Origin of the sequence: Klebsiella michiganensis, from assembly GCA_000963575.1 — a bacterium.
Lineage (GTDB): Bacteria > Pseudomonadota > Gammaproteobacteria > Enterobacterales > Enterobacteriaceae > Cedecea > Cedecea michiganensis_A.
In genome coordinates this window covers 1,382,310-1,439,980 of the sequence record CP011077.1, presented here as the reverse complement: position 1 = coordinate 1,439,980, position 57,671 = coordinate 1,382,310, and the positions used below count along the sequence as shown (strand labels likewise).

Annotated in this window: 48 protein-coding genes, 1 tRNA gene and 4 pseudogenes (1 of these 53 only partly in view); 8 read left to right on the top strand and 45 right to left on the bottom strand. The window is 54.6% G+C overall.

The genetic code is table 11. The features are described from left to right. Positions 1-82 precede the first annotated feature (82 nt). Positions 83-634 carry a hypothetical protein gene (locus VW41_06825; protein ID AJZ91883.1) on the top strand — a complete coding sequence of 184 codons (552 nt, stop codon included), beginning with the start codon at positions 83-85 and terminating at the stop codon, positions 632-634. Positions 635-840: 206 nt separating this feature from the next. On the opposite strand, the gene VW41_06820 is transcribed toward VW41_06825, so the two are convergent. The 4 genes from VW41_06820 to VW41_06805 all read right to left on the bottom strand — a co-directional run bounded on the left by VW41_06820 (position 841) and on the right by VW41_06805 (position 5,447). After that, on the bottom strand, positions 841-1,329 hold the full coding sequence (locus VW41_06820) for a phosphohistidine phosphatase (GenBank protein ID AJZ88763.1): 489 nt from the start codon (positions 1,327-1,329) through the stop codon (positions 841-843). A 179-nt stretch (positions 1,330-1,508) separates the two neighbouring features. After that, positions 1,509-3,674 carry a multifunctional fatty acid oxidation complex subunit alpha gene (gene fadJ, locus VW41_06815; protein ID AJZ88762.1) on the bottom strand — a complete coding sequence of 722 codons (2,166 nt, stop codon included), beginning with the start codon at positions 3,672-3,674 and terminating at the stop codon, positions 1,509-1,511. Continuing rightward, the gene (gene fadI, locus VW41_06810; GenBank protein AJZ88761.1) at positions 3,674-4,984 is read right to left on the bottom strand and encodes a 3-ketoacyl-CoA thiolase; all 1,311 of its coding nucleotides are present in this window, start codon (positions 4,982-4,984) and stop codon (positions 3,674-3,676) included. Before fadI ends, fadJ begins: the two co-directional genes overlap by 1 nt. A 178-nt stretch (positions 4,985-5,162) precedes the next feature. Further along, on the bottom strand, positions 5,163-5,447 hold the full coding sequence (locus VW41_06805; GenBank protein ID AJZ88760.1) for a hypothetical protein: 285 nt from the start codon (positions 5,445-5,447) through the stop codon (positions 5,163-5,165). A gap of 377 nt (positions 5,448-5,824) precedes the next feature. On the opposite strand from VW41_06805, the gene VW41_06800 reads away from it, so the two are divergent. Further along, entirely contained in the window at positions 5,825-7,153 is a 1,329-nt protein-coding gene (locus tag VW41_06800) for a long-chain fatty acid outer membrane transporter (GenBank protein AJZ88759.1), read from the top strand. A gap of 46 nt (positions 7,154-7,199) precedes the next feature. Here VW41_06800 and VW41_06795 read toward each other — a convergent pair whose 3' ends face one another. The 13 genes from VW41_06795 to VW41_06735 all read right to left on the bottom strand — a co-directional run bounded on the left by VW41_06795 (position 7,200) and on the right by VW41_06735 (position 20,348). Then, on the bottom strand, positions 7,200-9,101 hold the full coding sequence (locus VW41_06795) for a cadmium ABC transporter ATPase (protein ID AJZ88758.1): 1,902 nt from the start codon (positions 9,099-9,101) through the stop codon (positions 7,200-7,202). Further along, positions 9,098-10,150, bottom strand: coding sequence for a membrane protein (locus VW41_06790; GenBank protein AJZ88757.1), 1,053 nt, complete (start codon positions 10,148-10,150; stop codon positions 9,098-9,100). Before VW41_06790 ends, VW41_06795 begins: the two co-directional genes overlap by 4 nt. Next, positions 10,147-11,160, bottom strand: coding sequence for a protease (locus tag VW41_06785; protein AJZ88756.1), 1,014 nt, complete (start codon positions 11,158-11,160; stop codon positions 10,147-10,149). Before VW41_06785 ends, VW41_06790 begins: the two co-directional genes overlap by 4 nt. Then, positions 11,157-13,109 (bottom strand): SPFH/Band 7/PHB domain protein, encoded by a 1,953-nt coding sequence (locus VW41_06780; GenBank protein AJZ88755.1) that lies wholly within the window; start codon positions 13,107-13,109, stop codon positions 11,157-11,159. Before VW41_06780 ends, VW41_06785 begins: the two co-directional genes overlap by 4 nt. 167 nt (positions 13,110-13,276) lie before the next feature. After that, positions 13,277-14,035, bottom strand: coding sequence for an ABC transporter permease (locus VW41_06775; protein ID AJZ88754.1), 759 nt, complete (start codon positions 14,033-14,035; stop codon positions 13,277-13,279). 13 nt (positions 14,036-14,048) lie between these two features. After that, the gene (locus VW41_06770; protein AJZ91882.1) at positions 14,049-15,122 is read right to left on the bottom strand and encodes a heme lyase subunit CcmH; all 1,074 of its coding nucleotides are present in this window, start codon (positions 15,120-15,122) and stop codon (positions 14,049-14,051) included. Then, the gene (locus tag VW41_06765) at positions 15,122-15,679 is read right to left on the bottom strand and encodes a thiol:disulfide interchange protein DsbE (protein AJZ88753.1); all 558 of its coding nucleotides are present in this window, start codon (positions 15,677-15,679) and stop codon (positions 15,122-15,124) included. The genes VW41_06770 and VW41_06765 overlap by 1 nt, the downstream gene beginning before the upstream one ends. After that, positions 15,676-17,631, bottom strand: a complete 1,956-nt coding sequence (locus tag VW41_06760) for a cytochrome C biogenesis protein CcmF (protein ID AJZ88752.1) — start codon at positions 17,629-17,631, stop codon at positions 15,676-15,678. Before VW41_06760 ends, VW41_06765 begins: the two co-directional genes overlap by 4 nt. Next, complete coding sequence (locus VW41_06755; GenBank protein ID AJZ88751.1) at positions 17,628-18,107, bottom strand: cytochrome C biogenesis protein CcmE; 480 nt, start codon at positions 18,105-18,107, stop codon at positions 17,628-17,630. The genes VW41_06760 and VW41_06755 overlap by 4 nt, the downstream gene beginning before the upstream one ends. Further along, positions 18,108-18,320 (bottom strand): cytochrome C biogenesis protein CcmD, encoded by a 213-nt coding sequence (locus tag VW41_06750; GenBank protein AJZ88750.1) that lies wholly within the window; start codon positions 18,318-18,320, stop codon positions 18,108-18,110. It abuts the gene before it with no gap. After that, a complete protein-coding gene (locus tag VW41_06745) occupies positions 18,317-19,057 on the bottom strand; it encodes a heme ABC transporter permease (protein ID AJZ88749.1) in 741 nt (246 codons plus the stop codon). The genes VW41_06750 and VW41_06745 overlap by 4 nt, the downstream gene beginning before the upstream one ends. A 29-nt stretch (positions 19,058-19,086) precedes the next feature. Then, on the bottom strand, positions 19,087-19,746 hold the full coding sequence (locus tag VW41_06740) for a heme ABC transporter permease (protein AJZ88748.1): 660 nt from the start codon (positions 19,744-19,746) through the stop codon (positions 19,087-19,089). Beyond that, entirely contained in the window at positions 19,743-20,348 is a 606-nt protein-coding gene (locus VW41_06735) for a cytochrome C biogenesis protein CcmA (GenBank protein ID AJZ88747.1), read from the bottom strand. The genes VW41_06740 and VW41_06735 overlap by 4 nt, the downstream gene beginning before the upstream one ends. A 201-nt stretch (positions 20,349-20,549) precedes the next feature. Between VW41_06735 and VW41_06730 the strand changes: the two genes are divergently transcribed. After that, a complete protein-coding gene (locus tag VW41_06730) occupies positions 20,550-21,491 on the top strand; it encodes a membrane protein (GenBank protein ID AJZ88746.1) in 942 nt (313 codons plus the stop codon). A gap of 75 nt (positions 21,492-21,566) precedes the next feature. Next, positions 21,567-21,641: transfer RNA gene (locus tag VW41_06725), tRNA-Arg, on the top strand. 448 nt (positions 21,642-22,089) lie between these two features. Here VW41_06725 and VW41_06720 read toward each other — a convergent pair. The 24 genes and pseudogenes from VW41_06720 to VW41_06605 all read right to left on the bottom strand — a co-directional run bounded on the left by VW41_06720 (position 22,090) and on the right by VW41_06605 (position 52,947). Then, complete coding sequence (locus VW41_06720; protein ID AJZ88745.1) at positions 22,090-23,514, bottom strand: membrane protein; 1,425 nt, start codon at positions 23,512-23,514, stop codon at positions 22,090-22,092. 174 nt (positions 23,515-23,688) lie between these two features. After that, a pseudogene (locus VW41_06715) lies at positions 23,689-23,915 on the bottom strand (hypothetical protein). A 14-nt stretch (positions 23,916-23,929) separates the two neighbouring features. Beyond that, complete coding sequence (locus VW41_06710) at positions 23,930-24,385, bottom strand: type VI secretion system lysozyme-like protein (protein ID AJZ88744.1); 456 nt, start codon at positions 24,383-24,385, stop codon at positions 23,930-23,932. Then, on the bottom strand, positions 24,385-24,930 hold the full coding sequence (locus VW41_06705; protein AJZ88743.1) for a type VI secretion protein: 546 nt from the start codon (positions 24,928-24,930) through the stop codon (positions 24,385-24,387). Before VW41_06705 ends, VW41_06710 begins: the two co-directional genes overlap by 1 nt. Continuing rightward, a complete protein-coding gene (locus tag VW41_06700) occupies positions 24,908-25,993 on the bottom strand; it encodes a type VI secretion protein (protein AJZ88742.1) in 1,086 nt (361 codons plus the stop codon). Before VW41_06700 ends, VW41_06705 begins: the two co-directional genes overlap by 23 nt. Then, positions 25,957-27,711, bottom strand: coding sequence for a type VI secretion protein ImpG (locus VW41_06695; protein ID AJZ88741.1), 1,755 nt, complete (start codon positions 27,709-27,711; stop codon positions 25,957-25,959). The genes VW41_06700 and VW41_06695 overlap by 37 nt, the downstream gene beginning before the upstream one ends. Before the next feature lie 48 nt (positions 27,712-27,759). Then, positions 27,760-29,361, bottom strand: coding sequence for a type VI secretion protein (locus VW41_06690; GenBank protein AJZ88740.1), 1,602 nt, complete (start codon positions 29,359-29,361; stop codon positions 27,760-27,762). Beyond that, complete coding sequence (locus VW41_06685) at positions 29,361-32,780, bottom strand: type VI secretion protein VasK (GenBank protein ID AJZ88739.1); 3,420 nt, start codon at positions 32,778-32,780, stop codon at positions 29,361-29,363. Before VW41_06685 ends, VW41_06690 begins: the two co-directional genes overlap by 1 nt. A gap of 5 nt (positions 32,781-32,785) precedes the next feature. Beyond that, entirely contained in the window at positions 32,786-34,216 is a 1,431-nt protein-coding gene (locus VW41_06680) for a hypothetical protein (protein AJZ88738.1), read from the bottom strand. Beyond that, complete coding sequence (locus tag VW41_06675; GenBank protein AJZ88737.1) at positions 34,216-34,479, bottom strand: PAAR motif family protein; 264 nt, start codon at positions 34,477-34,479, stop codon at positions 34,216-34,218. Before VW41_06675 ends, VW41_06680 begins: the two co-directional genes overlap by 1 nt. Before the next feature lie 272 nt (positions 34,480-34,751). Next, positions 34,752-36,709, bottom strand: a pseudogene (locus tag VW41_06670) (hypothetical protein). A 19-nt stretch (positions 36,710-36,728) separates the two neighbouring features. After that, a complete protein-coding gene (locus VW41_06665) occupies positions 36,729-37,469 on the bottom strand; it encodes a hypothetical protein (protein ID AJZ88736.1) in 741 nt (246 codons plus the stop codon). Positions 37,470-37,483: 14 nt separating this feature from the next. Further along, positions 37,484-38,083, bottom strand: a pseudogene (locus VW41_06660) (VgrG protein). A gap of 140 nt (positions 38,084-38,223) precedes the next feature. Then, the gene (locus tag VW41_06655; GenBank protein ID AJZ88735.1) at positions 38,224-38,487 is read right to left on the bottom strand and encodes a PAAR motif family protein; all 264 of its coding nucleotides are present in this window, start codon (positions 38,485-38,487) and stop codon (positions 38,224-38,226) included. Next, positions 38,488-40,410, bottom strand: a complete 1,923-nt coding sequence (locus tag VW41_06650; protein AJZ88734.1) for a membrane protein — start codon at positions 40,408-40,410, stop codon at positions 38,488-38,490. A 254-nt stretch (positions 40,411-40,664) separates the two neighbouring features. Beyond that, a complete protein-coding gene (locus tag VW41_06645; GenBank protein ID AJZ88733.1) occupies positions 40,665-43,157 on the bottom strand; it encodes a type IV secretion protein Rhs in 2,493 nt (830 codons plus the stop codon). Then, positions 43,154-45,808, bottom strand: coding sequence for an ATPase (locus tag VW41_06640; protein ID AJZ88732.1), 2,655 nt, complete (start codon positions 45,806-45,808; stop codon positions 43,154-43,156). Before VW41_06640 ends, VW41_06645 begins: the two co-directional genes overlap by 4 nt. A gap of 173 nt (positions 45,809-45,981) precedes the next feature. Further along, positions 45,982-46,473 carry an Hcp family T6SS protein CtsH1 gene (locus VW41_06635; GenBank protein AJZ88731.1) on the bottom strand — a complete coding sequence of 164 codons (492 nt, stop codon included), beginning with the start codon at positions 46,471-46,473 and terminating at the stop codon, positions 45,982-45,984. A gap of 4 nt (positions 46,474-46,477) precedes the next feature. Beyond that, positions 46,478-48,181, bottom strand: coding sequence for a membrane protein (locus VW41_06630; GenBank protein ID AJZ88730.1), 1,704 nt, complete (start codon positions 48,179-48,181; stop codon positions 46,478-46,480). Continuing rightward, positions 48,178-48,867, bottom strand: a complete 690-nt coding sequence (locus VW41_06625) for a membrane protein (GenBank protein ID AJZ88729.1) — start codon at positions 48,865-48,867, stop codon at positions 48,178-48,180. The genes VW41_06630 and VW41_06625 overlap by 4 nt, the downstream gene beginning before the upstream one ends. Then, positions 48,864-50,204, bottom strand: a complete 1,341-nt coding sequence (locus VW41_06620; GenBank protein AJZ88728.1) for a type VI secretion protein — start codon at positions 50,202-50,204, stop codon at positions 48,864-48,866. Before VW41_06620 ends, VW41_06625 begins: the two co-directional genes overlap by 4 nt. A gap of 17 nt (positions 50,205-50,221) precedes the next feature. Then, positions 50,222-51,769 (bottom strand): EvpB family type VI secretion protein, encoded by a 1,548-nt coding sequence (locus tag VW41_06615; protein AJZ88727.1) that lies wholly within the window; start codon positions 51,767-51,769, stop codon positions 50,222-50,224. A 33-nt stretch (positions 51,770-51,802) separates the two neighbouring features. Next, on the bottom strand, positions 51,803-52,300 hold the full coding sequence (locus VW41_06610; protein ID AJZ88726.1) for a type VI secretion protein: 498 nt from the start codon (positions 52,298-52,300) through the stop codon (positions 51,803-51,805). A gap of 410 nt (positions 52,301-52,710) precedes the next feature. Next, positions 52,711-52,947: pseudogene (locus VW41_06605) on the bottom strand (hypothetical protein). A gap of 33 nt (positions 52,948-52,980) precedes the next feature. On the opposite strand from VW41_06605, the gene VW41_06600 reads away from it, so the two are divergent. Next, positions 52,981-53,520 (top strand): hypothetical protein, encoded by a 540-nt coding sequence (locus VW41_06600; protein AJZ88725.1) that lies wholly within the window; start codon positions 52,981-52,983, stop codon positions 53,518-53,520. Positions 53,521-53,642: 122 nt separating this feature from the next. On the opposite strand, the gene VW41_06595 is transcribed toward VW41_06600, so the two are convergent. Continuing rightward, positions 53,643-54,086, bottom strand: a complete 444-nt coding sequence (locus VW41_06595) for a DNA mismatch repair protein MutT (protein ID AJZ88724.1) — start codon at positions 54,084-54,086, stop codon at positions 53,643-53,645. A 27-nt stretch (positions 54,087-54,113) separates the two neighbouring features. Continuing rightward, a complete protein-coding gene (locus VW41_06590) occupies positions 54,114-54,449 on the bottom strand; it encodes a hypothetical protein (GenBank protein AJZ88723.1) in 336 nt (111 codons plus the stop codon). 266 nt (positions 54,450-54,715) lie between these two features. Between VW41_06590 and VW41_06585 the strand changes: the two genes are divergently transcribed. Then, the gene (locus VW41_06585) at positions 54,716-55,339 is read left to right on the top strand and encodes an ADP-ribose pyrophosphatase (GenBank protein AJZ88722.1); all 624 of its coding nucleotides are present in this window, start codon (positions 54,716-54,718) and stop codon (positions 55,337-55,339) included. Between the two features lie 78 nt (positions 55,340-55,417). Here VW41_06585 and VW41_06580 read toward each other — a convergent pair whose 3' ends face one another. Further along, a complete protein-coding gene (locus VW41_06580) occupies positions 55,418-55,645 on the bottom strand; it encodes a hypothetical protein (protein AJZ91881.1) in 228 nt (75 codons plus the stop codon). Between the two features lie 160 nt (positions 55,646-55,805). Here VW41_06580 and VW41_06575 point away from each other — a divergent pair, with 160 nt between their 5' ends. Together VW41_06575 and VW41_06570 are read left to right on the top strand one after the other, a co-directional pair. Further along, positions 55,806-56,171 (top strand): hypothetical protein, encoded by a 366-nt coding sequence (locus VW41_06575; protein ID AJZ88721.1) that lies wholly within the window; start codon positions 55,806-55,808, stop codon positions 56,169-56,171. Between the two features lie 90 nt (positions 56,172-56,261). Then, positions 56,262-56,687, top strand: a complete 426-nt coding sequence (locus VW41_06570; GenBank protein ID AJZ88720.1) for a hypothetical protein — start codon at positions 56,262-56,264, stop codon at positions 56,685-56,687. A gap of 438 nt (positions 56,688-57,125) precedes the next feature. Here the strand turns inward: VW41_06570 and VW41_06565 are convergent, their stop codons facing one another. Next, positions 57,126-57,671: the 3' portion of an AraC family transcriptional regulator gene (locus VW41_06565; protein AJZ91880.1), read on the bottom strand. 249 nt of this gene lie beyond the right edge of the window; only the last 546 of its 795 coding nucleotides appear in the window; the start codon falls outside the window, past its right edge; it ends in the stop codon at positions 57,126-57,128.

The following is a 57,671-nucleotide window of genomic DNA, read 5'->3' as shown; positions in this document are numbered from 1 at the left end:
GGCCGTGAAATTTGCGTTTTCTTTATTGCTGCCGGGGAAAGCAGGTAAACTGGCCACAAAGCGAATGCGAGATGAGATAAACATGAAAAAGAAATCACCGCTCAGTTCCGAAGATGAGGCGCTGTTTCGCGGCCTGATGGGCGGTACCAAAAAACTCACGCAGGACACGATAGTGCATCGTCCGGTGCGAAAGAAAATAACCGAAGTGCCCGTGAAACGTCTGTTGCAGGAACAGGCGGATGCCAGCCACTATTTTTCCGATGAGTTTCAGCCGCGCCTGGCCACCGAAGGGCCAATGCGCTACGTACGCGAAGGCGTGAACCATTTTGAGCTTAAAAAACTGCGCCGGGGTGATTACTCCCCGGAGCTGTTTCTTGATTTACACGGTCTTACCCAGCTTCAGGCTAAACAGGAACTGGGCGCGCTGATTGCCGCCTGCCGTCGCGAGCATGTTTTCTGTGCCTGCGTGATGCACGGCCACGGTAAGCACGTCCTTAAGCAGCAAACTCCGCTGTGGCTGGCGCAGCATCCGCATATTGTGGCGTTTCATCAGGCACCTAAAGAGTACGGCGGCGATGCCGCGCTGCTGGTGTTGATAGAGATTGAGGAGTGGCAGCCGCCGGAGCTGCCGTAAATTCAGCGCAAGGGACTCCCCTCACCCCGGCCCTCTCCCGGAGGGAGAGGGGGAAAACACGTCGTGGACGTAGACCTCGCCCGGAAGGGGAAAAAGACACCGGACAGTCCCCTCGCCCCTCTGAGGTTAGGATGAGGGGGAAAATTCAGCCCTAAAAACGCAAAAAGAGCCGCTGTCGCGACTCTTTTTTTTCATGCTCACAGCTATCAGATAGCTTTCGCCACCTTGAAGTTGCAGGGGCTCATCTGCCAGTTGAATACGCCTTTGCCGGTATCCGGGTCTAGCGTGACGTTAGCAATTGCCGAAGTGGTAAACATCGGCGGAGCCTCTTCCGGGCAAAGTTCGGAAACAAGGTAACCGACCAGCGGCAGGTGGGAAACCACCAGCGCAGATTCAACCCCCTGATTTGCCAGCGCCAGCAGGTAATCCCCCACCAGGCCTACATCACCGCAGGGCCGCAGCTCTGGCAGGATGTCTTCTTTTTCCGGGAGGTTCAGCGCTTCCCGCACCACGTCCAGGGTTTGTTCAGCTCGCAGGTAAGGGCTCACCAGAACACGTTCGATACTTGCCACCTGACCCGTTAACCAGGTCGCCATCAGACGGGATTCATCACACCCACATTGGGTTAAAGGACGAACCGAGTCGCTGGCAGCATCGAGTGCTGCGTCGCCGTGACGCATGATAAAAACTTGCATATTGCACCGCTTTTGTTAACCAGGAACGCCTGAACCCACACGCTGAAAAAGTGGGGTTCGCGGCAGCCGGGCATTGTGCCTTATCCGTACATCGAATGAAACGCTGTCTTTTACCTCAATGCTGCAAGTATAGTCAATATCTGTTTACAAAATGACCTTGCAGCGTACATTTCCCGGTTTTAGCTCAGCGCTTCGTCAAACTCAGTCACCGACTGCGCCCTGGGCGCAGGCCAGAAACTAAGCTGTTGTTCAGCCATAATAATCAGCCTTTCACAGGGCCTGAAACGCTCCCCGTACTGGCCCGCCAAACGCTGCAATTTTGCCACCACGTCAGCGGCCCCCAGGCTGTCCATATACCTGAACGGCCCACCTAAAAATGGCGGAAAACCGATGCCAAAAACGCCGCCAATATCGCCATCACGCGCGCTTCTGACCACGCCTTCATCGAGGCAACGAGCGGCCTCGTTGAGCATCATCATTACGCAGCGCTCAGCTACCTGTTCCGGGGTTTGGCGCCCGTTCGGCGTAACGCCTAACAGCGTGTAAATCGCGGTGTCAGGCTGTTTCTTGCTTTTACGCCCTTTTGCCGGATAAAGATAGAAACCGCGGCCATTTTTTCTCCCTTTGCGATCGTCCTTCAAAATTGCATCCACGCTTTCAGGCGCGGCAAAGCGATCGCCGAAAGCCTGCTGCAAAATCGGAATAATTTTAGTGCCGACGTCTATCCCGACTTCATCCAGCAGCTGTATCGGCCCCACCGGGAAACCAAACTTCACCAGCGCGTCGTCGATTCGTTCGATCGGCTCACCTTCCGTCAGACAGCGCAGCGCTTCATTAACATAAGGCGCAAGAATACGATTGACGTAAAATCCGGCGCTGTCACCCACCACAATCGGCGTTTTGCCCTGTTTTTTCGCCAGCTGCACGGTCGTGGAAATGGTTTCCGCACTCGTGCCCGCGTGAGGAATCACTTCAACCAGCGGCATTTTATCCACCGGACTGAAGAAATGCAGGCCAATCACTAGCTGCGGACGAGCAGCCTGAGCGGCAATGTCGGCAATCGGCAGCGACGAAGTATTTGAGGCAAAAACAGTATGCGGCGCAGCATACTGCTCCACTTCGGCCACCATTTTTTGCTTCAGGGCCAGGTCTTCAAACACGGCTTCAACCACAATATCGCGCTGGCTAAAGCCGTGGTAATCGGTTCCACCGGAGATACGTGCCAGTTCGCGCTGGCGCTCGGCAGGCTTCATATGACGGCGACGAACTTTCTTGTCCAGCAAATCCCAGCTGTATTTCAGCGCGTGGTTAATCCCTTCGTTGTTAATGTCTTTAATGCGCACCGGAAGCTTGCCTTTGGTGGCCGTCACATAGGCAATCCCGCCGCCCATCAGGCCGCCGCCCAGCACGCCGACCGAATTCAGTTTGCCGGGCTTCGCTTCACCGCCGTACTCTTTTTTCAACTCCGTGCTGGCGAAAAACAGGCCGCGCAAGGCGGCAGATTCAGGAGACATTGCCAGCTCACCGAACGCTTTTGCCTCAGCCTCATAGCCGCTTTTGCTCCCCTGCTCCAGCCCGGTGCGGATAACGTCGATAATGCGACCTGTTGCCGGGTAATTGCCCTGCGTCTTTTCTTCAGTCTTCTTGCTGACCATGCTGAACAACAAAGAGCGCCCGAGCGGCCCGGCAAGCACGCGTTCTTTTACCGGCAGTTCACGGGAAGGTTTTCGCCCTTTAAGCGCCAGTTCAACGGCAACCTCAAGCAAAATCGACTCCGGCACCACGTCATCCACCAGCCCCAGCTTCAGGGCCTGACGCGGGCGCAGCTGCTTGCCGGTTAAAATCATGTCCAGCGCGTGGCTGACGCCTATCAGGCGAGGCAAACGCTGAGTGCCACCCGACCCCGGCAGCAGGCCCAGCTGCACTTCCGGCAGGCCAAGCAGCGTTTTAGGTGAGTCGGTGCAAATCCGGGCGTGGCAGGCAAGCGCCATTTCCAGACCGCCGCCCAGGCAGGCACCGTGAATCGCGGCCACCACCGGTATGGGCAACGCGGCGATTTCCGCCATGATCTGCTGCCCCTGTTGCGCCAGCTCTCGCGCTTCTTCGGCCGTTTTGCAGCCGGCTATCATATTGATGTCGGCCCCGGCAATGAAGTTGTCCGGTTTACCGGAGATAAACACCAGCCCCTGCACGCTCGGGTTGTCGCGCAGTTTTTTAATAATGCTGTGTACCTGTGCGCCAAACTCGGCCTTCAGGGTATTCATTTTTTCACCCGGAACGTCGATGGTCACAACCGCCACGTTATCCAGTCGGATGTGTAAATCGAATGCGCCTTTTTGTTCCATCACTCCACCTCCAGGACCATTGCCGCACCAAGCCCACCGGCCGCACACGCGGTGACAAGACCAAAACCGCCCCCGCGGCGACGCAGTTCATGCAGCGTTTGGGTAATCATCCTTGCGCCAGTCGCCGCAAACGGGTGCCCGTAGGCAATGGACCCGCCCAGCACGTTAAATTTTGCGTCATCGACTTCCCCGGTGGCGTGGGCCCGGCCCAGCACATTGCGGGCAAAGTTTTCACTGGAAAGCATTTTCAGGTTGGCTAACGTCTGCGCGGCAAACGCTTCATGCATATCAAACAGGGTCAAATCGTTCAGCGTGATCCCGGCGCGCTCAAGCGCCAGCGGCGTCGCCCACGCCGGGCCGAGCAGCATATCCTGCCAGACATCAATGGCGGTAAATGCGTAGCTGCGCAGGAAGCCGAGCGGCTTGAGGCCAAGCTCTTTTGCCCGAGATTCGGTCATCAGGATCACGGCCGCAGCGCCGTCCGTCAGCGGCGTACTGTTCGCCGCGGTAACGGTGCCGTGCTTGCGGTCAAACGCCGGACGCAGTTTTGCATAATCGGCGAGGCTTGAGCCTTTACGCACGTTGTTATCTTCGGCAAACGGCTGGCGATACGGAGGAATAAACGCCGTCATCACTTCATCGGCCAGTTTCCCTTCCTGCCAGGCCTGGGCGGCACGTTCGTGGGAACGGTGCGCCAGCGCGTCCTGTTGTTCACGCGTTATGCCGTGGGTTTTCGCCATTTGCTCGGCGGTGTCGCCCATACGCAGACCGGTAGAATATTCAGCCACAGCGGGAGGAACCGGCAAAAGATCCCGGGGACGTAATTTGGAAAACAGTTTCAGGCGCTGCCCGAGCGTGCGCGCTTTGTTCACGTCCACCAGCGTGCGGCCCAGTTTTTTGCTGACGCCAATAGGCAGTACGGAAGAGGAGTCTGCGCCGCCGGCAATCCCGGCGCGAATGGTGCCGGCCATTAAACTTTCGGCCACGTTTGCAACAGCCTGAAAACTTGTGGCGCAGGCACGGCTGACGCTGTAGGCGTCGGTATGTACGCTCATGCCGGTCGCAAGCACGATTTCACGGGCAATGTTTGGCGCTTCCGGCATTTGTACCACCTGGCCAAACACCAGTTGCTCAATTGCTTCGGGCGGCACTTCACTGCGAGCCATCAGCTCGCTCACCACCATATTGCCGAGATCGACGGCGGGAATACCATGGAAAGCCGTGGCCTGACGGGCAAACGGCGTGCGTAAACCACTCACAATGGCAATACGATCGCCCTGGCGGGTAATCAACGGCAGTGCCTGACTCATAACGCTCCCCTGCTAAAAAAAGTGAATACAGACAAAAAGTGGTCTGACCTGATCACAGTCTTAACTAAAAATTCACATCCAGCCAACCGGCGGGCGAGAAAAATGGGAGAAGCGACACGAATTATTACATAACTAAATGAACTTCCCCGCTTTGAACGGGGAAGTGGGGAGAGGAAACTTAACGCAGGCCGAGCTGGAAGATCATCGTTTCGGCCTGGCAGCTAAACTGGAAATCAATATCCAGCTGCACGCCGCCGGCGACTTCGGTGTAGCGCGGCGTAATCTGACAAGGTTCGGATTCAACTTCACGGGCCTTGGCCGTTAACGCAGCCAGAACTTCATCAGCCTCTGTTTTGTTAGTAAATACACGGCTGTACGAGGCGATGCAATCTGTGTTGTCGATAATGGAACCGACATCAATGCAGCAGCAAACCGGGGTTTCATCGGCGGTATTTTTATTCATCACGCTTTCCTCTGTAATGCGGCTTAAAAAAGGAGAATGGTTAAAATAATTGCGTGCATTTTACGCCCGCCGTTGCCACTGCTCCAGTTGATAATCCTCACAAAACCGACAAGTGACGGAAATCACACTTAAAAATGATCTAAAACAAATAACATCCCCCATCTGGAGAGAAGTTCCCCCTGAATTTGCCAACCAGATCTCGTTTTCAAGATCAAAAATGAAAAACTTTAGAAACAAACTTGCAACATCCTCGCTGGTCAGACCTATACTCTCGCCACTGGTCTGATTTCTCTGTACCCGATCAGTCCCTACTATTCGCGCTCCTGTTACGGTATGTAACATTGTTTGCATAAAAATAAATCAATGAGGTTTTGGTCATGAGCCAGAAAAACCTGTTTACAAAGTCAGCCCTCGCGGTTGCAGTGGCAATAGTCTCCTCTCAGGCGTACGCCGCCGGCTTTCAATTAAACGAGTTCTCTTCCTCTGGCCTTGGCCGAGCGTATTCGGGGGAAGGTGCAGTAGCGGATAACGCGGGTTCAGCAAGCCGCAACCCCGCTACCATCATGATGTTCGATCGCCCTTCTTTCTCTGCAGGCGCTATCTTCGTTGACCCGGATGTTGATATTTCTGGCCGCTCGCCGTCGGGCAAAAGCCTTGACGCGAAAAACATCGCGCCAACAGCATGGGTCCCTAACCTGCACTTTGTTGCGCCGATTAACGACCAGTTTGGCTGGGGTGCATCCGTCACCTCTAACTATGGCCTGGCCACCGAATTTAATGACAACTATGCAGCAGGCTCAATGGGCGGTACCACCGACCTGACGACCCTGAACCTGAACCTGAGCGGCGCCTACCGCCTGAACAGCAACTGGAGCTTCGGCCTCGGTTTCGACGCGGTATATGCTAAAGCGAAGATTGAGCGCTATGCGGGCGACCTGCCACAGTTAATTGCTGGCAATCCAGCGTCCCCACTGACTCCGGCTCAACGCCGGGCTATCGGGACACTGCCTGCTGATACCCAGATTGCCCATCTGAAGGGTGACAAATGGGGCTTCGGCTGGAACGCCGGTATCCTGTATGAAATTAATAAAGACAACCGCTACGGCTTTACCTACCGCTCAGAAGTAAAAATTGACTTCGACGGCGACTATAAGAGCAGCCTGCCTTCGGCGTTTAACCCGCTGCTGTCTAACTTTGGTCTGCCTTCCGGAACCAACGGCGCAACCGTTCCTGGCTCTCTGAGCCTGCACCTGCCTGAGATGTGGGAACTGTCCGGCTATAACAAAGTGGCGCCGAAATGGGCCATCCACTATAGCCTGACCTACACCAGCTGGAGCCAGTTCCAGGAGCTGAAAGCGACCGGCAGCAACGGCCAGACGCTGTTCTATAAAGATGAAGGCTTCAAAGATGCTTACCGCATCGCGCTGGGTACCACCTACTACATGGACGACAACTGGACCTTCCGTACCGGTATCGCGTTCGATGACAGCCCGGTACCGGCTAACAAGCGTTCTATCTCCATTCCGGATCAGGACCGTATGTGGCTGAGCGCCGGTACCACTTATGCGTTCAACAAAGACGCGTCCGTGGACGTAGGCGTTTCCTACATGCACGGCCAGAAAGTCAATATCGAAGAAGGCCCATACACCTTCAAATCTGAAGGTAAAGCCTGGCTGTACGGCGCTAACTTCAACTACGCGTTCTAAGTTACTGCCCCGAAAAGTAAAGCGCCTTCTGATGAAGGCGCTTTTTTTATGCCTGCTCGCTCAGCTTCTCTTCAAACCGCAATAACCTTCCCGCGTTACCGAGCACCAGCAGCGTACTGAGGTTATGCAGCAGGGCGGCAACTACCGCACCAGAAGCGCCAAGCCAGCCAAAAGCCGCCATCGCAACAATAGCCAGCGTCCAGCCCAGGCCGATAAACACGTTGACCTGCAAGGTCCGGCGGCAGCGACGACTCAGCCGTACGCAGGTACCCAGGCGGCGAAGATCGCTGCCAATCAGCACAATATCCGCCGAAGACATCGCAATGTCAGACCCTCCGGCCCCCATTGCCACGCCCACCACGCCAGCCTTCAAAGCCAGCGAATCGTTGATGCCATCGCCGATAACCATAGGCCGATAGCCACTATCGATTTGCCGTTTTACCTGCGTCAGCTTATCCGCGGGTAGCGCCCCGGCCACTACGTCGGTAATGCCCACCTGGTGCGCAATCCGGTCGGCGACCGACTGGCGATCGCCGGTCAGTAAAAGCTGGCGGTTCAGCCCGAGATCTCGCAGTTCGGCCATCGCCGTTGCCGCCTCACTTCGCAGACTATCGGCCAGCAGCAGCCAGCCAAGAAAACGGCCATCAAGCGCCAGCCCGACAATCGGGCCATCGTGCTCAGGGGCTTCAGGTAAGTCGGTCAAGGTGGCGGCCAACAGCTCGCGGCGGCCAAGCACCGCTTCTCCCTGCTGCGTAGTGGCAGAAACACCTAACCCCTGATGCTCACGCACGCTGTCCAGGGGCAGCCAGGCTTCCCGCGAAACGATCTCGCTTAGCGCGCGGCTGACCGGGTGATTGCTGGTCGCGCCCAGGCTCGCCGCCAGGGTTTGCAGCAAATCAGGATCGGTATCGCCATAAGGCGCCACGGCCTGCAGATGCAGCCTGCCGTGGGTCAGGGTGCCGGTCTTGTCGACCACCACGGCATTGATCTCCGCCAGCTCCTCAAGGAACGCCGCCCCGCGAATTAAAATGCCGTGGCGGGCAGCCACCGTCAGTCCGGCAATCGATGACGCCGGGGCGGAGAGCACCAGCGCGCAGGGACAGGCCGCTACCAGAACGGCCAACATCGCCTGGGCATCCTGCGTCAGGAACCAGGTACTGGCGGCAATCATCAGCACCAAAAGCAGATAACGCGCCGCGTGGCGCTCGAGCAGGCGCGTGATTGGCGGGCTTGCCTGTTCCGCGCTTTGCATCAGGGCAATCACGCGCCCAAGAGTTGAGGTTTCTCCGGTACGGGTGACCCGGATGCGCAGCAGCCCATCCAGGTTTATCGCCCCGCCAAAAACTTCCACGCCCGGCTCAACTTCCTGCGGCACGGACTCCCCGGTAATGGGGGCCGTGTCCAGGCTGGCCTTACCTTCCAGCACCAGACCGTCAGCGGGAATATGATCCCCGGCGCGAACCTCAACCACATCGCCCGCTTCGAGATCGTGGTTGTCAATATCCTGCAGTTGGCCATCCGCACCTAAGCGCCTCGCCCGGCTACGGGTAAGCTTGCTCAACGCTTCGATAGCTTCCTGTGAGCCAATCACGCTCCGCTCTTCAAGAATATGCCCGACTATCATGATCAGCGGCAGCAGTGCGGCGGTCAGAAGATCGCCCGTCGCCCAGGCTCCCAGCAGTGCCAGCGCGATAAGCTGGTCGGTCAATCCGTGCAGGCTGGGGTAACGCAGGCTATGCAGAGCGTGACGCAGCACCGGGACAGCGACGACAACCGAGGCCGTGCCCAAAAGTAAATCGCCGACGGCAACCTGCTGAGGTGCCAGCCATCGCCAAAGCAGACCAAGAATCAGTGCCCCACTTGCCACCAGCGCCAGCATCAACTGGTGGGTAATATACCGCTGCTCCTGGCGGGTCAGCGCCCCGCCGGCCTGTCCTGAAGAAGTCATGGTTTGGTCGCCTCTTTTTGCGCTACACCCTGCAGGATCAGATGTGCATCATCCTGCGGCGACACGGTAATCACCGATCCAGCCTGAGAGAGGATCCCGGCTATTCGCTGGCGATAAATGCGTCCCAGCAAATCAGGATCGTCATGATTGCTGGCCAGATGGGCAATCGTCGCCGTGTCCGACTGCGCCTTCGCCACGCTTTCCTGCGCCTTTGCCTGAGCGACCTGCAGCATCTGATCGGCCTGTTGAACGGCTTTCTGACGCGTTAATGAGGCATCGCTTTGCGCCGTCGCGACCGCTTTTGATGCCTGTTGGCTGGCCGTCAAGACCGCGTTGAATGCCGCCACGGTCGTCAACGGTAAAGCAGACTGAACGGTGACCCGCTCAAGAGTAATCCCCGCGTCGCTCCCCGACTGCTGAAGCCGCAGCAAGTTTTGTTCGATATTCCGCTGCACATCGCTGCGCAGCTGTTCGCGCTGCTGGGCAACGTTCATATCGTTGCCGGGCATTTCGGGCCGGGCGACCAGGATGGTATCCAGATCGCGGGATGCGCAAACCGCGACCGCCGCGCGCTCCACCAGTCTGTCCAGCAGCGGCAGGACATGCTTGCCCTGTAAGACGTAAGCGGTTGGCGTTCTGACCCGATAAAATACGCTAATATCCAGCTGAACAACGCCCGCGTCACCGGTGAGCAAGAAACCAGAACCCGAAACAGCATCATTGCCCGGGCCGCCGTTGATATCCAGGCTTTGCGCTTCGGATGAACGCAGCAGCGCGGTCACCCGGTGCTCAATCACCCGATCCGGGCCCGGCACCATCACCACTTCATTAACCGGCGTGGGCCAGGCGAGCAGTAACCCCGGCTCGGCCACGCGCTGCTCCGCGCCAAAGCGCAACACCACGGCCCGGCTGCCCGGCGGGATCTGCCGGACATTTGACAGCAGCCAGGCCCCTGCGGCAAACAACGTCAACACAAAGATCGCGATAAACGCCAGCCGAATAGACTGCGTCCACGGCCCGCCGGGCTCGAGTTTTTGCCTTTCGGTCATGGTTTTTTATCCGCCGCTTTGTCCATTTGCGGCCCGTCCACAAGCAGGCTGAACGGTTTTGCATCGGTGCGCAGCACCAGCCGGGTCTGTGCATTAACCATCCCGCTGAGGGCATCAATCTGCCGCAGCAGGCTATAAAGCTGCGGCGCACTGGCATAAGCTTTGCCGTAAATTGAAGCCGTTTGTACCTGGGCCTGGGCTTCGATATCTGCCGCTTTCACCGAAGCCTGAGCCTCGGTAATACGAGCATCGCGCTCGGCGGCGGAGCGAATCTCTGCTGCCGCACGCTTGCCTTCCGCCGTGCGTTCAATCGCAATGGTTTCACGCTCCGCTCGCATACGATCAACCGTAGCGTTGAGCGTAACGGCAGGCAGCGTCAGGCGCTCGGTCCCCATTTGCACCAGCCTGATGCCGTAACTTTGCAGCAGCGGCTGGCTGATTTGCTGCTGAAGATGCGACTCGAACTGTGCCAGTTGAACCTGCTTGCCGTCGGTATTCACCAGTTGAGAAAGCGTGAACCCGCTGGCGGTGGTCTCGAGCGCTGAACCTAAATAAGTGCGAATCTGCCGGGCCGCTTCATCCGGCTGGTTTTGCACCGCCCGCATAAAACGCTGAACGTGCTCAGGCGTGCTGTCCACTTCCCACACCGCGTAGGACTGAACGATGATCCGCAGGCCATCGCGAGTGCCAACATCCTGTAGCCCGCTGGACGTCGTTCTCAGTCGCAAATCTACCACCGTTGCAGTTTCAAATGGGGCCGGCAAACGCCAGGCTAGCCCCGGCTCCAGCAGCACGCGGACGGGTTTGCCGAAACGGGTAATAACCAACGATTCGCCGGACCTCACCTGCACCAAACTCGCTGCCGCAAGCAGAATAATGACCAGTCCTGCAGCGGCGGCAATGCGCTTCCAGGCCCCTTTTTTACCGCCTTCCGGGGCGGAAGAGTGGCCATGGCTACAACCGTGGCCGTGGTGATGATCATGATGTCCATGAGAGTGCGAATGGCTCACCGGGAAAGCTCCTGTACGGGTTTAGCGGGCGCGTCACGCCGCGCCGCGTCGGTAGAAGTAGGGAAATCTCGCAGATCGAGCGTGGGTGGTGAACCGGCGCCAATCCGCTGGTCAATGAGCAGCAGAGGGCGGCCGCTGAGCGCCAGTTGAAGCTGTTTGAACCAAAGTTCGTCGATAAAAACCTGCCCCGCTTGCTGCCAGGCATTTTTCTGTGCGGCAAAGCGGGTTGCCGTTGCCTGAGCCTCGCTTAACGCTTCAGTGGCATTGATTTGCGCCGCGTTCTCGCGCACTACGGCATTGGTCGCGGCAAGCGCGGCTTTTTCTGCGGCACTTCCCTGCTCCCTCAGGATTAGCGACTGGGCGGCAATCTGCGCGGCCTGCACGCCATGAAATGCATCGGCAGCACCGGCAGGGGGATGAATCGCCTCCACGACGGTAGAAAGAATTTCCACGCCGCTGTGCAGGCTATCCAGCTGTTGCTGCACGGCCTGGTTAATCTGCCCGGCTAAATCGTCCCGCCGCTCGCTCAGTACATCGTCCAGCGTTAAAGACGAAAACTGATGGACCAGCACCTGATTTGCGGTGCTGCGCACCAGATCCGGCAGGTTCACCGCCCGGTAGGTCGCCTCCAGCGCGGCTTTATCGCTCAGGCCAATACGCCACATAAAGCGCACATCGCTGTTAACGATTTGCAGGCTTTGCTGATCCCCGCTTTGGCTGGCGATGATTTGCGCTTTGTCGAAGTTGTGGGTGGCGTCCCACAGTCTGTCGGCGCTCGCGGGGGCAGGACCTTCGGCGTCGGCGAGTGTTACAGGCGGCTGACTGGCCGGATCTTCCCCGGCGGCCAACTCATGCACCTGGCCATTTTCGGTCAACTGTACCCGACCAAACGGCCAGGGCAGCCCCAGGTGCAGGCCCGGCTCAAGCACCGCCACAGAGCGGCCAAAGCGCTCATACACACCGCGTTCGGTAGCTGAGATTTGCTGCAGCCCGGTCAGCAACCAGCCGCAAAGCAGCATCAGAGTCACCATCGGAACAAACGCGCGCTTTAAAACGGTGAAGGCCCAGACCTGGCGAAGATCAATGCCAAAACGCTGGTGCAGTTCCTGCTGTAAAAAACCGAGCGGGCGCGGGGGCCAGGTTAGCTGGGCAGCCAGCTGGCTTTTTGGAATCAGCCCAGGTTCTGTCGTGCCATCTCCAGGCGGGGCAAACAGAGAGCACAGCCCGCGCAGCATAAACTCTGCGGACACCAACAGTACCAGCACAGCGGGTAAATTTATCGCCAGTGAACTATTGAGCTGTGGCCAGACAAGTCCAGGTAAACTCAGCAGCTGTACCGCCATCACCAGGCGCAGCAGCGGCGCTATCGGCCCGGCTTCAGGTGAGGCCTCTTTGGGCACCGCGCTGAGATGTCGTTCGGCCACCAATAGAACAAAGACCGAACCCGCCAGGCAGGCCACGGCAATCCAGCGGTTATTATTGTCCAAAAGTGGAACGTAGCTGCTACTCCAGCCAGAAAGCGCAATATAGAACGCCAGCGCGGCAAGCGCCCCGGACCAGATGCCGTCCGCCTTCAATAGTGCTTCAGCCCGGGCAAAATTTAACGGCACCAGACCCGTAAGCCAGCTTAAAAGCGGGTTTTTGGGCACCTCTTCGTGCTGAACCGATGGGGAAAACTTAAGGCTTCGCCACTGGCAAATACGCTGCGCCGCGTGCAGAGAAATGACCAATAACAAAAGCGCTGCCGCATTGCTGCACAGCAAAGCGACCCAGCGTGAAGCCGGCTCCAGAATACTGACCGTCAGCGCCAGCAGGAGCATCATAAACAGCAAGAAGGTTAAGGCGAACACCGCGCGTGCGGCGAGCCGGGCCTGCACGGCGGCCAGCGAATAGCGAGCGGGTAGCGATTGAGGCAGCAGTTCAGCTTCGGGTAACCGGGTAGGTGGCATGATGTTTTAAATGTGAGGTGCGCAAGAAATACGCAGCATTTTTAGATTGTTATCTTATAACATACCATTACAAAATGCTGGTGCGTTAAGATGTGTCATTTTATGTCAATATGATGACAATAAAAAAGCGAGCTTGTGCGCTCGCTTTCTGTCTGCTTCTCCCCTGCTTACTGGGAGTCAATATCTTTCAGATCGTCCTGAATCGCCGCCGCGTTCGGGTTCGCTTCTGGCTTAAGCTGACCGCCGTTGGCCAGGAAATCATGGCGCTGGAAGTAGGCTTCACGCACCGTGACGTAAGGATCCGCAGACTGGCGCAGCAGACCGTCAGAATCCAGCAATTGCGCGCGCGTTTCGACGCCTTCGACCGCCCATTTCCCGATAGACATCGGCCAGGTCAGCCAGGAAAGCACCGGATACAGCGTATCGACAAAGTCACCGCCGTCTTCGCGCAGCGTGAAGCTGCCGTAGCCCGGTAGCATCACGTAAGGGCCGTAACCTACTTCGTAGTGGCCCAGCGTGCTGCCGAAGCGGTGAGGCTCGACGCGCTGCAGTTTAGGGTTCGCCATGCCGGCCACGTCAATGAAACCGCCCATCCCGAGCAGGGTGTTCAGGAAGAATCGCGTAAAGTGCACCATCCCCTGGTACGGATCGCCCTGCACGAAGTAGTTCACCATCGTGGCGGGCTCTTCGAGGTTGCTTGTGAAGTTGCTCAGACCGTTGCGCGCTGGCACCGGCACATAGTCACGCCACGCTACGGCTACCGGACGCAATACATACGGGTCCAGCACGTTGTAGTTGAAGTTGAACATTGAACGGTTGAACCCTTCGAGTGGGTCCGAACGCCCCTGAGGCTGCTGGCTACCAGAACTGGCACATCCCACTAATACCGTTGTTGCCAGTGCAAGTCCGGTCAGGCGGAAATTCATTAGCGTCTCCCTATTATTGTTTATCTGCGCTTTCAGTGGTGCCCGGTTCAAGCTGGGCCCTCGCCCGATCGATGCTGCGCTCAATGACAGCGCGGCGCTGGTCGTTTGCCGGTAAAATTCTCAGCATCATATCCCACGCCCCAATCGCCTCACGGTAATTCTGGCGCTCAAAAGCATTGAACGCCAACAGGCTAAGCACGCGAATATTCGTATGGTCATCTTTTAACATTTCGCGGAGCAGAAGCCCACCAAGCTGGTTGTCCTGCTCATCGGCAGAGCGGGTCAATATTTCAGCATAGCCCAGCTTTGCCTCGCTGTTTGTAGGCGCAAGTTTCCAGGCGTGAGCGAAAGCTTGTGTCGCCGTTGTGGCGTTATTCAACACCATGCCAATGCGCCCAAGCATCATCCAGCCTTCAAGATTATCAGGCTGTTGCTGCAATCGCGTGCGTAATCCTAACCCAAGACGCGCCATCTCTTCCATAGTCAGCGGCGCGGCCTGCGGATCAAGAACACGTTTTAACAACGCCGGCGTCTCAGCGGTTGCCTGTCGCCAGGCGTGCACCTGCGCCAGCCCAGACGTTTTCAGATAACTGCCAACGCTGACCGCCACAAGCAGCACAGCCCCGGGCAAAAAGACCCACAGCGAGATTTTCCCCGGGCTTATCCCGCGGCTCAAAGTGGGATTTTCTTCCGAGAGCGAAATCTTTTGCCGCCTGCGGCTGCGCAGCACAATCACCGTGGCCCCGCCGAGTATAAACAGTGCAGGCAGCACCCAGAGGATCACCGTGGCCGGCGTCAACGGCGGCTCATAGGTAACAAAGTGGCCGTAGCGCTCCACCATATAATCCACGATCTGCTGCTTGCTCTTGCCCTGCTGCATTAGCTCGTAAACTTTGAGCTTCATATCCGAGGCAATCATCGCGTTAGAGTCCGCAATGCTATTGTTCTGGCATTTCGGGCAGCGTAGCGCTTCGGTTAGCTGGCGGAACTGCTGCTCCTGCGCTTCATCTTTAAAAGTGAAGGTATCAATTGTCGCCGCCGCGTGAACGCTAAACAGCATGCCTATCAGAAAGAGCATTGCGCGCATCATGAGCCCGCCTCCCGGCTGTATTTTTCCCAAAGGGGCTGCAGTTCCTGCTGCCAGACGCGATCGTTCAGATCCCCCGCGTGGCGATAGCGGATGATCCCCTTGCCGTCGATCAGAAAGGTTTCCGGCGCGCCGTATACGCCAAGATCCAGCCCCAACATACCGTTCCCGTCAAACAGGCTTAACATGTACGGGTTCCCGAGATCCCGTAGCCAGTTAATCGCTTTATGGCGATCGTCTTTATAGTTCATGCCCACCACGCGTACGCCCTGCGCGGCAAGCCCGTTCAGAAACTTATGCTCGGCGCGGCAGGTTGGGCACCAGGTCGCCCAGACATTCAGCAGCAGCGGCTTGCCGTCCGCCAACACTTCCCGACCCCACTCTTTGCCCGGCTCGTCGAGCGATTCCAGACGAAACACTGGCACCGGCTTACCAATCAACGCCGACTCGAGATCCGTAGGTGCTTCACCCTGCGCATTACGCGCCAGTTGCCAAAGCAGCAACGAGGCCAGCACCAGAAACAGCCCCAGCGGAATAAACAGATAGCGGCGCTTCATGCTGCGGCCTCCGACTTAACTTTACGGCTGCGGTATCGCGGGTCGAACAGGCAGAAAAGCCCGCCGAGGGCCATCAGCAGCCCACCCGCCCAAATCCAGCGCACAAAAGGTTTGTAGTACAGGCGCACAGCCCAGCTGCCGTCGGCCAGCTCTTCGCCCAGGGCTGCATAAAGGTCACGGGTGAAACCGCCGTCGATGGCCGCCTCGGTCATCATCGCCCGGTTGCTGTTATAGAAACGCTTTTCGGCGTGCAGCGTAGCTTCCGGCTTACCGTGGCGAGTAACGTCAATAACACCCACGCCGCCGCGATAGTTAGGGCCGGTGATGTCCCGCACTTCCCGAAACACAAAGTGGTACTGATGAATATCAATGCTGTCACCGGACTTCATGCGTACATCGCGCTCAACGCTGTAACTCTGGCTAAAGGCGATGCCAACCACCGTCACCGCCAGGCCAAGATGCGCGGAGACCATTCCCCAATGGCTGGCAGGAATTTTGCGTAACCCATCCCAGAAGCCGTGGCGGTGCGTGGCGCGCTGATAAACTTCCATCAGCGCCAGCACAAAGACCCACACGGCCATCAGCAGGCCGACCACCGTCATGGCTTCCACGCGATCCTGCATCAGCCACGGCAAGAGCAGTGACAGGATCAGCGTGATGGCCACCGCCGCCAGCAGATGCTTGCGCAGCTTGCCCGGCTCGTCACGTCGCCAGCGTACCAGAGGCCCAATGCCAAGCATTAAAGCAAAGGGGGCCATCAGCGCAGTAAACATCGTATTGAAGAATGGCTCACCGATGGAAATACTGCCGAGGCCAAGCTGCTTATGCACCAGCGGCAGCAGCGTGCCCAGCAGAACCACCAACATGGCGGCAATCAGCAGGACGTTGTTGCCGAGCAGGAAAGACTCGCGCGACCAGAGATCGTTGCTCACGCGGGAACGAACCTTGCTGCCTTTGACCGCATACAGCAGCAACGAGCCGCCGATAACCACCACCAGGAAAGCCAGAATAAACATGCCGCGCGCCGGGTCGGACGCGAAGGAATGCACCGACACCAGCACGCCGGAGCGCACGAGGAACGTCCCTAACAGGCAAAGGGAAAAAGCGCTAATCGCCAGCAGTACCGTCCAGGCTTTAAAGCTGCCGCGTTTTTCGGTGACAGAAAGGGAGTGGATCAGCGCCGTACCCGCCAGCCACGGCATAAACGAGGCGTTCTCCACCGGATCCCAGAACCACCAGCCGCCCCAGCCCAGTTCGTAGTAAGCCCAGGCCGAACCCAGCACAATCCCTACGGTTAAAAAGGCCCAGGCGGCCAGCGTCCAGGGGCGAGTCCAGCGCGCCCAGGCGCTGTCCAGCCGGCCCCCCAGCAGGGCAGCAATCGAGAAAGCAAACGCCACAGAGAAACCCACGTAGCCCATATACAGCAGCGGCGGGTGCAGAATCAGGCCGATGTCCTGCAGCAGCGGGTTTAAATCGCGGCCTTCCAGCGGATAGTCAGGCAGCGTACGGATAAACGGATTTGAGGTAAAAATAATAAACAGCAGGAAACCAAAGTTAATCATCCCCATTACCGCCAGCACGCGGGCATGATCTTCTGTTGGCATACTGCGCCCGGTGAGGGAGACGGCAAACGTCCAGCCGCTCATCATCAGCACCCAGAGCATCAACGACCCTTCGTGCGCCCCCCATGTCGCCGCCACGCGATACCAGACCGGCAGCTCGGTATTCGAATTATTTGCGACGTAAAGTACGCTGAAATCGTTCACCACAAAGGCGTTAACCAGAATCAGAAACGACGCGCAAAGGGTAATAAACAGCGCCCAGCTCAAAGGCCGCCCCGAGGCCATTAGCCGCTTATCGCCACGCGCCACGCCCCAGAGCGGGTATACACTGAGTAACAATGACCAGCCGAGCGCCAGGCAAAGCAGGAATCCACCGATTTCCGGCATCATGAGGCGTTATCCTTATACACTTCCGGGGCCCGCTGGTGATTTTGTTCCATCGCCGCTTTCACTTCCGGCGGCGTGTAGTTTTCGTCATGCTTCGCGAGCACCTCTTTGGCGTGGATAAGCGTCGCGCCTTCCATCACGCCCTGAGCCACCACGCCCTGCCCCTCGCGGAATAGATCCGGCAGAATGCCCTCATAGGTAACGTCCACTACGCCGCGCGCGTCATACAGCTTGAAGCTGACCTTCAGGCTTTGACTGTCGCGCTTCACGCTGCCCGGCATCACCATGCCGCCAATTCGCAGGCGCTGCCCGGCTTCCGGCATCAAATGGCTTTCACCTTTGCCGTAGATAATTTCACCGGGAGTATAAAACAGGTCGATATTGCTGCGCAGGGCATAGAGCACCAGCGTGATGGTCAGCCCGAGACCGGCAAGTACCGCCCCGGCCAGATAAAGCCGATTTTTACGACGCGGATTCACTTAAACCTCCTCCTGGCGCTGGCGAGCGACGCGGATGCGCTGCTCTCTGGCCTGCTGGCGAGCCACCGCTCGCAGAATCGCGCGATGCTGGTAACGGGTATGAAAAATCAGCCCAAGCAGGGGCAGTAGCGTGAAGGCCACCGCCAGCCAGACGTAAAAGGCGTAACCGCCCATGGCGAAGAACTCGCTCCAGTCAGTGAACGCCCACGTCATGCTTTCTCTCCTTTACCGTTAGCAAGCGCTAACACCCATGGCCGACGGCTTTCCTGCAACAACAGCAGGTTACGCAGACGCATCAGGGTGAGCGTGATAAACAGCGCCAGGAAGCCGAAAATGGTCCAGCGCAACGGCGTGCGCATCGAAGGGTCAATGGACTGCTGCATATTGGTGGAGCCCTGATGCAGCGTGTTCCACCATTCCACCGAGAAGTGAATAATCGGCAAGTTCACCACGCCGACCAGTACCAGAATCCCGGCGGCCCGCCCCGCCAGGCGGCGATCGTCAAACGCGCTGTACAGCGCAATGGCGCCCACGTAGAGGAACAGCAACACCAGCTCGGAGGTCAACCTCGCGTCCCAAACCCACCAGGTCCCCCACATAGGTTTGCCCCACGCGGAGCCGGTGACCAGCGCGATAAAGGTAAATACTGCGCCGACGGGCGCCATCGCCATCACCGCGAGATCGGCGGTTTTTATCTGCCACACCAGGCCGATAAAAGCGGCAATCGCCATGCTGGCGTAAATCCCCATCGACCACATAGCCGCCGGGACGTGCAGGTACATAATTCGGTAGCTATGCCCCTGCTGATAGTCCGCCGGAGCAATACCAAACCCCCAGACGCAGCCGACCACCAGCAGTACCGCGCTGAGAATAGTCAGCCAGGGCAGTAAGCGACTACAAAAGTGGTAAAGCCGCTCGGGTTTAGCAAGCTGATGTAATGTTTTCCACATAGTTTTTGCTCACAAAACAAAAAATAAAGTTATGCAACGCTTACCCGGAGCGCCGCCGCCGTAGCGAACGGGCTTAGCGTAGCGCTACCGGCCAGCAGCGCGCCAAGAATTGCCATATAGCCCTCTGTCGGCAGATGCATTGAGGCGGCATCCATCGCGGCGGTGGCAAAAATTAATAGCGGGATGGTTAGCGGCAACACCAACAGGCTGAGCAACACCCCGCCCCGTTTCAGACCTACCGTTAACCCGACCCCGGGCGCGCCGAGGAAGCTCAGCGTCGGCGTCCCCAGCAGCAAAGTGGCGGCCATCACCTGCCAGCCATAAAAATCCAGCCCGAGCAGCAAGGCCGCCAGCGGCGAAAGCAATAACAGCGGTAGCCCGGTCACCACCCAGTGAGCGGTCACTTTCGCCAGCACCACCAACGGCAAAGGCACCGGCAGCAGCATCAGTTGTTCCAGCGAACCGTCCTGAAAGTCGTCCCGGAACAGCCTGTCCATCGCCATTAAAGAAGCCAGTAAAGCCGCCACCCAGATAACCCCCGGCGCAATGCGCGCCAGCAGCTGCGGCTCCGGGCCAATGCCGAGCGGAAACAGCGTAATCACAATCAGGAAAAACCACAGCGGGTTGGCGATTTCGGCTCCGCGACGAAATACCACCTGCAGCTCACGCCAGAAAATGCGCCTAATCATAAACCGGTGTCCTGCAGATGAATTTGGCGCACAGCACAGCTCAGCGGCTGGTGACTGGTAAGAATAACTATCCCGCCCGTGGAAACGTGCTGCTGCAGACGCCGGGTCAAACGCTCAATTCCGGCGGTGTCCAGCGCGGTAAATGGCTCGTCGAGAAGCCACAGCTTTGCCGTGGAGAGCCACAGGCGAGCCAGCGCGGCGCGGCGCTGCTGCCCGGCGGAAAGCTGGTTGACGGGTAAATCTTCGAAGCCAGGCAGCCCGGTTTGCTCCAGCGCGGCCCAAAGCTGCTCTTCGGCCGCATCGGCATGAAAAAAGCTGAGGTTTTCAAAGGGAGTAAGAACAGATTTGATGCCCGGCTGATGGCCAATCCACAGTAGATCGCCGTGAAAGTTGTCGCGCTGACGGCGCAGCGGCTGATTTTGCCAGAAAACCTCACCTTCATCGGCCATTGCCAGCCCAGCCAGAATACGTAAAAGCGTAGTTTTCCCCGCGCCGTTTTTGCCCGCCACCTGCGCCATTTCGCCTGACTCAACGCTAAACGACAGCGCATTGAACAGCGTGCGCTCATCACGCTGGCAGGTCAGTTGTCGGGCTTCTAGCATCAGGAGGCGCTCCTTGTCTCGGGTGCGCTAAGCATATCATATCGCCCGGTTTTCTTCAGGTTACCCCGGCGTCTTTGGCTACTCCATTAGAGTTAATTGGCTTACTCAGATCAAAGCAGGGGCGATTATTCCCATTCGGCAAAACCGAAGGATAAAAACCGCTACGCTTAAGTGAATGCTTTCTGACCAGGAACCACCCCGATGGATAAGATAGAGCCCGACAAAATAGCTAAAACCGATGAACTGGAAGTGGACAGCGAGGAGAGGTCGAGCGGCAAGAAAATAGAACTGGACGAGGATCGCCTGCCCTCCGGCGCAATGGCGATTCATGAGCACATTCGCCAGGATGGGCAAAAAGAACTGGAGCGCGACGGCATGGCGCTGTTCTGGTCTGCCGTGGCGGCAGGTTTATCTATGGGGGCCTCGCTGCTGGCGAAAGGGATTTTTCACGTTAACCTCGTGGGTATACCGGGCAATTTTCTGCTGGAAAATCTCGGCTACACCTTCGGTTTTATCATCGTCATCATGGCTCGCCAGCAGCTGTTTACCGAAAATACCGTCACCGCCGTGCTGCCGGTGATGCAGCACCCGACCACGAGCAACTTCTGGCTACTGATGCGGCTTTGGGGCATTGTCCTGCTCGGGAATATCGCCGGCACCGCGCTGGCCGCGCTGGCCTTTGAATATATGCCGATATTTGATGAAGCCACCCGCAAAGCCTTCGACGACATCGGCATGAAGGTGATGGAGAATCCGCCCGGCGAGATGTTTGCCAATGCCATTATCTCCGGCTGGATCATCGCCACCATGGTGTGGATGTTCCCCGCCGCAGGCTCGGCAAAAATCTTTGTCATCGTGCTGATGACCTGGCTGGTTGCCCTGGGCGACTTAACCCATATCGTGGTTGGCTCAGTTGAAATTCTCTATCTCGTGTTCAACGGCACGCTGCACTGGAGCGAGTTCTTCTGGCCATTTGCCCTACCCACTTTAGCCGGCAATATTTGCGGCGGAACGTTCATTTTCGCACTGATAAGTCATGCACAAATCCGCAACGATATGAGCAACAAGAAGAAGGCCGAGGCGAAGCGGAAACAGGAAGAACAGAGCCGAAATTCAGCGAAGAGCGGAAAATGTGACGGGTAAATTGCTCATCTTCCAGGCAAACGGACTGCCAACCCCTTAACCTGCCTCGAAAAGCGGGTATACTACGCCCGCTGCGTTCCCTTAGTTAAATGGATATAACGAGCCCCTCCTAAGGGCTAGTTGCAGGTTCGATTCCTGCAGGGAACGCCATACGCACCGCACCTGAAGTTTACCAGTATCCATACAACCCCATCATAATCAGCAGTAAACTCTTCCCCAGGCCATGCGGCATCAACTGACGTTTACAGATTGCAACGTGAATCAATAAAAAGAAAATCAAAAACAGGCCTGAATAAGATAATACAATCCAAATATTTATATGCTCTACTGTAAAACGCTCTGCATGCCAAATAGACTGCTCAGCGTTTCTTCTCAATTAAAAATATCTGTCTGATATTTACCTGGATGTTTAGTACAGTTCAGAAAAGTCATTTCATAGTATTGCCCGGCATCGTAATGCTTCAGCCCGCCAATCAATTTATGCCCGAATTAATCATATTAAACTCTCTGCAAATATTCAGTTTATGGCTCAAGAGCGACTTCCACTGAGTGTTTATCAGGATATATTCAAGATTGAATAAACTAACTACCTCTCTCTTTATTCATCCGAATTGCTTGTAGCATCGATTGCTCGCTGTATTTCAGGCCGGGTCAGCAGTGTATATCGGGTAATAAGCTGTTTCAGATGCATTTCCAATTGAGACCGGGCAGCAGCAGGTAAAGGTTCTCCCGCAGGGTATTGTGACAATGCCCGCAGTTGCTCTTCAGCCGGTATAGATTGATTAAAGAACTGCATGGTGGAAAAAACCACTGATTTCAGCTCACTGACCGTCATGTATTTTCCCTTTTGCTCATCCAGCCCGTTTAGCCGGTCGCTCAGTTGCTTCAGCTTAACCATCCCCTGATACCAGCCCTCCAGATTTTCCACTGGCAATGCGCCGGCATTAAGCTGTTGTCGCCACCGGGCTGTCAGGGATTTCCCCTGCTCTGGCCACAGCGCCTGAGCCTGCTCTGTCAGTTTTTGGCTGTAAGTAATATTCCAGTCAGGCGGCAATTTCTCCAGTCGGGCCAGCTGCTGTTGTGTTTGTGCTATCACTGTTTGTGATGACGGAGATTGCTGACGCAAAATATTCAGCTTTTCAGGCGGGAGAAGCACAGGTAATGGAGCCAGTGAGGCTGCAAACTGAGCCTGTAGCGGATCAGTCTGGTGAAGATACTGCCAGCCCCACACCGCGACGCTGCTTATCATCAGCATGGTACACATCCCGGCAGCGAAGAATTTCCATTTTTTTACCGGAGCGGGTATTGCCGTCTGTACTTCCACATTCGCTTGCTGTTCCGGTTGTGCAACGTAGACCCATTGCACTGCGCTGTGTGGCACCAGAGGAACTTCAGATAGACTACCTGCAAGGTCCCTGGTGGATGCTGCCGCATCACTCATCCCGGTGGCAGGCAACATGATATCTGACTGAATTGCCGCCCCGGGGCTGGGAATGCCATCGCTGCTTTCCAGCCGGGCAGCACTGTTATGCATCATGGCGCGCAAGGCATCAAACTGACTCAGATGTTTAAGTTCCAGACGCTGTAGCACCTCACCCAGGCGGGTAAGCTGCTGCTCCGCCCGATAAAGCTGACTGAGGTCACTGTAGTTCAGGGGAAGCGTGCGCATCAGTTGCTGCAGACGCTGACTCAGACTGCTGAGGATTTCCATCCGTACATGCACCGGCTGCGGCCAGAGAGCCCCCCACTGATGACTTATCAGGGCTTCCAGTATCGCCAGACCTTCATTGAGACCAAATAAACCGGCCAGGTGTGTACGGGCCAGCGTGTACCAGGCCGCTGTCTGCAGCTCCAAACCGTTCTGATCAAACAATGAGAGACTGAGTTTTTCGACATATCGCCAGTTCACATCCGGGCGAGCCGGATGTGTTAGCTTACTGAGCTCATCGCGCAGGGCGGCATAATCCGACAGCGTGCGTGGGTCGCCACCGGTTTTTATTTTACGTGGGGGAATGTCATGCATGACCAGTTGTCCGTTTGACGTATAAGGAGCTATTGAAAGGTATCGTTTATGCAGCTTCGCTTGCTGCGTATTCGGGACTCTGCGGAGACAGTTGTGCCACCTCCTCGATAATTTTGCTGAACTCAGCCTGGAAAAACGCCTTACGTCGTTTGAGCCTGTTGATCCGGTAGCGTGTCAGATTGCCGTGAAGTGTCTTTTCAAGAACAGGTGCGCCATCGCAGGAAAAACGGTGAACGTCTCCACGTTCAATCCGGCACCCACCAACCACGCGTCCATCTGCTTCTGAAGCTGCGTTATTCGCGGGTGAAATTCTGCAATATCAGCCTGAGTCTTGCTGATAAACATAGTGGGGCTGGTTACCTGATCTGTAGTTATTTGAGGAATTGTGATTTTACTGACATGGTGTTACCTGGCCTTACAGGCGGGTTGTCGTGTCGAGATACTGCTGTTGCTTAAGATGTCGCAGGAGAACCCGCCCTTCTGGCGCAAACTCCGTACCATAGCGAACCAGGCCAATACCTTTGAGCTCAGCATCAATGGCATAGCGCAGTTCGCCCGGGACGTTCTGTTCCAGCAGGACAACGGTTATTTTTTTCAGGCGGGGCTCGTATTTGAGCAAGACAGCTGACAGGGTGCCCATCAGTTCATGGGCCGTTCCCGGCATGCCCTGAAGAATTTTGGTCATATCCGGCAGGCCGTAGTCAGGCAGATGCGCCAGCGTTCCTGCTCGGCAATTAAGGATACGCTGCATATTGTCAAGCACTGACAATATGACCTGGTTCTGCGCGCTGACCTGGTGGAGATCGAGGCCACCGGTGAAATGACCGATGAGCATTTCATAGAGCGAAGGTGTGTTAGGTTCCTGGGGCATCATTCGTCCTTGAACGGTTGCAGCGTCAGATGGTTATTACCCGCTTCCAGAATGCGCGGCTTATCCGGATCAAGCGCTTCACGCTGGATTACATGCTTCCAGGTGTTGTTGACCATATCCGGGTGACGAAACAGTCCCGCCACTGCGACAAACTGCGCACCGGCTTCCATGGGCATGTTGAGGCTCACATCTCCGCCCGGCTTCACCACCACATCACGGCTGGCCAGCAGGTCCGCTTTCAGAATAGCCTCCCCGTCTTTCAGTAACTGCTGGTAGACCGTTTTGTCGAAGGTTTTGCGGTCTTTCAACTGGTAGACGCGGATAATCACCGGCTCAGACAGCGAGTTACTCTCGCGGGAATCGGTGTTCAGCGCCTCACGGGCGGTGAAATCCAGGTGCAGCACCTTAATCTTTTTGTAGAACACGGCATTAAATGCCGATTTGGTGCCATCGGTGATGCCCTGCGTCACCCCGCAGCCCGCCAGACTGAATGCCAGCAGGGGTAACAATAAGCCGGCTGTTTTAGTTAAACTTGTACGTAACACTTCGGTTTCCTTGTTGTGATGTCGCAGACTCCAGCCCGGTGTAGTAACCCAGTTCGGTGGTAAAGGTCTGCGGGATATCGTCCGGAAGGTCTTCGTCTTCTGCGCCCAACACGCCATTCATCCCAAGCCAGAATGGGCCTTCGCCGAGCGGCGGCGCAGCCAGCAGGCGCGTGGCGGTGGTCAGGGTAATTTTTGCCTTGAAGCGCCAGCCCAGATACACCCGCAGCATCACCAGAAAGTCCTGATACAGCAAGCCGTCCGGTTTCCAGCCCAGTGATTCCTGTTCATTGCCTGTCGCAAGCGCAATCAGCAACTGACTGTTAGCATCCATAGCTTCTTCACCCAGCGGCGTGTTGCCATCCAGAAGAAAATCGTCATCAGCGTAAAAGCCCAGCGGCTGACTGACCTCAACCGGGCGCAGGCAGTACGGGCTCACCTGCACCGTCGTGTCAGGTGCAAGGAGGCTCACCAGCGCCTGCATCCCTTCCTCGGTTTTACCTGGCTGCTGCAGTACACCCAGCAGCGACAGAAAGCGCGATACCGGGGTGGCAATGTGTTCTGCGGTGCCCGGAATGCCCAGCCCCACCAGGCCCAGTAACGACTGCGAAATGCTGTCGGTGCCGCCGGGCTCAAACGTGGCCGGGTACGAGTATTTACGCCAGATGCGATAAAACTGCGTCAGGATGCGGTGGCTGAAGATATCCAGAAAGCTCTGAAGCGCCTCGTGCCCTTCGCGGCGCTGGGTGATGTCATCCAGATAGGCCGTTGGTAAGGGGGAATCGACTCCGTACATCCCCATAAAAGTCGTGCGGATGAGTGGTGGCTGGCTATCATCATCCTCGTCATATTCGACAGCCTTCAGTTCGCTGGCAGGGAAACCCATCCCCGGATGCGGCGCAAACCTCACGGGGTCATTCGCCGGATGGCTGGTCGACCCCATCAGCGGCCGGCCCGGATTACGTTTCTCCAGCAGCTGGCATAAACGATAAAAGTTAATGCGGTGAAGGTCGGCCTCCAGCCGCGGGGTCAGCCGGGAATACGGCGGTTGTGCTTCTCTTCCCATTCCAGGCGCTCTCCGGTTGGTTGCAGGATGATAATCAGGCGGTTAAACAGATAGATATCGGTGTAGAGCGCGAAGAAGCGGCTCAGCATCTCGCCAAACAGGCAAATATCACCCCGCCCGGCAAAGCCGTGGCTGTCCAGCGTCACCTCAATCTGCACACCGCGTACCAGGTAGCCCTGCTCGAAACGCTCGGTTTCGCTGTGCTTCACGTCAATGATGGCTTCCAGGCGGCAGCGGTTCATCTCGCTGTCGGTCCATTCGTACAGCGCCAGGGTGCCACGCAGCACGTCGGCATTATCCATCATCGACAGGAATCCGCTGCCGAGGTGACTCAGCACGCGCCAGTGGAAACGGTCCTGCGCCGGTGGATAACAGGGCAGTGTCGGCGCACACAGGTTACGCACGGCGATACTGGCCGAGGTGGTTTTCATCACCGTATCGAGCACCGTGCTCTGCAGTGCACGTCGTGGCAGTTGGCCGTTGGTGCCGGTGAGCGTCAGCGACAGGCTCTCGTCTTCCGGTACCGTATGGTTATCAAAGGCTTCACCGCCGAGGATAAGCCAGGTGTTATGCAGGCCCGACGGGCCACGGCGCACACGGGTGTGGTAGTAATATTCCGGCGCTTCATGACGCATCATTCCACCTTTGTGGCGGAAACTCGAAAACGGCACGTAGGTATGCTGGCTCGATGACATCACCGAATCCACCGCGTATATCTCGGTATGGCCATCCTGCACCCGCATCGGACGCAGAATGTATTCGGTCTGCAGGGAGTTGAGCGTCAGCGGGTCAGATTCCAGCGGGAACAGGTTAATCACCGGCACACAGTTCAGGCGCAGATGCTTTTCGGTAAAGCTGAAGTCATGCTCCCAGCGCTCTGCCAGTACCACGTCGATTTCGAACCATGGGAGCTCAGCCGGAAAGACCACGGTCTCCAGCCCACGCAGCCCCGTGAACATAAATTTCTCACGGAAGGTGAAGTACTCCAGCAGCAGTTGATAGCCGCTAAAGCTGCTGCTTCCCTTCGGCCACAGGTCGTCATCATCGCCAAAACCCAGCGCAGTGAAATATCCGTCGAGCGGTCTTCTGTCCATGTCACCCGGCATCCGCAGCCAAAGGCGCGCCGTGTTCATGGTAAAGGCTTCATGCATCGCACAGGCCAGCGGTGCATCAGCGTTGAAGTAAAGCGGGAGCTGGCTGAGCTCGACACGGCTCCAGTCGGCAAGATGACTGCAGTTGAAGCGCAGGCTGATGACCGAGCGCCCGTCCGGGTCAGTCGACAGGCGGGCGTGCTCCAGCGACAACGGCTGAAGGGTAATCTCTTTGGTGGTGGTGTAGCGGCAACGCGTGCCCTTCTCCCCGATCGGCCGCGAGTTCACCTCAAAGCCTTTGACGATGCGCATCTGCTCTTTCATCTCACGCCAGTCAGGGGTGAACTCCACCACCGACATCGACGGAATGGTACGCAGGTAATGCGGCCACAGCAGGCTGACCAGCCCTTCGGTCAGTTCCGGCAGGTCGTCATCAAGCTTTTCGCGCAGCCGGCCCATCAGGAAGGCAAAGCCCTCGAACAGTCGCTCCACGTACGGGTCGCGCGCCCCCGCTTTATCGAGATTGAGCATTGCCGCCTGCTCGGGGTGAGCCCGGGCGAACTCTTCACCGGCTTCCAGCAGGTAGCGCATTTCAGCGTCATAATAACGCAGGGTTAAATCATCCATAAATACCTGATTATTGGTGCTTTAAAAGCATGACATGAGGATGGGAGGCTACCCACAAAGCACAGCACTGCTTGCCGGATCGAGTGCAATCAGACCGGACAGAAGCAAATCCATCTCAGGCTGAAGCCGTGATTTATCGGTTTCACTGCGTGTGGCTTTCATGCGCAGCAGTCTGAGGCGGCGCGATTTCACTTCAAACAACAGTGCCGGTGTCCATTGCGTGAGGGTGATTGACTGTGCGGCACTGTCGAGCTCACCCAGCAGATGCAGGGCCAGCTCGTTTTTACCCTTCTGCTCGGCCACCCGGGCCATCAGCAAACGCAGCAGCCATTTGTCTTTTGCCGAGTCGGTGCCCGGGCGGGTCTGTAGCCAGTGAAGTGTGGCATCCAGACCGTCAGTGTCCGCTTTCTCCAGCGCTTCAGACTCGAGGGCCAGGATATCGTTATCTGTCTCACCGGTGGCACTGACCGGCTCATCCCTCCAGCCTGACATATCGTCCAGCACGCTCTGATTTATCCAGTTCAAAGTGACCTCATCGGCAAACGGCGTACCGTCATTAAAGGCCAGGGTTTCAAGCCCGGTAAGGCGGCGCAGCAGCCCTTTCAGGTCGGCGGCGATGATATCAGCCAGCACATCCTGCCCCGATTTCATCAAGGCCTGGTGGATATACCACTGCAAATCCAGCCAGAGATGATTGGCGCCGCGCGAAAAAGCGCTGTCTGCCTGCTCCATAATTTCGGACCAGCTCTGCTGCAGATACAGGCGTTTCAGCATGGCCCGCTGGTCAGCGCGCGGCGGTTCGATTCGGGTTTTCCCCTGTGCATCCGGGGCAGGAATACTGTGCAATGTGTCATGACGCAGGCTTTTCATCAGCCGGTGAGCGGCAAGCCAGCCATCAGGTTGCTCACGCAGATATCCGGTCAGTGTACGGGCCTGGGCCAGCAAATCCTGGCCGGAGGTAATGCGGTTCAGAACCGGCGCGTCAGACTCGGTCGTATGCGTGGCGGTCTGTGACTGTGCCTTATTACTGGCATTCTGCGGTACCACTGCATCCACGCCACCGGCCTTCATCAGGCGAGATTCCAGCGCGTTGTACAGGGCATTCAGCTCTGGGCGTGAACCTTCCGGCTCGGTCTCCAGACCGTCGCAAATAAGCAACAGCGCACCGGCAGTGCGTAGGGCATCGTCGCGTGCTACTTCCGGCCAGAGTGACAGGCTGTCCAGAACGCGGGAGCCTGCGAGCCACTCCAGGGCCGGTTTACGGCTCCGCTCACGCTGAGGATGAAGCTGTGCTCCATAGCGCTGTAGCAATCCCGCCAGCAGTTCAAGCCCTTCTGCAAAGCCGGTTTCCCCGTCCTGGTGCAAACGCGCCCAGCAATAATAGGTGGCGATCCGGATATCTTTGGCAGTGCTGATCAGCAGTTTTTCGGCAAGCGTGCAAATCAGCCCGGTATCAATGCCAGAAAGCTTATTGACCTCCTCCCGGATACGCTGAAAATCATCGTCATAGCCGGGATCTTCTCCGGTGGGACTGGTGTCAGTTACCGGAGCAAGCCAGGGCTGCCAGTTTTCCGTGCGTGCCTGCGCCTGTTGTCGCAGCTGCGTGCCGTCAGCGTGACAGGCCGCGACCAGATTCTGCAGTGTGCTCATTATTCGACTCCATCCATGTCACTGTTTCCTGTGTTGGCCATCAGCGCCTGAGCCGTGGCTGCACTGTCGACACTGAATATCTGATCCGGCAGCGTGAAACCGCGCAGATCCAGCAGCGCCAGCGGACCTTTTCCGAGTTGTGAGCGCAATACCCACTGCAGGGTCCGACCGTCCGGGGCGGTGAAGCTCATCATCCACTGACTGCGGTCAAGCTGCTGGCGCTTGCCCTGGTCCAGCCAGCGAATAAAGCCCCAGGTGCCGCTGTAATCCCCGAACAGGCGCGCACCGGCGTTGACTGTAGTCCAGGTGAGCATCGTCCCCGGCTTGTAAGTCTCTCCCGGCCAGCGGAAGCTCTGCCAGTCGGCCATCTGATTGAAGTAGTGCAGCGGCTGGCCATCGATTGTCAGTTGGGTTTCGACCACCTGCGGTACAGGGCGCGCCTGCAGCTCAAAACTGATGCCCTGGCTACCATCGGTGAACAGAATGTCTGACAGCTGGCTCAGTTGATTAATCGCCCGCAGGAAAGCCGGGTTAAAGCTCAGCCCCTGGCTGTTGACCTTATCCGGTACCCACTGGCTGCCCTCTTTGTGCAGTACACCACTCAGTTCCGTGGTCAGGAATCGCTCAATACGCCCGCTGTCCTTACGCACAAATTCTGCCAGCATTGGCAGGGAGGCATCACTTTTGCTCGCCGCAAACGGGAAACGTCCGTCAAAGGCGGTGTGCCAGTTTGCCACCACGGACCGGCTCCATTTGTCATTCAGACTCGCCGACGACGGCTGAAGCACGGTCTCCCAGGCCTGGGTCAGTGGCTGAACAAACATCGTGCTGCCAAAACCGCTCCACTCTTCGCCCAGACTTGCCGAAATCAGACTGCCGTACTGCTGAGTGTCGGTCAGATCCACGCTTTTGCCCTGGAATACGGTCTGCGCCAGGGTCTGCATCATCTCCTGCGGGTCAGAGGCGCTGGCAACCTGTTGCAGACGCAGACGCACACGGGTGATGCGGGTCAGATACGTCTGCAGGCTCAGCGAGTTGTCAGCCGACATCACATTGCTGCCTTTGTTTTTCCCCAGCAGCGTCAGCAGCGGGCCAAAGGTTTCATCGAGCGGCCCCTGCGGGCCTGACGCAGACTGGTCAATCGCAGGTTTGTCTTTCCCTCCTACCAAGTCTTTAGCCGATTTGATGATGGAATCCGAAAGGCCTTCGCTTTGCTGGCCGGTCTGCCCCTGCCAGGCGATGGTGTTCATCAGGGCAATCAGTGGTGACTGCCGGACATCACTCATCAGCGTCAACTGGTCGGTAACGTCAGCAATATTGTTTGCCGGATTCCAGTGCAGGCTGTTGAGGAAATTCAGCCAACTGCCGGCAAAGTCGGTGAAGTAACGTTGTGTCAGACGTGCTTTCAGGGCTTCCGGCGACAGGTCTGAGGAAACCGCTTTCCGGCTGTCGCTCAACACCCAGTCAATTTCATCCCGGCGGGAATTTGCGGCCTTTTCGATAGCCTGCTGAATGCCCCCTTCCCACGCCTGGCGGGTAAACATGCCGGGCACCACTTCCTCGGTGGTGAACAGTCGCCGCGCATCGGTACCGCTGGTCATGTCTTCCAGAGACACATCTGCGAAATTACGACGCACGGATTTGAGCATGTTCTCATACAGAGTGCTTTCAGCATTACGCCGTCCAATTTGCTGCAGCAGTACCTGGCGGCTCTGGCTGACCAGTTGTGTGTCCGGCGTGATTTTCCATTGTGGCTGCTTCGGTAATTCGGAAATATAGAATACCCACAGGTCCGGTGACAGGCTCTGCCACAGGCCGGTTGAAATGCCCATCCGCGTCGGCTGTACGGCTTTCATGGTCTGAGCGTAATACGCACCATCGGCCTTATCCGGACGGGCCATCATCAGCCAGGCCTTCAGCTGGTCATAGCCCGGTTTTGCCAACTGTGCCCGCTGGTCGCTGCCGGGCGCGGAGCCTGCCAGCACGCTGAGTTTCTGCGTCAGGGCGGCATTTGCCGGGTCGCGGATCAGGCGGTTGTTCGCCGCGCCGTACCAAGGGAGCATCGCATCGAGCAGCTGCTGATTATGGTCCAGACCGAAGCGCTGGTACCATGGCGCGCCTTCCTGAATACGGTGCTGCAGGCGGCCGGCGTCATTACGCAGCGTATGCAGGGCCGTCAGCTGGTAATCCGATACGGAAGGATGCTCCACCAGAGCATGCGCCTGCTGCGCCACGGAGACAATCTGCAGACGGTTGACCGCAAACGACAGCAGCGTCCCCGCCCCCCAGACACCGATAATGGCCATTAGTGTCCAGGCCAGCGTCTGTTCCCACGCCATACCGACACGGCGGCCACGCACGCGGGTACAGTCATCCACGATACCCTGCCAGGTCACCGGCAGGGTCAGCGCATGGCGTTGTGATTCCGGGATATATTTCTCAGCGTCGGCAGGTGCAGCACCGGCTGTTTCTCCTGCGGTATAGGCGGGTTTATTCTCCGGCAGGCTGAACATAAGGCCTCGCAGCGAAACGCGTTGCTGAGAGCCAGCCAGCCAGGGTGCCAGTTGCTGAGCCCAGCGGGCGATGCCGCCGTCTTTGAGATGCTGGCCCAGACGTAACAGGAAGTCGTGGCCGTTGTTCTCAGCGACCTGACTCACCCCCTGCGTTCGCAAGGCCGGCAGCATCAGCTCAAGCTGGCGGGTAATATCGTCAGGCCTGGCACGCAGTGGGAAACTGGCTCCTACCGACTGCTGAGTGCGTTTTGCCTGCGACCACTTGCTGTCACACAGTTGCCACAGCCAGACCGGGGCGGAATAACGGAGCAGTTCACTGATTTTTTCCAGCCCGCGTAAATCGTTGTCGCTGATTTGTGGGGTCAGATTAAGCGACTGCGGCATGACACGGACAATACCGTCCAGTGGGCGCCCGCGACGCAGTTTGCGCAGCGCGGTATATTTTTCCTTATCGGGCTCAGCAGTCAGACTGCCGCCGTAAATCAGAACGGTACGGTTACCTTCAAGCCACTGGTTTTCCTGCAGGCCAGGTACCAGCTGTTCGATTGCCGCATCGTCACCGCTGACCAGCAACAACTGCACTTTACGTCGCCAGAACAGAGTGTAACGTCTTCTGAGATATTTATTAAGCGCTGAATAATCAAACAGATCCGTCGTTTCTTCTTCATTTCTGTTGCTCTCGCCATCAGGCGTGACAGGAGACGGATTTTTTTGTCGGGACAACGTAAAGAATATGAGGGTGCACAACAGCGCTGTCAGGGCTACAAAGACTGCCACCACGTACCAGAACATATTTTCATCGCCTCCGGATGGTGACTCCGTTGTCTGTGCCAGAGCAAAGAGTACCAGAAGCAGAACGAGCAGGATCAGGAGTCCCACCCCCAGGAGATTTGAGGCCTTTTTCATGCCGGTTATTCCTTTCCGGACTGTCGTGCAGCCCTGATAAATAAGGGGCGCTGGAGACGGGCTGTAACACGTTGCAGCAAAAAGGCGATCCCGGGTAATGTCACAACCAGTGACAACAGCAGGAGAATGATCCCCGACCAGGAAAATGCCATTGAAGGAAAATAACGACTAATCAGGCTGTACAGTCCGATATTAAGCAGCAATGCCATCAGAACAGAGCCCCCGGGAAAGGGGGGCGGGATAACGAAATGATCTTGCCCAATCACGGGAGAGGTATTTCCAAGCGTAACAGCCCATGCATCATGTTCGTCTTCCAGCAGTAACCACTGGCAGGCGGGTCCATATGCGGCCATAGCAGCAGCAGCCCCCACCATGGCCCAGCTGGCAAGACAGCCATAGCGAGCGCATGCAGTGTCATAATCAATGACGCCACCAGTGCCAATACCGTCATAAAGTGAGATCGAAAGATCGTTCAGTACTCTGCTCATTGACTGCCGAGGTGCATCTGACAACCCGCTGTACCAGACAAGATGTTTTTTACCTGCCGGTAGGCCAGCCATATCGCGCAACTCACAGAGTTCAACTGTGAGCGCACTCGTATTCAGCGGCATTGCCCGGAATAACCGTAATGCATTTTTTTGTTCACCAGGATTCAGCATTGACGGGGGCATCAAAAATAACGCAGTGGCAAATTCCTGCAGAACATCGTCGGGCTGGCGGTAGTGCATCGCTAGAACCAGTATTGCTCTCTTTGTGGACCCGACAAACTTATTCCATTCATCAAAGGATGAGTCTGCGTCCTGAAAATAAATCTCGACTTTCCAGGGAAGGGATCCTGCGGTCCAGATACGATGGAATGACTGAGATTCACGATCTTTGTCGCTGCCATTGGTCTGAACAATAATCTGGAGCAGGCCAGAAGGATATCGCCGCCGAATCGAAGGTGTTATCTGAGCAATAAGATGACGAAGTAGCTGCTCAAAACGTGAAATGCCGGGCGTAATGGCGGCGTCCGGCAGCAACGTTAAAGGTGGCGTGTCCGCGCTATCTCCTTCCTGTGTATCTGCAAGACGAGACAACAAGCCCGTATCGGCAGCGATAAAAACATGGCTAAGAATGACGTGATGTTGGTGTGCACGTAAGCGCCACTTCAGACGTGTGTTACGGCACCATTCATTCCAGTTCCAGACACGAATTGCCATCGTTTCCCACCATAAGCTGTAGATAGCAATAGCTGCAGAAATGCCTGCAAATGTCCTGGCCGTCAGCGGCAACCAGTACCCGCTGCTTAACGAAGGTAACCCTGTTGTTGGTGATTTTATTACTGCTACAAGCAACCCAATGAAAAGACCCAGGATAACAATCAGCAGGCAAACCCACGGCGACCAGACCGGTGCCTGTTCTTTTTCAGGCACCTCCGGCAGAGACCATCCCATCAGCCAACCTCCATATCCTGCATGCTTGCAATAACGCTCGCCCCGCACTGTGTTTTACAATTATGCAAAACGATCCCTCGGCCATTTTCTTCATACGCAGAAACATCGCACTCAATAATTTTATTTGTGCCATGCTCAGGGCAAGATACTGTGTCATTTAAAAGTGCAGCATTCTTCCCTGAAATATCGAAACTGGATGAGGCTGATGTGACTTTCCCGCCATGTGTAGTGGCATCCCCTAAAACAATTGCAAATTTTCCCATTTTCTATTCCCTCTCTTATAATTAAAAACATCTTTCTTAAATTTAGATGGCTCACCAAAACTTACAGCCTGCTGAAATACATCCATGCATTATCCATAGATCTATAATCCAGCAACTTGCTTGGGTATTTATTAAAAAAACCACCATATTTTTGTTAATTGAATAAGATTCAGGAGGGAAAACCAAATACGCCTCCCATCACATTCACACTTAATTACTATCGCACAGTAACAGGCTATTATTTGAATAACATCATGAAGAGTAATTATTAATTAAGCCAGATGACTCACTTTACTTTTTGCATAAAGAACGCGCACTTCTTCAGCCTTTCGCTCAGCAACATTCGGCTCAACATCTCTTTGATAATTGCAGGTATTGGGGGAATAGCTAACTTGCCACTCCAGTAATAGTCGTCACTTTCCAGCCAGTCAGCCTGGTAACGTAATTCAGCAAGACTTTCTCTGTCCCATGAATGCCAGCAATAGCAAATTGGCAAGTCATAGGCAACAACCCGGCTCATAAAGCGTTGATCCATTGGCAACGTACTGTGATCCGTCGGGCGCTGCACATAAGTACGCACATCTTCCAGCATTTCTGCTCTGGACTGCTTTTCATATCTATTGCGATCCTCTTTTGAACCCGGCCCCGGCAATTGAATTCCTGAAGGTTCTTTGAGCTTCATTTTCTGGTCAAAATAGCCGTAGAGCGATATGTAATAGCGATAGTCGACATCGACGGGGATATCCTTATCGGGATCTATTTGCCCGTAACCATACCCAGTTTTTCCTGTCTGCTTTTCTTTGCTGCGATAATCCTGGTCAAAACTTTCCAGCTCTTTCGCCGTCATCGGTTCTGGCACCCGCGGCGCATTAATCGCCAGTTTTTGCTCTTTTACCGGCGCTGGCCAGGTCATTTTTTGCATCATCGATGTCGTACTGTCCCAGAATGGATGACCATCGCCTAGATCGCTAAAATTCGTTTGCGTGTTAGGTTCACCCCCACAGGGAGTATTCCGCCCCAGCATACGAACATATAATGTCTCCCCTGCGGCTTTAAATAATGGATGAGGTTCAGTAAAGCGGCTGGATTGCGTATTGGGTAATCCCTGCCAGCCGATACTGCGCAAAGGTGCAGAGCCCATCACCCGATCGTGAGGGTTACAGTAGATTCAGGTTGTTCCATGATTATCGCGCTCCGGCACACCGCCATGAGTTTTACCTTCCGGCGTCCAGCTTTCACCGTCACTGCTGGCTCCGGCCAGTAATCTGTCACATCCCTGCTGCTGCAAACGTGTTTTGTTCTCAGCCACTTTCTTTACAATATCGGCAAATGTCGCCTCTCTGGCTTCCTTACTGATGATTTCATCCATGGGATAGGAAATATAGGTTGTTATTTCATTATCCAGCGCATAGGGCGAATTCATCACAAACAGCGCATCCGGGGCTTCAATCGCAGCGGCGGCCAGGGCAATCATGGTTCCCTGACTGTGGGACAGCACCGTCACCGTATCTTCAGGATGTTTATCGCGGATAGTTTTGATTAATTTTGCCAGGCGGCCTGCGGCATGAGCGTAATAGTGCCGTGGGGGAGCGGCAGTCAGAAGCCTGTCGCGCTCCCCGTTCAATAACTGGGTACTGAATGGCACCGGAATGCCCAGGGCGGAAGGCCAGTTATCAAAGCCTTTATCACTCCATAAGCTGACCAGCTGGTTACAGCCATTCTGGAACGGGCCGCCTCCCCAGTAAAAGGGGCCTTTATTTTTCCGTTGCTCAGGCGTCAGGTCGTAATAATTATCACCGTGCTTATTTTTTAGCGGAATAGCGTACTTATCAGTCTCATTATCCGCTGCACGATAACCCCAGTAGAAACGAATAACCGGGGAGCAGCCTTCATCAATTATTTTTCTAGAAGGTATTACCCAAGAAGTGTGCTCTTTATTCCAATGAGGCTCTTCATATTTATTCTCCATCAATTGAAATTGCTCATCTAAAGTTGATAACCCCAACCGCTCATTCAAACCATAACAAATAGCTTTCTCCGCATGGTTATACCATTCCCCATCAGAATTCACACCATGAACAAATATAATTAAACCAGTTGATTGTAAGGGAGGTTGAACCTCTGCATTGACCATGAAATTTTTATGTGATGTCACAGAGTAAGAGAATGGGGTGCCATTATCTGTAGTATAAAACTCGACCTTTCGTGTAGGCGTCGTTTTGTTGTTCATCTAATATTCCTTACGACTATCATTTTGATTCTGGTTTACGATTACATTGCATACTTTCTTGAGGAACTTGAGAAACATCGAATGAAAGCTCTGGTTGGTAAACCGGACCAGTCACCCCAGGATAAGCGGGATGTGAAGTTTTAGTTGCGGGACTAAATGTCCATTTTAGCGCATAAGCGCTAGTTGGGGAGTGCTTAGCAAGTTTGTATTCAATCATATAAAACCCATCATCAGTCACCAGCATGTCATAGTCTTTTGTATCACCATTAGGATCTTGAGTATTTGATCCATAAGTCACTGAGCGCACTGTTTTCCCGCCATCTGTTGTCACAGAAACAACATTCATACACCCTTTATCAGAGCCCTTACACGCTGCTTTATTATCATTTGCCGTTATTGGAAAAGCCAAATAATCATCGCGGGTCGACAACCAGAACAGCCGTCCTTTAAATAAATAACCTGACGAGGGTGCTATCTGGGCATGAATTCCTTTCGCTTTGTTGTTATAGAAGGTTTTTCCATTTTCGCAGCGGGTGTAATCTTCAAGCGTAAAGTAACGATCTTTATCAATGCGATAAATTATCTGTGGCGGACCATAAACCTCAGGTTGCTGTTTTTTCTTTTTAGGCTCTGACTGCGTATTACTCATTGCAGCAAAAGGATTCACCAAGGCAACGCCTCCGCCATAAGGACCGGTCACACAACCACTCAGAAAAAGCACACCAGATATAAAGCACATTCGTATAATCAAATTCATCATGACTCTATTCCTCTTTATTTTCTCAGTGCGATCTTCAGTCCATCAACCGCTTTTGACATTATTAATGATGAATTCCCTGAGCTATCTGTAACGCCAGACAAAATCTTTCCGTCCGGCATATGAATCTCATAATTCTGATTTGCCAGAGGTTTACCTGAAACGGGGTGAGTAATAACAAATTTCTCATCAAACGTTGATGGCTCAAATGATTTCATCACGCCCAGCATACTGCCGGAGCCAGTCTTCTTGATGCCCGTATTCTTAATGAGCATTTTGCCTGGCCCACCAATCTCAACATTTCCACCTTTGATTTTGATATAACCTCAACCGCATATCAGCGTCAGCTCATCCTGTGCCGTAACAACCAGTTTCTTGCCACTCGAAATATGCGTGTCCTGCGTGGACCAGGTGGTGATATTCCCGCCCTGGGCCTGAATATCAATATCGTTGTTCGAGCTGAATAGTTTTGCACCCTCACGGCTGTATAGACTGAGTTGTTTACCCGCAGCCAGAGTGAAATCCTTCTGGGCCCCGATATCCAGTTGCTTACCCGCTGTCAGCGTCAGATTCTCACTGGCCGATAGCTGCATATCTTCACCACTCACCAGCGCCATCCCTTTCGGTGCACTGCCCAGGATGACCTCTTCATGCAACTATTCAATTTTCTGTTTGAGGAGTTTTTGCTGACGCCTGACATCGGCAGCCAGTGCCTGGGCTTGTACTGTTTCAGGCACCTCTGGCAGAGACCATCCCATCAGCCAACCTCCATATCCTGCATGCTTGCGATAACGCTCGCCCCGCACTGTGTTTTACAATTATGCAAAACGATCCCTCGGCCATTTTCTTCATACGCAGAAACATCGCACTCAATAATTTTATTTGTGCCGTGCTCAGGGCAAGATACTGTGTCATTTAAAAGTGCAGCATTCTTCCCTGAAATATCGAAACTGGATGAGGCTGATGTGACTTTCCCGCCATGTGTAGTGACATCCCCTAAAACAACGACGTATCTACCCATTTAGTAACCGTACTCCTTTGCCTTTTCCCGAATCATTTCCTCGATGCCCGTTTCCCGGCTTATCATTGACGGTTCACTAATACTTTCAACAATTCCTGTGTTCATATAAGGATCAGCACCAGTAGTCCAATCTGCAAGATATCGAAGTTTAGAAAGAAATTCTTTATCCCATGTAGCATCGCAGTAGCCTATTGGTAAATCATAAGCTACTACTCTGGACATAAACTTCTCGCTTTCCGGTAGTGTACTATGATCTGTTGGTTGTGAAACATAAGTCCGCAATCTCTTATTTTTTTCTTCGAAAGTTTCCTTCCTTGTTATCTCTTGCACATAACCACTTGGAAGCTCTTTATAGCCGATTACGACATCTTGGTTTGGATATAAATTAATATAATTATCATATGTACTGTCATTTTTCTCGCCAGTTTTAGGGTTCACTTCACCCCATCCATCCTCTTGTTTTGAGCCATGCTCTTTACCTACCCGGGTTTGGTCAAATCCTGCCAACTCATCGGAATTAATAGGCTCAGGAACTCTTTCTGCATTTACAAACACAGTTTGCCATTTAGGAGGGTTAGGATATGTATTACTACTGCTTTGATATTTATCACCTTCATCATCCCAAAATGATTTCCCATCAGGCAATGTACCAAATGGTGTATGCTTATCAGGATCAGAACCACATGGTGTATTCCTAGCCAACATCCTTTGGTATAAATTATTTTTGAATTTCAGAATTAATGGATGTGGATTTCCATTTTTATCATTCGGCAGTCCTTGCCAACCTATTGAGCGAAGAGGTAATGAACCCATAACTCGGTCATGAGGGCAGAAGTAAATATACGTTCGACCATGATTATCACGCTCTTGTATTTTCCCACCGTCTATTACATTCTCACCTTCAGGCTTCCAACTCGATTTATCAGTAAATTTACCTACACACAACCCTTCATAACCACCGGCAGAAAGATGCGAAGTTTGCTTTGCAATTTTCTCAATTATTGATGACAAAGTACTCTCGCGGCCGCTAGGAGAAATTCTCTCTTGCTGAGGAATTGAAAATTCATTAAGCTGGCTATTATGCATTGCATAAGGAGAATTTAATATAAAAAGAGCATCTGGTCCTTTTTTTGCTAATGTTACTGCGGCTAGTGAAATCATTGTCCCTTGGCTGTGAGAGATAATACTAACTGTATCATTAGGATATTTATCTCGGATAAGATCTAAAAGATCTGCTAGTCGCTTAGCAGCATGTGAATAGTATTTTCTTGGCGGGGCGTTTGTTAAAAGTCTATCTTTATCTTCATTAAGATACTGAAGTTTCGCGCCAGGAATTCCCGCCAGATCCTCATCGAATCCATAGTTACTCCAAAGAGAATGTAAGTTATTTGTACCATTTTGAAATGGCCCACCTCCCCATATATATGGGCCTTTTCTCCGAATGTCATCTGCTTTTATACCTATTTTTTTCATATGGTGATAGTCTTCACCATCCACATTAGCTAACGGAATAACATATTTATCCTCTTCACCCTCTACAGAAGAATATCCCCAGTAGAATCGAATGATTGGAGATCTCTCATGATTTTCAATAAGTTCTCTGCGAGTTAAAGATGATGGTGATGAATTGCCTTCCCCAACAGAATCAGTACTATATTTGTTCGGCTTCAACTCGAATAGAGTACCCTTGAGCCCTAACCTAGCATTTAATCCGCCGCAGAGGGACTCTTCCGCATTTTGATACCACTCTCCCGTTGAGTTAACACCATGAACAAGTATTATTAAGCCAGGGAGATGAGGAGGCAAATCGCATCCCCCACGGATTTTTATATTTTTATGTGAAGGGCTTGAACGCCATGAAGGTCGGCCATTATCATCATACTTCAACTCTAAAGCCCTTGTTGTATCTATTTCTTTGTCCATTAGTGGCATCCTTTTCATTATCTATTAGATTAACCGTCTTTATCTTATTATTGGGACACCATTTGACTGGAGGATATATATAATGACGTATGAGAATATTACACACACAATCCATTTCCCTGTTTTTTTCCATCCTCCGCCAGTAGATTTGCACAGAAATCCAACGAATAGATATAAGATACTTCCAGCCACAAGAGAATATAAAAATATTATAAAGAGCACTAATCCTAACATATGCATGTCCTCAAAGTTATTTAACGACCAGTAATTGTTATTATCATGTCACCTATTAAATCCGAAGAATTAAGTGATGTCGCCCCCAAGGCGTCTGTTATACCAGTGACAACTGATCCGTTTGGCATAGTTATTTTATAGGCTTTTCCTGGCAGCGGCTCTTGGGTTAATGCATTTCTGATAATGAATTTTTCATCAAAACTTTCAGGCTCAAATGATTTCATCACGCCCTGCATACTGCCGGAGCCAGCCTTCTTGATGCCCGTATTCTTAATGAGCAGTTTACCTGGCCCACCAATCTCAACATTTCCACCTTTGATTTTGATATAACCTCCACCGCATATCAGCGTCAGCTCATCCTGTGCCGTAACAACCAGTTTCTTGCCACTCGAAATATGCGTGTCCTGCGTGGACCAGGTGGTGATATTCCCGCCCTGGGCCTGAATATCAATATCGTTGTTCGAGCTGAATAGTTTTGCACCCTCACGGCTGTATAGACTGAGTTGTTTACCCGCAGCCAGAGTGAAATCCTTCTGGGCCCCGATATCCAGTTGCTTACCCGCTGTCAGCGTCAGATTCTCACTGGCCGATAGCTGCATATCTTCACCACTCACCAGCGCCATCCCTTTCGGTGCACTGCCCAGGATGACCTCTTCATGCAGCTGTTCAATTTTCTGTTTGAGGAGTTTTTGCTGACGCCTGACATCGGCAGCCAGTGCCTGGGCTTGCTGTGCACTTGCTGCCAGGGATTCCATCTCCACTAATGCCGCTGACAGCCGCGCGAGCGCCGGCTGCATTTCCAGCACCTGGCCCTGTGCTTTCGTCTGGCCATCAGCGCTGATGAACAGTCCTTTCTGTGCCCGGATAGCTCCCCAGCTGTCGGTTCTGAGCTCAAAACCTTCCCCGCGCTTCTGCTTCTCCGCATCCACTAAATGGCCGAGGTTCAGCTGACTCTTGCCGCCGTACTCCGTGGAGACTTTGATATGCTCCTGGCCGCGGTTGTCATCGAGGCGGATTTTGTTGTTCGCGGGCGTGCGCAGGACGTTGCGCTTGTAGTTCTGGATGGTGACATGGTCGCCGTGCGCCGAGTCGTGCAGCACACCCGAGATATACGGCCTGTCCGGGTTGCCGTCCTCGAAGCCAATCGCCACTTCGGTGCCGGCCAGCAGCGGCAGGTGCAGACCGTAGGTGTCGCCGGCGTACGGGCGGGACTGGCGGACCCACAGGCTCTCGAACCCGGTCTCCCAGTTATCACGGTCAAACAGCATGCTGACGCGATAGCGGCCGTCTTTATCGATGTGGCCGTAGGTGTCGTTCTCGGTGGTGCTCGTGACGCGGGCAGGAAGGGTGCCAGCCATCACGGGGCGTGAGCCAGGCTCAGGACGGAAACTAAAATCCGTGCTGTCCGGGATGCCGTCAAACCTGACGCCAAAGTCTTCATCACGGCGCGCATGGCTGTGCATCGCCGTGACGACCACGCCCTGAGCAAACACATCTGCCACTTCGTACCCGCCGGTGACTTTCAGTACCTGACCCGGAGAGAGGGTCGGGCAGCTGGTGATGGCATGAGTCTGCGTCTGGCCATTCAGGTAGCGCTCATGACGAATGCGGGCATAAAAGGCTCCGGACTCCGGGGCCGGATTGCGGCCATATGCGCTGCCCGCTGTCAGATAGTTATCCGCATAGTGGTACGCCTCGCCGTAGGTGGTGGCATCCCCGCGGGTCGCATCGACCAGGGTGTTCATGTCCTCCGTGGCCTGGCGATAGTTGTAATCCCGGGTGCTGACCTGCTTCTGCACCACGCTATGGTGACTCTCCATGCCCCAGACCGCGTCCACACCTTCCGAATGCTGTCCTGATGGCGGCACTGAGGGCAGGGTCAGACCTTTTTCATACCCCTGCTGACCGTCATAAAACTCCACCACGTCGATGTTCAGGCGGGTATCGGTGGTAAAGCGGAACCAGATCCCCACCTCACCCAGCAGACGGGTAATAAAGTGCAGGTCATCCTCGCCGTACTGCATCACCTGCTCACGGCGCGGGTACTCTTTTGAGAGCGAGAACAGAAAATCCTGACCGCGCATGTTGTGACGCTCGCGCAGAATTTTTTCCACGATTTGTGGGACCGACATGTCCTGATAAATGGCGTTCTGGTGCGAGCGGTCAAGCAGCGCCAGGCGTGGCTGCAGCGTCAGGGCATAGTGGGTTTCATCCTTTGAGGTGTTGAGACGTTCAAAGCCGCTCACCACTCCCTGAAGGGTTCGCACGGCCTGCTGCATTTTGATGCCGTAGCCCTGGTCAACCGGGGCATGCAGCGTCAGGGAGGCCGTTTTCATCAGCATCATTTCTTTGCTGATGGCATGGTCAGCGCTTGTGAATTCAATACGGTAGCTGAACGGCGTGCTCAGAGCTTCATCGCCTTCAAACGCCAGTACATCGAGGGCGGACTCACAGCCTTTGACCACCAGCAGGTGGTGGTTGTGGCTGAACAATATCGGCAGGCTCATGTTCATGCGCCCCCTCCTTCAGACAGTTCAAATTCCAGCCCAATCCCTTCTTCTTCGCTCCAGCTAAGGCATAGCGACTGAGGTTTCTGTTTCGCCGCCATATGCATCAGCAATTGCTGACTCAGCACCGGCAGGATCTGCTGGTTGAGCAGGCTGTCGACGTTGCGTGCGCCGGTGTCCGGCAGCAGGCAGGCGGAGGTCAGCGCGTCATACAGGCTCTCATCAATCTGCGTGGTCAGGCCGTAGTGACGGAGCAGGCGCTTGCTCACCTGTACGAGCTTCATCTCGACGATGGTACGCATGGCCGCTTCTGCCAGCGGACGGTAAATCACCGTCTGGAAACGGGCCAGCAGCGCCGGCTGAAAGTGGTCGCGTAAAATCGGGCGCAGCAGTTCGTGCTGGTCGCCTTCGGTTGCTTCCGGCTGTTCATCCAGCAGTTGCATCAGGTGGTCGCTGCCGAGGTTGGAGGTCATCAGGATAACCGTGTTTCGGAAATCGATCTCACGCCCTTCGCCGTCGCGCATAAAGCCGCGGTCAAAGACCTGATAGAACAGGTTCATCACATCGCGGTGGGCTTTTTCCACTTCATCGAGCAGCACCACGCTGTACGGGCGCTTGCGTACCGCTTCGGTGAGAATGCCGCCCTGGCCGTAGCCAACATAGCCCGGCGGGGAGCCTTTCAGCTGCGACACCGTGTGCGCCTCCTGGTATTCGGACAGGTTGATGGTGATAAGTGACTTCTCGCCGCCGTACAGCACGTCCGCCAGCGCCAGCGCGGTTTCCGTTTTACCGACACCACTCGGGCCGACCAGCAGGAACACGCCCTGTGGGCCGTTCTCTGGCGTCAGCCCGGTCTTCGCCGCACGCAGGCGCTGAGCGATGGCTACGAGTGCCACATCCTGGCCAACCACGCGTTTGCCGATTTCATTTTCCAGGCTCAGCAGTTCGGTCTGCTCGTCTTTCATCAGGGAAGACAGCGGCACGCCGGTCCAGTCGGCAATCACGTTGGCGACCGTGCGCGTATCCACATCCACCTGAACCAGCACATCGCCCTGCTGTGCCTGCTCCAGCTGCTGACGCAGGTCGGAAATCTCAGCCTGCTGGCTGATGTCCTGCCGGCAGGTCATCAGCTGCTGCGCCAGCGCCTTTTCAGTGCTGAAACGCGCTTCCTGCTCCCCGATACGCGCATCCAGTTCAGCCCGCCGCTGCGCAATGGCACTCAGGCGGTCACCGTGACGGGTGCTGCCGGCGGCGATATCTTCCAGCAGTGCCTGCTCTTCCAGCGCCAGGGCGGTCAGCTGTGCTTTCAGGCGCACAATTTGTTCCGGCAGGGTATCGAGGCTCATGCGTACGCGCGCGGCGGCGGTGTCGAGCAGGTCAACGGCTTTGTCTGGCAGCTGGCGTCCGGTCAGGTAGCGACGCGACAGGGTGACGGCCGCACGGACGGCGTCATCGGTGATATGGACGTTGTGGTGTTCGGCATAGCGGGATTTCAGGCCCCTGAGCATCAGGCAGGCGGTGTCGTCGTCCGGCTCATCCACCTTCACCATCTGAAAGCGGCGCTCCAGGGCTGCGTCGCGCTCAAAATACTGCTTGTATTCGGACCAGGTGGTCGCGGCGATGGTGCGCAGTTCGCCGCGCGCCAGGGCCGGTTTCAGCAGATTGGCCGCATCCGCGCCCCCCGCCTGATTACCGGCCCCGATAATGGTGTGCGCTTCGTCGATAAACAGCAAAATAGGTACCGGCGACTGCTGCACCGCGTCAATGACGTTTTTCAGGCGCTGTTCGAACTCGCCTTTCACGCCCGCACCGGCCTGCAACAGGCCGAGGTCGAGGGTACGCAGAACAACCGGCTTGAGGGATTCAGGGACGTTGCCCTCGGCAATACGCAGCGCCAGGCCCTCGACCAGTGCGGTTTTACCGACGCCAGGTTCACCGACCAGGATCGGGTTGTTCTTGCGACGGCGCGAGAGAATATCCACCATCTGGCGGATTTCGGTATCACGGCCAAAGACCGGGTCAATTTTGCCCTCTTTGGCTTTGGCGGTGACATCGAGGGTGAATTTATCCAGCGCATTCTGCAGCGCCGGGTTCAGTTCGCCCTCTTTCAGCTCTGCACCGACCGGGCGGCCCACAAACTCCACGTCACCACCATGATTCTGCGCCAGCTCTTCTTCGTGCTGCACTTCCGGGCGCTCGTCAGACTGCGCATCCAGCAGCGGGCGCAGGCGGGAAAGCTGACTCATCCCGAGCGTCAGCAGTGGCCACAAACCGTCGCAGTGAGCAAGCCGTGGGTTTTCCGTCAGCGCCATCAGCAGGTGTACGCTACGGATACTTTCCTCTCCGGCTAGTGAGGCCTGCATCCAGGCTTCCTGCATCAGTTTCTGAATATCTGCGGACAGCTGTGGACGGCTGCGTACCGAGCGCGGTTGATTATCCAGCCAGCCGAGCAAATCCTGCCACAGTGCATCTATATCCCACTCGTAGCGGCGTGCCAGCACCGTCAGGTCACCTTCCCCCTGTTCGAGCAGCTTCAACAGCCAGTGCTCCGGCAAAATTTCCGCATGGGCACGGGTCTGGCAGAGCGAAGCCGCCCCTTCCATCGCCCGGGCACAGTAAGGGTTCAGACGTCGCAACAGGATGGCTGGATTTTCCATGAATCTCTCTCTTTGTCGGTTCCTGGACACGCTACCGCCCATCGCTGTTTCCCGTGAAGGGGACCAAAGCGCATACGGTCAGGCTGGCAGTTTGTGGGTTTCTTTGCTGAAAGCCCGTTTCATACAGGCACTCAGCAAAAAACTGCGGACAGGAAACCCCGTCCGCATCGGGCTTACGCGGTGGCGCGTTCGTTCCAGGAATCGGAATGAATGATGTTGCCGTCTTTGTAGGTCCAGGTGATTTTTTCGTAACGCAGCTCGATCTGCTCGAGGTGGTTATGCTTCTCGAAAGAAGGATCCTTGACGTCGTGCATCACCGGATTCACTTTCACCACTTTCACGTTTTCCAGTTTGGTGTTGAAGTACTCAACTTCCTGGCCCGCGTCGTTGATTTTGTACCACTTGAATTCCGCAGACTTGAGGGTCTGGCCGGTGGTCACAGCCTTGTACAGGTACGGGCTGGAGGAGTCGATTTCCTTAGTGAACAGGAATGGGGTGTGGATACGGGTGCCGGTCAGCTTGCCGGTGTTGTTATCGGTCGGGATGTACAGGTTATGTTCCTGAGCGACAACTTCGATGCTGCCTTCACGGTCCTGAACGTCCACAGACCCTTTAATGTCCGCGCCGCCGTCGTCTTTCAGCCAAAGATAAACAGGAATTGCCATGGAATTACTCTCCATTGTGTTGTGACGCGCCATCATCCTGCGATGGCGCCGGGGTGTGGCCCGGTATCTGACAGGCACTGGCCTGCGGTACCAGACTGATTTCGACACGGCGGTTGAGCGCGCGCCCATCCGGGGTGTCGTTAGTTGCGATCGGACGGCTTTCGCCATAGCCCTGCACCGCAAAACAGCTTTCCGGCACATCACCGGTGTCACGCATCCAGTTGCGCACCGCTTCGGCACGTTTCAGGGACAGCGTCTGATTAAGTTTCGGGTTACCGGTGTTATCGGTATGGCCGGACACGACAATCAGCCAGCCCGGCTTCGCTTTGATGCCGACCAGGGAGTTGACCAGCCATTTGGTAGAGCCAGCCTTCAGCACGGATTTGCCGGAATCGAACAGCGACATGCTGTCGAGGCGAATGGTTTTCGGTACCGGTTTAGGTTTCGGCTTTGGTTTAGGCGGCGGCACATACGAACGGATCGCATCCAGCACAGGCATTCGCAGACGCTCCCCCTGATACAGACCAAGGCCCATCCGCGCCGGTACGCCATTGCGCGCCCAATCATCCAGCTCTGCCGCATCGTCACGCAGGACAGCAACAGCATCGGCTTTGGGTCCGAAATCATGCATCGGGATACGGTCATAGCGGGCAATATCGAAGCTCACACGCTGCAGAAGCTGGCGATTGTTCCAGCCACTGCTGAGCAGCGCAGCAATGGCCGCCAGCGTGAAAATCCCGAGCGCACAACGGAAGGCTCGCCCACGCGGCGTCAGGCCTCGCCCTTCGGGCAGCAGCGGCAGGATAAAATCCGGGAAGGGGGAGATAACCGTACTGTCCGTTCCTGACGGCTGCCAGCCCTTCACCTGCTGCATCGCAGTGTGACGGGAAAGCCACGCAGTCCAGGCTGATGTGGCCAGACTTCCGGCAAGGATCGGTCCCATTCCCCACAGCACCGCGGCAGGCGCAATGGCAGGAACGTCGGGATTCTCATCCATAAAGACAGCTTTGACGTGCTGATGGAACCAGCTCATTAGGCTGTTCATCAGTACCTGTTGCTGCATCGCAGGCGACCCGCCGGTGGTAACCCATGCAGCGATTGAACTCGGCGCTGAAGATTCACGCCAGACCTTCACTCCTTCCCCCGGGATAGCCGCCTGCCAGAGCAGATCATTCGTCATCGCGCTGCCAACCAGGCCATTCAGAACCAGCGGCACGGAATGCCCGGTTTCTTTACGCAACTGGCTGATTTGCCATCGCAGGGCCAGCAGACGGCTGGTAAGCGCTTCGCTGTCGGCGTGTTTCTGCGGGCAGACGCTGACCATCACCGACAGCTGGCGACCCCAGTCAGGTCGCAACCACAGTACCTGGCGGGCGGCCTGTTCCAGATCCTGATGCTCCTCGACACGGATCCAGCAACCCTGCGTGACCGTAAGCACCGGTGACTGCTGCATACATGCCAGCGGCAGATCGCCACAGACCAGCACCACGGGCTGACGGTAAGTGGCTTCCGGGAGATCATCCAGACGCAGGGTGACGTCATGCTCCGCACGACGACTGGCGACAGTCCAGAACGCCAGGATAAGCCCCAGCATCGCCAACAAAACAAGCACAGAAACCAGTCGGGATACCGGCAGGAAGCCCAGGCAGACCACGGCACTCAGCAGGGCGGCCCACAGCGCAAGCCCGCGCTGTTGTGCAGGACTCATTTCACTGCTCCCGGCAGCAGGGTCAGCAGTGTCTGATCCAGCCAGTGGCTCAGTCCCCACCACAGCGCGGCAACCACCACCACGCTCAGGCCAATTCGCACGGGCCATGACGCCAGCAAGCTGCCCATTCCACGCCCGATAGGACTTTCCGCCAGCACCGGGTGGGTTTGCGGATAACTGAACGGCGTGACATGCTCCCTAAGCGCGTTGACGAGTTTCTGCCGCTCCGGATCGTTCAGCGAGCGGAAACTGCCCAGGAACCCCAGCATCATGACCCGCTGGAAGCAGGTCACGACAGCATGATCAGGCGCCGGTTCACGCAGCACATCGCGCATCCGATCGCACAGCGTATCACCGGCATCCATGGTGCCGAGGAAGTGTCCCTGCAGGGGAATGTCATACCACTGCACGCAGGCATCATCCTCCACACCGCGACCTTTGACGGCTTCATCAAGCAGCGCACACTGTGCTGTGAGAATATGCTGACAGCTGGCTTCATCGAGTTCGCTCGCTTTCAGCTCACGCTGTACACGCTCAACATCAGCAATGCAGCGCTCCCACAACGTGCGCCCTTCTCCATCCTGAAACTTCGGACCGTGACGCAGGCTGATCACCTGCAGCCAGGTGTCCTGCAGCAGGGCATCAATATCAATGGACGCGGCCACGCCGCGTTTGCTCTCACTCATGTTCTCAGTACCGCAAAGAGTTCAAGTTCAGGCTCGCCGAGCATGCCCGGAACGTAAAACATACAGGTCCCACCCTGGAGCATTTCGGTGGCCAGAGGATGAGAGACATCGAGGCTGAAATACTGGTTTTCCAGACGCAGCGGAATAGCGGCCGGCACATGACGCAGCGGCGTCAGCGGCACACCCACCCGTGAAGAATTGACGATACTCCTGACATGATCCGGACTGCCGACCTTGCACTGGCGCGGGAACTGTTCCTGCAGCTGTGCCACCGGCATCGGTGAACGCACGGAGAGGTAGTAATCCGCTCCTTCTCGCAGGCGTGGGTCATGCAGACGGGCCTGCCAGAAGTGAAGCCGGGCATCATGCTCAAGTTCAATCGCCACCACCCGCGACGGCAGACTGGCTTCCAGCAGGTCGCCCAGCAGGTCAAAGAGTGGCGGGAAGACGTTATTCAGCTGCTCATGCTGCCAGACAGGAATGGCACTCACCTGGTGTTCCAGCGAGAAGGTCAGCAGGCTGCCCGCGAGCCTTGCCAGTTCCGGGTACAGACGCTCCGGTGGACTTTGCGGGTGACGCTGAAACTGTCCTAACACGGGTTCTGCGCTGTTCAGGGCATTGAGCAGCCAGAACAGAGACACATCCGCCACGGCAAAATCGGCCATGCGCTCGTTACTTTCACGACGCATGTCCATCAGGCGACTCAGACGGGCACGCAGTTGCGTCATCAGCTGTTCCAACTGGGTCACCAGCCAGCGGCTGCCCTGCAGAGCCAGCAGTGGCGGAAGAAAGGTTTCATCGAGTGCCCAGCTTCCCTGTGAATCCTGCTGCAGACGGGCGACCGGACAGGTCAGATAATCACTGTTGTTCTGATGGGCGAAACGCAGCGTCAGCTCTGGCTGCATCACCGCAATCTGGCGAGTATCGTCCCCAAAGGTGTTGCGGACATCCCGCCAGCGCTGGCGATAACGCACTGGGCGATCCGCCACCTCATCAGATTTAAGACAGTTGCCACCATTCGCCCGCAGCAGCGGAAGGGCCAGAACCACCACCACTTCGTGTGATTCGCCCTCAAGCGCCAGCACTGGCGGCAGGTCATCGGCGTTATCCGTATCAATAAGCGTGCCATCGGAGAACCGGAGGTGCAGATGGCGGGCCTGCAGTCGGCCCAATTTCAGTGTTTCCGGTTCGAAAGCGACATTTATCACGCCCCAGGGCTTTGATAACCCCATCCGGGCGATACCTTCGGCAGACCAGGCCGCATACGCGGCCTGTTGCTGGAAGTGCTGGGGAGAGATCATGACGCCCCTGCCCCATAACGGTTGTTCCGTTTTCATTGGCTTCCTGCCTTAGCTTACGATTTGGCCTTCGGCATCTGGGAAACCAGCGACAGGTTGACGTCCATGCCTTCGACCTGGAAGTGCGGTACCGCATACAGCTTCACGCGGAAGAAGCCCGGGTTATCCTCAATATCTTCCACCACCACTTTGGCGTCACGCAGCGGGTGAGAGGCCTGCAGCTCATCGCCAGGATCGGTCATTTCGGTAACCAGACTGCGCACCCAGGTGTTGAGCTCCAGCTCCAGCAGGCGGCGGTCTTTGGTGGTGCCGATGTTTTCGCGCTGAATGAGTTTCAGGTAGTGGGCAATACGTGACAGCAGGAAGATGTACGGCAGGCGGGCGTTGATACGGCTGTTGGCCGTCGCATCCGCGGTGTCATACAGGGCTGGTTTCTGGGTGGAGTTGGCACTAAAGAAGCAGGAATAATCTCTATTCTTATAATAACTTAGTGGAATAAACCCCAGGTTTGCAAATTCAAATTCGCGGGTTTCCGGGATCATCACTTCTGACGGGATTTTCACCTGATTGCCGGTACCCAGATCGTACAGATGAATAGGCAGATCCTGGACGGCACCACCGGCCTGCGGGCCACGAATTTGTACACACCAGCCGTTGTTGATGAAGCTGCGAACCATGTTGGATGCAAAGGCAAACGAGGCGTTGGTCCACAGGTATTTGTCGTGATCCGGGCCTTTCACTTCTTCGACATAGTTGAAGCTACGGACAGGTACGGTGTCCGGGCCATACGGCAGGCGGCCCAGTACACGCGGCATCACCAGACCGATATAGCGGGAGTCGTCCGTCTCACGGAACGATTTCCACTTGATGTACTCCGCACGGTCGAAGTAATTACCGATATCTTTGATGGCCGCCACTTCCTCCATCGAATCTTTAAGGAAGAATTTCGGACCGGCAGAGCCGATAAACGGCATATGCGCGGCAGCTGACACTTTAGAGATGTTGCGCAGCAGCGTTACATCCTGAGCGGAAGCATCAAACTCGTAAGCGGAAATAAGCGCGGCAATCGGCTCTCCACCCGGGGTATCATACTCATCAATATATGTATTTTTATACAACCCACTCTGGATGATTTCCGGGCTGTCTTCGAAATCCTGACGCAGGTCTTCTTTAGACATATCCAGTAGCTCAATTTTCACGTTCTGGCGAAAATCAGTTTTGTCGACAAGCGATTTAACGCCGCACCACAAACTTTCTACCGACTGAAAAGCTTCGTGGTGCATGACAGCGTCAAGTTGGCGACTAATCTGGTAGTCCAGCTCAGCGATATGATGGTCAATCAGGTTTTTGTCTAGTTTTTCAACTTTTGAGCCCGATTTTGTCAGGCACTCCAGGAACACCTGCATCCCGGCCGTTAAACGTTCATCCGCAGTCGCATCTGACATCGCCTGTGCGTCCTGCCAGATTTCCAGCGCACTCAGTTCGGACACCGGGTTCAGATTGATTTTTTCAAACAGGGACGCATAAACCCCACCTGCCGCAGCACGTTCCAGCACCACACTTTCACCACCAGCGGCATTCTCATTTTTCACAGACATCAGCATCTTCCTTATTAATCCGTTAGATCATCGTGATCGTTATGGCTGTTTCGGGGCCAGGGCCGAGAGTTCGGCTCTGAGCTCTGCGCTTAGTGCAGGGTCGAGCAGAATTTTTTCCAGCTCTTTTCGGAAAGCCTGGTTGTCCAGCAGGTTAGCCTTTAAATCGCGAAGCAAATTACGCATGGAAAGCATGGCTTTCAGCTGAGGAATTTGTCGGGAAACCTGCTCCGGGGTGAAATCTTTCATGCTCTGGAATGTAAGACTGATATTGTCTTCGCTACCATCACCGGCAAGCGTGTTTTTAACGGTCATATTCACTTTTGGCGAATATTCGGAAAGAACTGAGTCGAAATTATTTTTATTCAAGTTAACTTTTTTACGCTCAGACAATGGTGCAGACTCCTGACCATTACTAAAGTCGCCCGCCACCAGTAATTTAAGAGGGAGCTCAGTTTTCTTGCTGGCTCCCCCTGTATGCAGGTCAAGCTTTAAATTAATACGTGCCTTTGGCACTTCATTCTGGAAACTATCAGCCATCTCATCATCCCTCGGTTTATCGCTGCGTACATTTTTCAAACGAAAGTTCTTTATAAGCGATAATAGAATAATGATCGACAAGAGATCAAATTTACCGATCTTTAATCTTCTTTAAGTAAATTCTTAGGAATTTTCATCTAAATGTTAATAGTGAATAACACTGACATGTCAGTAAAATGAACTACCGCTAGTACACGAAACGAATATTTATGTCGTAATAGTTAAAGCACAAGGAGAATTGTTAATGAAATGATATTGAATTGATTTAAATCAATATATTAATATTAAAAATACTCATTCATTTTTCAGGCATATATTTCAGAAAGGCTGGAAAGAAAATTATTGTCAGCGGCCTGGTCAAATATGGCCACAGGGGATTCAGGTTTCACTGGGGCTGGCCTTGAGCGCCTGACACCGGCGCCGACGTTACCCGATGCCTCAGCGATCATGTTCATGAGCACCGGCACAGCAACGGCTACGAGGACCGGGTGTTTGCAATCAAGTATGTTCAAAAGGGCACCGCACATATAGTCTTTAAACGACCCGAACCGGTCAATCAACTGAATGACATCATTGCCCGACGTTATAAATAGGTTGAGCTTTGCATGTCCACAGCATGGAATCACCGGAAGCATTAAGGATATAATCCCTTCAATGATCCCTCAGCCGTCGAAAAGAACATGACCAAACTTACGTTACAAGAGCAGATGCTCAAAGCAGGCCTCGTCAGCAGCAAAAAAGTGGCCAAAGTGCAGCGCACCGCGAAGAAATCACGCGTGCAGGCTCGTGAAGCGCGGGAAGCCGTTGAAGCCAATAAACAGGCTCAGGTTGAGCGTGATAAAGAACTCAGCGAACAGCAAAAGCAGGCCACTCTGGCCAAGGAATATAAGGCACAGATCAAGCAGTTGATCGAAATGAACCGCATTGTTATTTCGAAGGGCGATATCGGCTATAACTTCACGGACAATAACTTAATTAAAAAAGTGTACGTCGATAAAGTGACCCAGACTCAGCTGACCAAAGGCCGTCTGGCCATTGCCCGCCTGATTTCAGATAAAAATCCGGAAGGCGAATACGCCATCATTCCCGCAGGCGTTGCCGATAAAATTAAACAGCGTGATGCCAGCTTTATTGTATTGAGCAGCGAACTTACCCAGGAAGCTAAAGACGAAGACGATCCGTACGCGGACTTCGTCGTGCCTGATGATTTGATGTGGTAATGGTTGATTGAGTTCAGGCGGTCTGGTGTTACCGGGCCGCCAGGACTATCTCTGGCTAAGCCCGGTCTAAAGTCTGGCTTTGTCGCAGTAGCGTTTTGAACAAGTTCGATACAGCAGCCAGGTTAACTTTTTTCAATCATACTGATGATCAAATCGCGCGGGAAAATTATTTCACTGGTCTGTTTGAGCTCATCCACTGTCCACCAGTGGTGATCCCGAATGACTTTCTTTTCGTTGTCAGTCCAATTCGAGCAGTCAATATCTGACTTATCCACATGAATAATAAAGAAACGTTCTTCTGCAAGAACGATCTCCCCGCTGGGTAACATCATTTTAAAGTTTCTGGATGCTATCTGCGGCCCTGCGGTTTTTCTTGTTAACCCCGTCTCTTCAAACAGCTCACGCAAAGCAGCCTGTTCGTAAGATTCATCGTGTTTAAGCCCGCCTCCCGGCGTTGCCCAGTACGCATTGCCACGCAAAGCATCATCTTTATGGCAGAAATTAAACAACAAAACATGGCTTTCTGGTGAAATAACTATTAAGCGAGAAGATGGTCGAGTACGCATTTTTCCCTCTTACATACATGGTTTCTATTAACAAGCACGCTTTCGAATACGGTACTCCTGAATAAAAAGCACAACAGCCACAAGCATAATTATTGTATAAAAAATAATATTCGATAAATCATAATTAAAAGCAGTTGTAAATTTATCATTGTTGTATAAACGATTATGCTGGTAAGAATACGTGGTGTAAATACTATTGAATACTTCCGAAAATGATATGGCGGCTAACAGCGCGAACATAAAAATGCCTTTGGATTTGACCCTATTATTTCTGCGCCTTCTGATGAATATGAAGAAACCAATTAGTATTACGATCGTAAAAGAAACTAAGTCACTGACAGTGAGTGCTGATAAATGATCCATTTATTAAGTTCTCCTCGTACCCTGGCAGAGCTGACTGCCGTTATAGCAGCGAGACAGTGCGCCTGGTGGTAAGTTTGCTATTCATCATTATCCTAAAGTGGGCATAGATTAGCGCAAAGATTCTCAACAAGATAATGCCAGAAATGAGGGGGTTAGCCGGAAACCGCCTCGTTTCCCCTGGCCTACACGCATTTCAATCCATTGATTCTACTGCTACGTTTGTCCACTGACTGAATTTTTCTTTCTGCATAACACAGGTGAGAACAATGCCGGACGCAATCAAAGACACCGATATCCATACAGTCGCTCAGAAACTCAATGCTATTGCTCAGAACGGGCTGACGTACGCCAAAGATGTGTTTGACAAGGAACGCTACGAAACCCTCCGTCAGATCGCCGAAGACCTGCTTCGCGCTCGTTTTAACATCGATGCAGAAACCTTGACCCCTGTCTCCGAATCCGGATACGCCACGCCGAAAACCGACGTCCGCGCCTTTATTATTCGTGACGGCAGGCTGCTGATGGTCAAAGAAGCGGAGGATGGCAAGTGGAGCTTACCCGGCGGCTGGGCCGATGTGGGCGATACCCCATCCGCAGCCGTCTGCCGCGAGGTAGTGGAAGAAACCGGGCTGGAAGTGAAGGTGATCAAACTGCTGGGGGTGTGGGACCGCAACCTGCACGGACATCCACCGCTGCCCTGGCACGTCTACAAGCTTATCTTCCTGTGTGAAGAAACTGGCGGTAGCCTTGCTACCAGCCACGAATCTACCGATATTGGCTTCTTCGACATTAACGACCTGCCTGAACTGTCGTTAACGCGTATCGTGCCGGAAGAGCTGATTGTCAGCATGGAGATTGCCACCAGCGATCGGCAACCGTGGTATGACTAGCAGATAAACGCGAGGTGACAGGCACTTACAGTGCCCGCTATCGTTACGATAATCCGGGCCTGTAACAGTAAGATCGGATTATAAATTCGCGCTACGCAAAGCGGTACAAAAGGCGCAGTTGCAGCCCGCAATTGGGATAATTTTGGTGATATCGTAGTTGGCTTCAGAGGGAATCGCATGCCCGTTGGCGGCATTATTGTTCCCATTCACCGCCTGCTCAGGGTGAACAGAGGAACCGGAAACGAATGCTGCTGCATGGAATGATGTCGCTAACAATGTTGCGCCCAGGATACTTAATACCTTCATTTTGTCACCCGCCATTGAGAACCAGACGAGTAATTTAGCGTGACCAGATTTTGAACACCAGATATCGAAGCTGAAAAATTGTGCACATTTATGTCCAGGGTCAGAGCGAGAGAAACAAGACACAAACCCATATAAAAATATAATTATCAAAAGGATAGCTATGTACTTTAGACCGATATTTTTACTGGCAGGGGTTATGAGCTTAACCGGCTGCGCGGTGGCGGATATGGATTCGTCTAACTACCACTATGTTCCCTGGATACAACTCTTTCAAAAAGTGGATTCAACAGGGCAGACGAACATTCGCGAACGAAAGGAAGCGCTCTACAGTTGCGGCGTCGATCGAAACGAAAATCTTGATGATAAAAACTGGGGATTAAATGCGGCACAGGGAGATGAAACGCCGAAAGAAATTGTTCGCAGAAATGAAAGAATTTTTGCCTGCATGCAGAGTAAAGGTTATAAGGTTTATGGCTTTAACGAGTGTGGGCCAATAAAAAAACCCAGCGGGTTGTGCCCTAATTAACGTTTCTCTTAGCGTTTGTCCTGCCCTCAGGCTGGCGATTTACCTTTGACTAAGCATCAAATTACCATGATCTTCTAATATCCACAGGGAATGTCTGCGATGAAATCAGCTCGGGTTTTACTATTTTTATTTTTGATACCCTTCTTCCTGGTAGCCTGTACCAGCCATCTGGGCAGTGTAGAAAAAAATGCCCGTCACATGGCCTTTCAGCTACAACGAATTCACTTTGATCCCAACACTGCCCCCTTAACGGCAGACAACACCCGTCTGATGGCGCAATTTCTTAGCCAGTTTTACGATATGGGTAAAAAAGATCGGGCCTCGGGCCTGACAACCGTTCAGGCACAGCAAAGAGTGAACAGTTTCAGCAGTGGAAAGGGGCCTTTTTCACCTGAAGAGCAAAAGACAATGTTCATTAACCGGGCATATGAGGCAGACCAGCCAGAAAAACGCGTTGAGATCATGAAAACCAATGCCATTCAGACTTACTGGGACGGATATAACGGTCGACCATAGGGCCCCCGCAACCAGACGACAGCCGGGCAGGATGCCGTGCGATTGAAACACCGACGCCCCCTGCCCCCATCGCTAAGAACCTGTTCACTTAGGGAATGAGATTGCTATTTTATGTTTCTCGCAGATAAACCCTTCTTCCGGCGGGTTATGGGGAGAAGCTTCTGAATGCCGATAACGCAGAGACGGCTCTGATGCCTGTATTCGCTGTCGAAGGGAAGGCGTTAGTTTGTCGGCCATATACACAACTTTTTCAACTTTCGACCACCCCGTAGTGATACTTTGAACTCGATTGCCCGCCGATAAGGCTAAGGCAACAGCATGGTCTGTAGATAAACAGTCAGGCATAACGTCCCTCGCGCTAAAACCACCCTCTGGAAATACACGGCATTATATACCCCGTCTTAGCAATCTTCTTATTCCGCTCTCGCAAAACACAGCTTATTTCTCCCCGGCTTTTCGTTCGGCAAAATACTGCGCTGGCGTACTGCCCATGGTCTTTTTAAACATGGTGATAAAGGCGTTCACCGATTCATAGCCCAGTGTTGTCGCCACGTTTTGCACCGACACCCCGCTGGCTAACTCCTTAAGCGCAATAATCAAGTGAAGCTGTTGTCGCCATCGCCCAAAGGTCAGCCCCGTTTCTCGCACCATCAGCCGGGCCAGGGAACGTTCGCTGAGTGCCAGCCGTTTGGCCCATGCTTTTAGGGTACTTCGGTCCTCAGGCTGGCTGACCAGCGCGTCGGCCAGCGCGCGTATCTTTGGGTTAGCCGAAACGGGCAGGCTGAAATTCTGCTCCGGCATCACCGCTAATTCATCCAGCGTCACTCTGGCAAGGCGGGCCGCGTGGCTGTCGGGGGCATAGTCCTCGCTCTCGCAGGTTAAACGCCCAACCAGGGCTTTTATCAGGGGTGAAATCGCTAAAGTACAGCATTTCGCAGGCAGCGCTCCTGCACCGGGCGCCACGAACAAATAATCCAGATGTGC

Coding starts and splice junctions, on each gene's coding strand:
- VW41_06825 (AJZ91883.1), top strand. CDS start 83: ATGAAAAAGAAATCACCGCTCAGTTCCGAAGATGAGGCGCTGTTTCGC.
- VW41_06820 (AJZ88763.1), bottom strand. CDS start 1,329: ATGCAAGTTTTTATCATGCGTCACGGCGACGCAGCACTCGATGCTGCC.
- fadJ (AJZ88762.1), bottom strand. CDS start 3,674: ATGGAACAAAAAGGCGCATTCGATTTACACATCCGACTGGATAACGTG.
- fadI (AJZ88761.1), bottom strand. CDS start 4,984: ATGAGTCAGGCACTGCCGTTGATTACCCGCCAGGGCGATCGTATTGCC.
- VW41_06805 (AJZ88760.1), bottom strand. CDS start 5,447: ATGAATAAAAATACCGCCGATGAAACCCCGGTTTGCTGCTGCATTGAT.
- VW41_06800 (AJZ88759.1), top strand. CDS start 5,825: ATGAGCCAGAAAAACCTGTTTACAAAGTCAGCCCTCGCGGTTGCAGTG.
- VW41_06795 (AJZ88758.1), bottom strand. CDS start 9,101: ATGACTTCTTCAGGACAGGCCGGCGGGGCGCTGACCCGCCAGGAGCAG.
- VW41_06790 (AJZ88757.1), bottom strand. CDS start 10,150: ATGACCGAAAGGCAAAAACTCGAGCCCGGCGGGCCGTGGACGCAGTCT.
- VW41_06780 (AJZ88755.1), bottom strand. CDS start 13,109: ATGCCACCTACCCGGTTACCCGAAGCTGAACTGCTGCCTCAATCGCTA.
- VW41_06775 (AJZ88754.1), bottom strand. CDS start 14,035: ATGAATTTCCGCCTGACCGGACTTGCACTGGCAACAACGGTATTAGTG.
- VW41_06770 (AJZ91882.1), bottom strand. CDS start 15,122: ATGCGCGCAATGCTCTTTCTGATAGGCATGCTGTTTAGCGTTCACGCG.
- VW41_06765 (AJZ88753.1), bottom strand. CDS start 15,679: ATGAAGCGCCGCTATCTGTTTATTCCGCTGGGGCTGTTTCTGGTGCTG.
- VW41_06760 (AJZ88752.1), bottom strand. CDS start 17,631: ATGATGCCGGAAATCGGTGGATTCCTGCTTTGCCTGGCGCTCGGCTGG.
- VW41_06750 (AJZ88750.1), bottom strand. CDS start 18,320: ATGACGTGGGCGTTCACTGACTGGAGCGAGTTCTTCGCCATGGGCGGT.
- VW41_06745 (AJZ88749.1), bottom strand. CDS start 19,057: ATGTGGAAAACATTACATCAGCTTGCTAAACCCGAGCGGCTTTACCAC.
- VW41_06740 (AJZ88748.1), bottom strand. CDS start 19,746: ATGATTAGGCGCATTTTCTGGCGTGAGCTGCAGGTGGTATTTCGTCGC.
- VW41_06735 (AJZ88747.1), bottom strand. CDS start 20,348: ATGCTAGAAGCCCGACAACTGACCTGCCAGCGTGATGAGCGCACGCTG.
- VW41_06730 (AJZ88746.1), top strand. CDS start 20,550: ATGGATAAGATAGAGCCCGACAAAATAGCTAAAACCGATGAACTGGAA.
- VW41_06720 (AJZ88745.1), bottom strand. CDS start 23,514: ATGCATGACATTCCCCCACGTAAAATAAAAACCGGTGGCGACCCACGC.
- VW41_06710 (AJZ88744.1), bottom strand. CDS start 24,385: ATGCCCCAGGAACCTAACACACCTTCGCTCTATGAAATGCTCATCGGT.
- VW41_06700 (AJZ88742.1), bottom strand. CDS start 25,993: ATGGGAAGAGAAGCACAACCGCCGTATTCCCGGCTGACCCCGCGGCTG.
- VW41_06695 (AJZ88741.1), bottom strand. CDS start 27,711: ATGGATGATTTAACCCTGCGTTATTATGACGCTGAAATGCGCTACCTG.
- VW41_06690 (AJZ88740.1), bottom strand. CDS start 29,361: ATGAGCACACTGCAGAATCTGGTCGCGGCCTGTCACGCTGACGGCACG.
- VW41_06685 (AJZ88739.1), bottom strand. CDS start 32,780: ATGAAAAAGGCCTCAAATCTCCTGGGGGTGGGACTCCTGATCCTGCTC.
- VW41_06680 (AJZ88738.1), bottom strand. CDS start 34,216: ATGGGATGGTCTCTGCCGGAGGTGCCTGAAAAAGAACAGGCACCGGTC.
- VW41_06675 (AJZ88737.1), bottom strand. CDS start 34,479: ATGGGAAAATTTGCAATTGTTTTAGGGGATGCCACTACACATGGCGGG.
- VW41_06665 (AJZ88736.1), bottom strand. CDS start 37,469: ATGATGAATTTGATTATACGAATGTGCTTTATATCTGGTGTGCTTTTT.
- VW41_06655 (AJZ88735.1), bottom strand. CDS start 38,487: ATGGGTAGATACGTCGTTGTTTTAGGGGATGTCACTACACATGGCGGG.
- VW41_06650 (AJZ88734.1), bottom strand. CDS start 40,410: ATGGACAAAGAAATAGATACAACAAGGGCTTTAGAGTTGAAGTATGAT.
- VW41_06645 (AJZ88733.1), bottom strand. CDS start 43,157: ATGAACATGAGCCTGCCGATATTGTTCAGCCACAACCACCACCTGCTG.
- VW41_06640 (AJZ88732.1), bottom strand. CDS start 45,808: ATGGAAAATCCAGCCATCCTGTTGCGACGTCTGAACCCTTACTGTGCC.
- VW41_06635 (AJZ88731.1), bottom strand. CDS start 46,473: ATGGCAATTCCTGTTTATCTTTGGCTGAAAGACGACGGCGGCGCGGAC.
- VW41_06630 (AJZ88730.1), bottom strand. CDS start 48,181: ATGAGTCCTGCACAACAGCGCGGGCTTGCGCTGTGGGCCGCCCTGCTG.
- VW41_06625 (AJZ88729.1), bottom strand. CDS start 48,867: ATGAGTGAGAGCAAACGCGGCGTGGCCGCGTCCATTGATATTGATGCC.
- VW41_06620 (AJZ88728.1), bottom strand. CDS start 50,204: ATGAAAACGGAACAACCGTTATGGGGCAGGGGCGTCATGATCTCTCCC.
- VW41_06615 (AJZ88727.1), bottom strand. CDS start 51,769: ATGCTGATGTCTGTGAAAAATGAGAATGCCGCTGGTGGTGAAAGTGTG.
- VW41_06610 (AJZ88726.1), bottom strand. CDS start 52,300: ATGGCTGATAGTTTCCAGAATGAAGTGCCAAAGGCACGTATTAATTTA.
- VW41_06600 (AJZ88725.1), top strand. CDS start 52,981: ATGACCAAACTTACGTTACAAGAGCAGATGCTCAAAGCAGGCCTCGTC.
- VW41_06595 (AJZ88724.1), bottom strand. CDS start 54,086: ATGCGTACTCGACCATCTTCTCGCTTAATAGTTATTTCACCAGAAAGC.
- VW41_06590 (AJZ88723.1), bottom strand. CDS start 54,449: ATGGATCATTTATCAGCACTCACTGTCAGTGACTTAGTTTCTTTTACG.
- VW41_06585 (AJZ88722.1), top strand. CDS start 54,716: ATGCCGGACGCAATCAAAGACACCGATATCCATACAGTCGCTCAGAAA.
- VW41_06580 (AJZ91881.1), bottom strand. CDS start 55,645: ATGAAGGTATTAAGTATCCTGGGCGCAACATTGTTAGCGACATCATTC.
- VW41_06575 (AJZ88721.1), top strand. CDS start 55,806: ATGTACTTTAGACCGATATTTTTACTGGCAGGGGTTATGAGCTTAACC.
- VW41_06570 (AJZ88720.1), top strand. CDS start 56,262: ATGTCTGCGATGAAATCAGCTCGGGTTTTACTATTTTTATTTTTGATA.